General features: G+C 68.3%; 36 protein-coding genes and 1 riboswitch (1 of these 37 running past the window's edge). Of the genes, 17 read left to right on the top strand and 19 right to left on the bottom strand.

From position 1 onward, the window contains the following. The 6 genes from PV410_RS35215 to PV410_RS35190 all read left to right on the top strand — a co-directional run. Window positions 1–930: the final stretch of a DEAD/DEAH box helicase gene (locus tag PV410_RS35215; protein ID WP_500330009.1), read on the top strand. It extends 4,896 nt beyond the left edge of the window; 930 of the gene's 5,826 nt are visible here — the last part of the coding sequence; its start codon lies off the left edge, out of view; it ends in the stop codon at window positions 928–930. A 104-nt stretch (window positions 931–1,034) separates the two neighbouring features. After that, window positions 1,035–3,257 carry a hypothetical protein gene (locus PV410_RS35210; RefSeq protein ID WP_500330007.1) on the top strand — a complete coding sequence of 741 codons (2,223 nt, stop codon included), beginning with the start codon at window positions 1,035–1,037 and terminating at the stop codon, window positions 3,255–3,257. A gap of 83 nt (window positions 3,258–3,340) precedes the next feature. Further along, window positions 3,341–9,349 carry a hypothetical protein gene (locus PV410_RS35205; RefSeq protein ID WP_500330005.1) on the top strand — a complete coding sequence of 2,003 codons (6,009 nt, stop codon included), beginning with the start codon at window positions 3,341–3,343 and terminating at the stop codon, window positions 9,347–9,349. 156 nt (window positions 9,350–9,505) lie between these two features. After that, window positions 9,506–10,729 (top strand): hypothetical protein, encoded by a 1,224-nt coding sequence (locus PV410_RS35200; protein ID WP_500330004.1) that lies wholly within the window; start codon window positions 9,506–9,508, stop codon window positions 10,727–10,729. A 235-nt stretch (window positions 10,730–10,964) separates the two neighbouring features. Further along, entirely contained in the window at window positions 10,965–11,183 is a 219-nt protein-coding gene (locus tag PV410_RS35195) for a hypothetical protein (protein ID WP_500330002.1), read from the top strand. A 123-nt stretch (window positions 11,184–11,306) separates the two neighbouring features. Beyond that, window positions 11,307–11,417, top strand: a riboswitch (SAM riboswitch). Window positions 11,418–11,783: 366 nt separating this feature from the next. Continuing rightward, window positions 11,784–13,766: a hypothetical protein gene (locus PV410_RS35190; protein WP_500330000.1), complete on the top strand. Its 1,983-nt coding sequence runs from the start codon at window positions 11,784–11,786 to the stop codon at window positions 13,764–13,766. An 87-nt stretch (window positions 13,767–13,853) separates the two neighbouring features. Here PV410_RS35190 and PV410_RS35185 read toward each other — a convergent pair whose 3' ends face one another. The 16 genes from PV410_RS35185 to PV410_RS35110 form a co-directional block, all read right to left on the bottom strand. Beyond that, on the bottom strand, window positions 13,854–14,624 hold the full coding sequence (locus tag PV410_RS35185) for an IS5 family transposase (RefSeq protein WP_500329998.1): 771 nt from the start codon (window positions 14,622–14,624) through the stop codon (window positions 13,854–13,856). A 260-nt stretch (window positions 14,625–14,884) separates the two neighbouring features. Continuing rightward, complete coding sequence (locus PV410_RS35180; protein ID WP_500329997.1) at window positions 14,885–15,388, bottom strand: hypothetical protein; 504 nt, start codon at window positions 15,386–15,388, stop codon at window positions 14,885–14,887. Then, window positions 15,385–17,208: a sialidase family protein gene (locus PV410_RS35175; protein ID WP_500329995.1), complete on the bottom strand. Its 1,824-nt coding sequence runs from the start codon at window positions 17,206–17,208 to the stop codon at window positions 15,385–15,387. The genes PV410_RS35180 and PV410_RS35175 overlap by 4 nt, the downstream gene beginning before the upstream one ends. A 297-nt stretch (window positions 17,209–17,505) precedes the next feature. Continuing rightward, window positions 17,506–18,267, bottom strand: coding sequence for an Rv1363c family protein (locus PV410_RS35170; RefSeq protein ID WP_500329993.1), 762 nt, complete (start codon window positions 18,265–18,267; stop codon window positions 17,506–17,508). A gap of 34 nt (window positions 18,268–18,301) precedes the next feature. Then, window positions 18,302–18,775, bottom strand: a complete 474-nt coding sequence (locus PV410_RS35165) for an Rv1363c family protein (protein WP_500329992.1) — start codon at window positions 18,773–18,775, stop codon at window positions 18,302–18,304. An 8-nt stretch (window positions 18,776–18,783) separates the two neighbouring features. Beyond that, complete coding sequence (locus tag PV410_RS35160) at window positions 18,784–20,058, bottom strand: MCE family protein (protein WP_500329990.1); 1,275 nt, start codon at window positions 20,056–20,058, stop codon at window positions 18,784–18,786. Further along, the gene (locus tag PV410_RS35155) at window positions 20,055–21,347 is read right to left on the bottom strand and encodes an MCE family protein (RefSeq protein ID WP_500329988.1); all 1,293 of its coding nucleotides are present in this window, start codon (window positions 21,345–21,347) and stop codon (window positions 20,055–20,057) included. Before PV410_RS35155 ends, PV410_RS35160 begins: the two co-directional genes overlap by 4 nt. After that, entirely contained in the window at window positions 21,344–22,453 is a 1,110-nt protein-coding gene (locus PV410_RS35150) for an MCE family protein (RefSeq protein ID WP_500329987.1), read from the bottom strand. Before PV410_RS35150 ends, PV410_RS35155 begins: the two co-directional genes overlap by 4 nt. Continuing rightward, window positions 22,450–23,616 carry an MCE family protein gene (locus tag PV410_RS35145; protein ID WP_500329985.1) on the bottom strand — a complete coding sequence of 389 codons (1,167 nt, stop codon included), beginning with the start codon at window positions 23,614–23,616 and terminating at the stop codon, window positions 22,450–22,452. Before PV410_RS35145 ends, PV410_RS35150 begins: the two co-directional genes overlap by 4 nt. Beyond that, window positions 23,613–24,653 (bottom strand): MCE family protein, encoded by a 1,041-nt coding sequence (locus PV410_RS35140; protein ID WP_500329983.1) that lies wholly within the window; start codon window positions 24,651–24,653, stop codon window positions 23,613–23,615. The genes PV410_RS35145 and PV410_RS35140 overlap by 4 nt, the downstream gene beginning before the upstream one ends. Beyond that, window positions 24,650–25,906 (bottom strand): MCE family protein, encoded by a 1,257-nt coding sequence (locus PV410_RS35135; protein ID WP_500330042.1) that lies wholly within the window; start codon window positions 25,904–25,906, stop codon window positions 24,650–24,652. Before PV410_RS35135 ends, PV410_RS35140 begins: the two co-directional genes overlap by 4 nt. An 11-nt stretch (window positions 25,907–25,917) precedes the next feature. Next, the gene (locus PV410_RS35130; protein WP_386993463.1) at window positions 25,918–26,742 is read right to left on the bottom strand and encodes an MlaE family ABC transporter permease; all 825 of its coding nucleotides are present in this window, start codon (window positions 26,740–26,742) and stop codon (window positions 25,918–25,920) included. Window positions 26,743–26,745: 3 nt separating this feature from the next. Beyond that, window positions 26,746–27,516: an MlaE family ABC transporter permease gene (locus PV410_RS35125; RefSeq protein WP_500329982.1), complete on the bottom strand. Its 771-nt coding sequence runs from the start codon at window positions 27,514–27,516 to the stop codon at window positions 26,746–26,748. Then, window positions 27,513–28,442: an ABC transporter ATP-binding protein gene (locus PV410_RS35120; protein WP_500329981.1), complete on the bottom strand. Its 930-nt coding sequence runs from the start codon at window positions 28,440–28,442 to the stop codon at window positions 27,513–27,515. Before PV410_RS35120 ends, PV410_RS35125 begins: the two co-directional genes overlap by 4 nt. Before the next feature lie 110 nt (window positions 28,443–28,552). After that, window positions 28,553–29,668, bottom strand: a complete 1,116-nt coding sequence (locus PV410_RS35115) for an RNA polymerase sigma factor (RefSeq protein ID WP_500329980.1) — start codon at window positions 29,666–29,668, stop codon at window positions 28,553–28,555. Window positions 29,669–29,751: 83 nt separating this feature from the next. Continuing rightward, window positions 29,752–31,929, bottom strand: coding sequence for a lytic transglycosylase domain-containing protein (locus PV410_RS35110; protein ID WP_500329979.1), 2,178 nt, complete (start codon window positions 31,927–31,929; stop codon window positions 29,752–29,754). 606 nt (window positions 31,930–32,535) lie between these two features. Here PV410_RS35110 and PV410_RS35105 point away from each other — a divergent pair. From PV410_RS35105 to PV410_RS35080, 6 genes are all read left to right on the top strand, one after another. Beyond that, on the top strand, window positions 32,536–32,754 hold the full coding sequence (locus tag PV410_RS35105) for a response regulator transcription factor (protein ID WP_500329977.1): 219 nt from the start codon (window positions 32,536–32,538) through the stop codon (window positions 32,752–32,754). 572 nt (window positions 32,755–33,326) lie between these two features. Continuing rightward, window positions 33,327–35,435, top strand: coding sequence for a S9 family peptidase (locus PV410_RS35100; RefSeq protein WP_500329976.1), 2,109 nt, complete (start codon window positions 33,327–33,329; stop codon window positions 35,433–35,435). 14 nt (window positions 35,436–35,449) lie between these two features. Then, the gene (gene lanL / locus PV410_RS35095; RefSeq protein WP_500329975.1) at window positions 35,450–38,182 is read left to right on the top strand and encodes a class IV lanthionine synthetase LanL; all 2,733 of its coding nucleotides are present in this window, start codon (window positions 35,450–35,452) and stop codon (window positions 38,180–38,182) included. Between the two features lie 456 nt (window positions 38,183–38,638). Further along, window positions 38,639–40,339, top strand: coding sequence for an ABC transporter transmembrane domain-containing protein (locus PV410_RS35090; protein ID WP_500329973.1), 1,701 nt, complete (start codon window positions 38,639–38,641; stop codon window positions 40,337–40,339). Then, window positions 40,336–42,042, top strand: a complete 1,707-nt coding sequence (locus PV410_RS35085) for an ATP-binding cassette domain-containing protein (protein WP_500329971.1) — start codon at window positions 40,336–40,338, stop codon at window positions 42,040–42,042. Before PV410_RS35090 ends, PV410_RS35085 begins: the two co-directional genes overlap by 4 nt. 347 nt (window positions 42,043–42,389) lie before the next feature. Next, the gene (locus PV410_RS35080; RefSeq protein WP_500329970.1) at window positions 42,390–42,737 is read left to right on the top strand and encodes a hypothetical protein; all 348 of its coding nucleotides are present in this window, start codon (window positions 42,390–42,392) and stop codon (window positions 42,735–42,737) included. Between the two features lie 207 nt (window positions 42,738–42,944). Here PV410_RS35080 and PV410_RS35075 read toward each other — a convergent pair whose 3' ends face one another. Beyond that, window positions 42,945–43,460 carry a hypothetical protein gene (locus tag PV410_RS35075; protein WP_500329968.1) on the bottom strand — a complete coding sequence of 172 codons (516 nt, stop codon included), beginning with the start codon at window positions 43,458–43,460 and terminating at the stop codon, window positions 42,945–42,947. After that, on the bottom strand, window positions 43,448–49,801 hold the full coding sequence (locus tag PV410_RS35070; RefSeq protein ID WP_500329966.1) for a DNRLRE domain-containing protein: 6,354 nt from the start codon (window positions 49,799–49,801) through the stop codon (window positions 43,448–43,450). The genes PV410_RS35075 and PV410_RS35070 overlap by 13 nt, the downstream gene beginning before the upstream one ends. A gap of 700 nt (window positions 49,802–50,501) precedes the next feature. Here PV410_RS35070 and PV410_RS35065 point away from each other — a divergent pair. The 4 genes from PV410_RS35065 to PV410_RS35050 all read left to right on the top strand — a co-directional run bounded on the left by PV410_RS35065 (window position 50,502) and on the right by PV410_RS35050 (window position 55,368). Continuing rightward, window positions 50,502–51,698: a tyrosine-type recombinase/integrase gene (locus tag PV410_RS35065; protein WP_500330040.1), complete on the top strand. Its 1,197-nt coding sequence runs from the start codon at window positions 50,502–50,504 to the stop codon at window positions 51,696–51,698. After that, the gene (locus PV410_RS35060; protein ID WP_500329964.1) at window positions 51,691–53,676 is read left to right on the top strand and encodes a site-specific integrase; all 1,986 of its coding nucleotides are present in this window, start codon (window positions 51,691–51,693) and stop codon (window positions 53,674–53,676) included. Before PV410_RS35065 ends, PV410_RS35060 begins: the two co-directional genes overlap by 8 nt. Before the next feature lie 29 nt (window positions 53,677–53,705). Further along, window positions 53,706–54,140, top strand: a complete 435-nt coding sequence (locus PV410_RS35055; protein ID WP_500329963.1) for an integrase — start codon at window positions 53,706–53,708, stop codon at window positions 54,138–54,140. A 241-nt stretch (window positions 54,141–54,381) separates the two neighbouring features. Continuing rightward, on the top strand, window positions 54,382–55,368 hold the full coding sequence (locus PV410_RS35050; RefSeq protein ID WP_500329961.1) for a hypothetical protein: 987 nt from the start codon (window positions 54,382–54,384) through the stop codon (window positions 55,366–55,368). 253 nt (window positions 55,369–55,621) lie between these two features. Here PV410_RS35050 and PV410_RS35045 read toward each other — a convergent pair whose 3' ends face one another. Beyond that, window positions 55,622–56,443, bottom strand: a complete 822-nt coding sequence (locus PV410_RS35045; RefSeq protein WP_500329960.1) for a barstar family protein — start codon at window positions 56,441–56,443, stop codon at window positions 55,622–55,624. A 179-nt stretch (window positions 56,444–56,622) separates the two neighbouring features. Here PV410_RS35045 and PV410_RS35040 point away from each other — a divergent pair, with 179 nt between their 5' ends. After that, the gene (locus PV410_RS35040; protein ID WP_500329959.1) at window positions 56,623–57,576 is read left to right on the top strand and encodes an IS481 family transposase; all 954 of its coding nucleotides are present in this window, start codon (window positions 56,623–56,625) and stop codon (window positions 57,574–57,576) included. The last annotated feature ends 95 nt before the right edge of the window (window positions 57,577–57,671 follow it).

Below are 57,671 nucleotides of genomic sequence, written 5' to 3'. Positions count from 1 at the left end.
GGCGACATGAAAAGGACTCTTCCGTCGCATGGCTCAACGCACGACGGGGAGGCCGCGGCGCCGGATTCCGGCGCGGAGGTGGACGATATCGAACGGCTCGTCGTCGAGACCGCCCTGGCCCTCGACACCCCCGCCCGCCTCGATGTGGGCCGCCTCGACCGCGAACTCGCCAGGCTGCACCCCGAATACCGGGACGTGGCCGACGGGCCCGCCGCCACCTGGGAACTCCTCGCGGACCTGCACGATCGCGGACTCCTTGACGTGTCGGCTGCTCCCAGCCGCCACCTCGTCACCGGGATCGACATCCGCACGCGCAAACTTCCGGACGACTACCTGCGCCTCCTCACCCGTAGAAGCGCTCGTGCCGCTGAGGAACTCTCCTTGCTGCGAAGCTTCTTCGAGAAGACGGATGTCTGCGCGCAACGACTGTTCGCCGACTACTTCGGCGTCACCGAACTCCCCGAAGGATGCTGCACCAGCGCACGCTGCCGGTGCTCCGCCTGCTGGAACAGCGGACGATGGCCCGCAAGCGAACACCGGCCCGCCGTCGCACACGCCTTCGACAGCCCACGGCCCCGCGAGAACAACAGCACCGACAGCACGCTCCGCCGCCAGCGCGTCGACCGGCAGGCACACCGGCTGCTCATGCTCCAGCCGGAGGGCCTGCACCCGCGGCGGCTGTGGAGCGCGCTGCGCGGCGACGAGTCCGCCTTCAACCCGTCCAGCCGCCGCATGATCCGCCTGCCTGGCGCCCTTACAGAGAGCCGCCACTTCGGCGGCAGAGCGGACCTGCCCTACGCGGAGGTGGAGAACAGCCTGGAGCGACTGGCACACATCGGGGCTGTCGTCGAGACAGAGAAGGGCCGGTGGCGCGCCGTGCGCGCTTCGGGTCCAGGGAGAACCACGGGAATCGGAGGGAGGAACGAATGACCACCATCCGGGAGACTGACGAGGACGTCTGGCGTCCCTACGAGGACGCGCCTCTCCTCACGCCGGCTATGGCACGAGGACCGCGCCACACACCCCCGCAGGACATGGCCAGACTCCGACGCTACCTGGAGGCCGTGATCGCGGTCCGCCGTGGTCCCGTGCACACCACCGCCGCCTTCAACGCCGCGTACTTCGGCTTCGACACCGATGGCGACGGCTACGGGAACGGCGCCTTCGACCTCGATGCCTTCCCGACCCTCACGCTGGGACACGACGTTCCAGCCCTGCCCGTCGGAGCGTTGGTTCGTATCGGAACGGGTGCCTCCGAGAAGCTGCTGTACGCCGAGATCATCTACAAGGAAGGCCACCCGCTCGGCTCGACCCAGGAGCCCGAAGTCCCCGCCTGGACCTCCGGCGCGCCCGCCGATGCGGTCGGCCCCGGCGCATCCCGACCCGGCGGCACGGCCGAACGGCAGGAACTGCTGGTACCGGATTTCTCCGCGTTCGGCTCCGCGCTCCAACCCGACGAGCGGCAACTCAAGCGGCTGCGGGACCGGCAGAAATGGCTGGACGCCAACGGGCATGTCGTGGTGAACGCTCACTACGCCTCCGTCGCCGAGGCGCGCCGCCCCGCGGACGCTGCTTACGTCGAGTACCTTCTGGACAGGCAACCCGACGTCTTGCTCCACCCCGCTGTGCCCAGCCCGCTCGCCCACCTGGCCGGTGGCCGAGACCAGCCGCACCTGCGGGCAGCGCTCACGGGGCTCCTCGCCACGGTCAAGCACGCCCTCGCTACCAGTGACGAACTCCGAGTGTGGGACTCCTACGCCCTCACAAGATCCAGAATCGGGCAAGGCCTGGCACATAACGGTCCGCTCGGTAGCTCCGACCTGGAGGATCTGGCTAATTCCCTGGTCCGAAGCGCGGTCCCGAGCGGTCGACGCCGTCACGGCCTGGCCGAAACGTCGCGGACCGTCTACACCGCCGTGGCACCCTGGCTCGCTGCCGTACACGGAGCCGGCGAACTCCTGGCCGAGACCGAGTACGCCGTGTCCGTGTGCCGCGCCAACCTCGTCCTGGCGGACAGTGTCAAGGACACCGAAGGCGGACAGTTCACAGACCCCAACGTCCGCGTCTCACTGGACGAGGCCTTCGGATACGGCGGCATCTGGCGCTCCCACTTCCCCGGATCCGAGGAGTCCTCACGGGATCCACTGACGGCCACGGGGCAAGGCTGGCTGAGCACACTGCGTGGCTTCGACAAGCCGACTCAGCCCCCTGTGTCGACAGCTCCGGCAGAGCACAAGGCAGCAGACGAGGACCGCCTCGACCCGGCGGAGCCGGAGGACACCCCGATACGCGCTGAGGACAGGCTGGGATACGCCTACGACTTGCGGTTCTCCGACAGCGAGGTCACCTGGCGGGTCCCTCTGCGCCTGTCCCATCTGACGGAGGGACGCTTCCCACTGCGGCCCCTTGTGCGTGAAGCGCTCTGCCACCTTGCCGAAGGGGCCGTGCCGGTACGCGTGGAACTGGACCATCCCGGCGTCGAGCTCGAGGATTCGGAGCGTGTGCAGGACGTATGGCTGGACACCAGCACGGACGCCGGTGAGCTGACCGGTGTCGAGTGGCCCATCGACTTCTTCCCGGGGTTGCGGATCACCGTTCAGTGGCCGCGCGGAGGAACGGTATTCCGTCTTTCCACCACCGAACTCGAGGAGGCGGTCGAGGTGGATGGACAACTGATCGCCCACGCCTACGACCCGCGGATCCTCACCCGGGAGAGCGCACCTGGCAGCGAACGCGGCTTCGACTCGCCGACCGGGCTCGATGCCAGGCACCTCGTCCTGCGCGCCGTGCGCCGTTGCGGACTGCTGACCGACGACGGGCACGCCCTGCTCGACCGTGTGAAGCTGCCGGAAACAGTCTACCGGTCGGCACCGGCAGCAGCGCAGCTCGCGGCGCTGGACCAGGCCGTGGACGAGCTCGTCGCCGAGAAGAAGCTGTACGTCGAGACCGGCAGCCGTGACGAGTCCGGACACCCTCACTATCCGGCGCGGGCCACCGAACCCGAAATACCGCTCATCGGCTACGACCCCTGCCCCCGACCAGCTCCCCAGTGGCGAAAGGGACCGGGCACCGCATCGGCGGCTCTCGGCACCGCCTACTTCGTCGACGGCTTCCTCCGTCGCCTGCCGCCCGGCAGCGTACCGAGCGAGACGCAGAGAGTCGCGTACCGCCAGTACTGCCGTCAACTGGGCAAGGCCGACGGCAGCGAACTGCCGTACGGCTTCACGTTCGTCACAGCACATGAACGGAGCCGCTGAAGCCCGCCGTTTCCCGGATCCCGCGCTCGCTGCGGCGGGATGCCGGAGCTAGTAGATCCACACCTAGGCAAGGACCGCTCGCCATGACCGTGCACTATCGCATCCGCAAGGGCCATCCCTGGGCACCCCCTGATCTACCGAAGGAGCTCTTCGACGATCTTGCCACCGCGCTCACGGCACTGGGACCGGGGCTGGAGCACACTCTCGCGGAACTCGGCGCGGACGATGTGGAGACGGCCCTCAATTCGCTGGAGATGAGGGACCGGTTGGCCGTCATGCGCGGCCTGCGGTTTCAGAAGATGGCGCCGCGCAGGGTCGGCCGGGCACTGAGCGAGCAGGTGCTTCTCCGCTTGCAAAGGCTGGAGTTGGCGACAGACCAACGGCATGGCGCGAGTCATCTCACAGAGCGGATCTGGCGAGACGTTCTTGCGGAAGCCTTGCCGGGCGATGGCGTGTCAACCGCAGCTCGGACCATGATTGCCCGGTGGAACGACACACTGCTCCGCCTCGCGTTCTTCTCGCAACTGGGCGTCTCAGCGCTCGATGCGCGCGTTGTGCTCTGGGCCGCCGGCCGAGGCTGGTTCGGCTGGAAGGCGGAGGAAGCCGCACTGGAGAGCGCACGCCTTGCAGCGCAGCGGCTGCTTGACGCCGCAACCGAACTCGGCTGGTCGCCTGGGCAGAACGAAGGCGGAGACGCGAACAATGGAGCCGACGCTGTCGTATCCCCAGAGACCGTCATACCCGAAGCTTCCGAGGAGAGGCCGACCGCCGCACCAGCGGAGCCCCCGATAGCGGAAGGTGCTTCACTCGCCTCGTCCTCCTCGCCGACTCGGGAGGTGGATTCCGGAGAACTCGCCTCTCTGTACCGTCAATTGGCGGCGGCTGTCCAGCAGGCGCAGGAGTGCGCCGACCGCGTCAGCAGCGTCCTGGCCGACGGTGCCCGGCCGGAGCCGGCAGACCTGGGCACCATCGAAGCTGTCTTCCCGGTGTTCGAACGGATGCGGCAAGCCCTCGCTGCTGTTGGAGCGCCACCCGTACCAGACCGCCTGACCGAGATCGCCGACGCGGTCGAGACCCACCGTGCCGCCGCCCAGCGGGACGACACCACGCGCGCGTCACTCCAGGTCCTGCTCACCCTCACCTGTCTGCCCGGGAGCCCGGCCGCGAGCGCGCTGGACGGCGTGATCAGCGGGGCCCGCGAACTCCTGGCGCGTCCGACGTGGGATGAAGCCGAAAAGGAGGAGGCTCGGGCTCTGGCACTGGTGACCGAAATCGTCCACGTACGTGATGAGTACGGCTCCGAAGCCCTCATCCTGGACCTACAGCAGCGGCTGGCCCACGCGCTACCCGCACTGGCCGCAGTCGCGGTCCTGCATCGGCAGATCCTCGTCGCCGGGGCACCGGAAACAGCCGCTGAGCCGGACCCACAGGGCCCGCCGAGCGGCGAGACAGGGGGCGAGAGTGGCATCGACACGGCTCAGTCGTTGACTGCAGCCGCCATGGAGGCGGAGCCGATCACAGACGCGACCACCAGTGATGCGTACGGTGCCGAGCACAGTGCTGCCGACCAGAGCACCGACGAGTCGGCCGTCGCGAACCGCCCGGCCAATGACGAGCCCGTGGCGGTCTTCGAGGGCGCCACCGTCGAAACAGACACCACCCCGGACCACCCGATCGAGGATGCGGCCCGCGAGATCGAGCCGGCACTCGGACGACTGGTGACGGAACGACGCTTCGGCCTGGCCGCGCGCTTGTCGGCTGCGGCTGGCAGGCCCGCCAGCGAGGCGGCCATCTTCCGGCTGGCCGCCCACGCCATCGCGTTGCGGACCCCGTCCGACAACGCCGCGGTGGCCGCGGTTGAAGAATTGCGCTCCGCGGACGTCGCCGCCGGAGCGGACACCGACGGCGCCCCCCTGCTGTTCATGGCCGCCCTGGTGCGAACGGCCCTCGTCACCGGCGACGTGGTTGTCGGCGCGCAGCTCAAGGACCTCGCCCACCGGTTGCCCGGTGCCCTTGCCGAGATGGCAACACACGTTGCGGAGACCACGCTCACCACCGCCCTGCTGATGGCACCGCCCAGCGCTGTAGTCGCTGACGTGTCGGAGAACGAGGAACGACTGCGCGCGGCCGTGGACCTGTGCAGCTCGCTCCTGATCCCGCCGCGCATGCGGTTCAGCCGGGCGACGCAGATGGCGAAGGGCTGGCTGAAGCCGACAGGAGTGCTCGGTTCGGTGCTCACTGCGATCGTCGACGGTTCACCTTCGGCGCCGGCGCAGGCCGAGAAACTCGTCGACCAGCTCGGGCGAAGAAACGAGATCGAGTCGCTCATCCACCAGCAGGATGCTGAGTTCCGCAGCACCGGTGGCCGGGTCATCCAGGGCGCGGGGCGCAACGACGTGCGCCACTTCGTGGAGCGAGTGCGCGCCGGGATCCAAGGCTGGCGCTTCGCGTTGCAGGACACCGGTGCCAGCCGAACGGAAGACAATGCCTGGGCCTTCGACGCGGTTGCATCGCTTCGCAACAACATGCTTGAGCTGCGTGGGCGAGTCGTTCGCGACCTCAACGCCGCGGGCCGTCGCGCCGCGCCGCTGACGGCAGCTGCCGCCGTCGCGGCCCGCTACATCCTGGATGCGGTCTTCAACGAGCTCGAACAGGGGCGCAGGCCGCGAGGAGCCGGGTTCGAAGGAGACGTTGCGGATCTCCTGGATGTCGAACTGTACAAGGTGCGGACCACATCGGATCAGGACCTTGCTCTGGATGACTACCTCCGTGCCGTGGACCTGCCGTGGGACCACGCCGTCTCATTCCAGGTGAAGGGCGACGGTTTCACCGCAGTGCAAACCATCGCCCGACTTGCGGAGCATGGACTGTTGCCCGCGGCTGAGAGCCTGCACTTGTCCGCAGACCGGCTGTCCCAGCTCGAGAGCGAGGAGCGAAAGCAAAGCGAGGCCAGGCATCAGCAGGCAGCAAAGCTCACCACCGAACTCGGCCGGGCACAAGCCGAGGGCGCGCTCACGGTCGAGCAGGACATCCAACTGCAGGGCCTGCTGGCCGATGCCGAACCACGCACCGACGAGGACCAGCCCCGGGAACCGGCGGTGATCCGACGCAACCTGGACCGGGTGGCACAGCTTCTTCCGCGCTACCGCGAAGAGGCCGTCGGCCGGCTGCAGGCCAAGCTGGACGATCTCCGCGACGTCGGGCAGGCGGACCTTAACCGCGTTCGCCGCTTCCTGGACACCGACAACCTGGCCACCGCCGCGGAACTCATCTACTTCCTGGAACTGGGCGAGAAGGTCCCGGAAATCAGGTCCCAGGAGACACATCTGGAAGTCTTCTTCCCTACGGTGCCGGACGCCTTGCCCGACGGGATCACTGAGGACCTCATCGCGGCCGTACGCGACCGCGCCCAGCACGCCGGTCTTCCTGCCCTCGACTACTCCGGTCTGTCGACGCAGGAGGCCGAACGGGTGGCAGCGGCTTTGGAGGGATGGCTGAAGCTGTCCGGGACGAAGGATCGCAACAACATCAGCGTTCGATCCGACCTGAACCCAGCACTCTCCCTGCTGGGCTTCGAGGCCCCGAAGGCACGCCCGCTCGACGACCTGCCGCGCGGCAAGGACTACCGCTTCTTCGAACTCTCGGAACTCCAGGTCACCGGGCGCGCCTGGGCGCCCGCCTTCGGCTCCCAGATCATGGAAAACGGCCGCAAGCTGCGGGCGCTGCTGATCTGGGGACGTCCGCCGGCCAAGCTGGTGCTGAGCCGCATCCTCCAGTCACCCGGTGAGTCCAGCCTGCTCGTTGTGCACTTCGGTACCCTGGACGCGAAGAACCGCGCCGAACTCGCCTGCTCTCCCCAGGGAGGTAAGCCGGTGATGGTCGTGGACGATGCGGCACTTGCCTACCTGGCAGCGCACGGCAACCGGCGCGTGGACGCCGCGACCGAGACCCTCCTGGCGTTCTCGGAGGTCAACCCGTACATCAAGGAGAAGCGTGGCAGGATCGGCTACGAGATGTTCTACGGCCGCGACCGCGAGCGCAAGAGCATCCTCGACCCGGACGGCACGCAGATCCTCTATGGCGGGCGGGGGCTCGGCAAGTCCGCGCTGCTCGCCGACGCCGGGGACCGGTTCGAGGAACAGCGTCCGGGTGTGTACCGCAAGCTTTATGTCAACCTGGACAAGATCGGGATCAGCCGGGGGACGGCGCTGGGCGCCGCGGCGATCTGGCCCACCCTGGAGCAGGAACTGACCAGGGCGGGTGTTCTGGAGCCTCGCAGGCGCAGGGACGCGCATCTGGAGGCTTGGGAGTACGTCACGCACGGCGTCGCCGGTTGGCTGGCCGAGAACCAGGAGCGCCGCCTGCTCGTCCTCCTCGACGAGTGCGACCGGTTCTTCGAGGCGGACGCCCCTGAGTGCACCGAAACACGCCGTCTCCGCGGGCTCGGCGGGGACTCGGCGCACGGGCGGGCCAAGGTGGTCTTCGCCGGCCTGCACTCTGTGCAGCGCTTTACCCGCATCGCCCGCAACGGCCCGTTCAGCCACCTTGCTCAGACGCCGACGGTCGTGGGGCCGCTGACGCCGCAGTTCGCGGCCGATCTGATCGTCCAACCGATGAGTGCGCTCGGCTTCGAGTTCGAAGACGTAGACCTCGTCAACAGGGTGCTGGGTTTCTGCTCGTACCAACCGTTCCTCCTGCAGATTTTCGGCAGCCGCATGGTCCAGATCATGCAGGAGAGGCGGAGTCGCCAGCCGGGCAGCAGGCCGCCCTATGCGATCGAGACCGCCGATGTGGAAGCAGTCGAGCGGGACAACTCGCTGCGCTCGGACATCAAGGCAGCCTTCAAGGACACCCTGGACCTGGACGACCGTTACCGTGTCATCGCCGACGTCCTCGCCGAGCACGCACGGGACCACGGACTCGAGTCCCGACTCAGCGACCGCGAACTGCGCGAAGAATGCGCAGGATGGTGGTCCCGAGGGTTCGGGGATCTGGACAGTGAGAGCTTCCGGGCGTACCTGGAGGAGATGGTCGGGCTGGGCGTTCTGGCTCCCAACCAGGACGGACGCGGGTGGCACCTGCGCGGCCCCAATGCGCTTCGCATGATCGGCACCGCCCAGGACATTGATAACCGGCTTTGGAATGCCGAACGCGAGTGTCGCTTGGAGGAGACGGTCTTTCTGGAGAACCGTCCCGTCCTGTCGGACCACCGCTCGGCTCCCTTGACCCGCAACCAGATCGACTACCTCCTCGGCGGTGGGGGCAACCAGGTGCGGGTCGTACTGGGGACCAGGGCCACCGGAATCAAGGACGCCGAACGCACGCTGCGCGACGAGATTGGGCGCGTCGCCGGCTGGACAATGCCAGCCATTGGCAGAGGGCGTGTGTTCCGAACGGAGCTCGTGGCCGGCCGAGCGGGCGAGCGGCGCCTCTTGATCAGCGATCTCACCACCAAGACCGCGAAGGCCTGCCGGGAGTCGCTGGATCAGGCAATGACCGACGTTCCGGCCGCGGAGGAAACCACCCGGTCGGTGGTTCTGGTGTCCGGTGCCGGCCAGATCGGCTTCTGGCACGATCTGCTGGCCGACGTGAGTGCGGATCTGCGGGACTTGGCCGTGCCGCTGCGTCGATACGACAGGCGCGGGATGCGGGACTGGACTCAACAGCACACCTTGTTCGCGACCGATGAGCGCCTCGACCGTCTGACCGCCGCCACCGGTGGCTGGCCGTTCCTCCTGGACAAGGTCACGGAACTGTACCGGGAGCACGAGAACCAGGACCGGGCACTGCGCGGCCTCGAGCAGTGGTTGAATCAGCCGACTGGCGCTGAGGAATTGGTCGACGCTGTGGGGCTGTTGGAGAACGACGAGCTCCATGCGGCGTACACCGCTCTGATTGAGCACCTCGGCCTCGCCTGGAATTCCGAGGACGATTACCGGGCCGCTCTGGAACTCGCGGATTTCGCCTCGGACGGGGTCCGCACCCTGGTCGCCTGCCTGGAGGCCATGCAGGTGCTGGACAGGGACGGTGCCCGCCTGCGGATCGAACCAGTGCTCCACTCGGCTCTGGGTGTGCTCGGCAAACACACCTGAGACGGAACTTCCGGGGCACCCGGCACACCGGGTGCCCCGCTGGAGTTGTGGCAGTCCCGCCTGACCGACGAGGACCGGGCGACGCCCGGAGTACTCGACTTCTCGCGATCACCGACGGCTACCTCGTCGTCGGCGATTCCCCCATCGTCGTGACGCGTGAGCCTCGGCTACACGCCCCTATCCGTCTTCGCGCTCGGCCACGACGACCACAACCAATCCGGGACACGCCCCATGGGTTACACCGAGATCGACCTCGCCACCGTCCGCACCCTGTTCCCGACAGCCGAGGCCACCTCCGAAGGTGACCTGGGCACCGACCCCGTGCTCAATGACTGGCTGCGTGGCGGACTGAACGTCGCGTTCTACCGCGCCGCCGACCACCGCCTGCTCGCCCGCGCCGTCGAGTCTGCCGAACGCCCTTCCGGCTGGCTCTTCAACGCCCGTTACCACAAGGCCCAGCTGGAATCCCTCTACACCAACTCCCCACCGTCAAAGCCGACGTGCCGCCGAGAACCAACCCGCCCGAGGACTTCGAGGTCGAGGACAACGATGAGTGAGAACACCTACGACGTGGCCCGGCTGGACAAGGCGATCGAGGAGATCACGTTCCACCCGGAGACCTGGAACCAGAGCGAGTGGCGGTGCGGGACCGGTATGGGCCTGGCCGGGCACATCGTGGAGCAGAACGGTGACCAGTGGGCAACTGGTCCCGAGCACCGCTTCAAGAAAGAGGTGCTGGTTCCCAAGGACACTCCGAGCTCAGCCAGCGCGGAAAACTACCTGCGGTGGTACTACCAGCGGCAGTACGGGACCGTGGTGCCCGTCACCCCGGAGGGAATGGCATTGATCGCGGCCGACATGCGCGCCAGCAGCCTGCTCCGCATGTTTGGGGACCATTCCTTGTTCGACTCCGGCTGCACTCTGGAGGAAATCCGGGACTGCCGCGACATGTTGGAGCGCGGTGAGTTTCCGGGATATGAGGACTACTACGGCATGGAGGACTACTACTACGACAATGTCATAAAAAAATACTACGAGGAGTTCGCGTATGACTTCCGGATCGGCAGGGACATATCACTTGATGAAGGGGCGTACGCCACTCTCGTGCAGGACGACGTCCAAGGCTGGCATCTCTTGGTCGGTAGCACGCGGCACGAAATCTGGAAGGCCGGCTCATTGGAGGTCTTCGTCGAAGAATTCCTTCAATACGATGCAGACGAGGATGTCACGGCCTGGGATGCCGCCCACCTCCTCGAGCTATTCGACGAGGCGCTGTACGGTGCCGGGTACCGGCTCGACTTCACGCGGTCCTCGCAGCGCTACGACTACATTGCCGTCAACCAACTGACCCACGAGGACCTCCCGGAGTTGTGGAGCTGAGCGGGACTGATAGTGCCCCGCAGGGGGCTGGCCGTCGGCAGGAAGTCGGTGATGTGTGCCGGGCTGGATGTGGGTGTTGAGGCCCCGCGGTTGGTAGGGATCTCCGCCGCTGAAGAGCAGAAAGACCAGGGCTCCCACAGCAGCCCGACGCCGCATCCGATCAGTTTCGCCCGGGTGTTTGGCTGCACAGCGTCCCCCTCCTGTCGCCGACCCTCAGTTCTCCCGGGTGGCGGCTGTGGTCAGGTTCCGCTCCGGGGCTGCTCGTCGCCTGGAGATCAACCACACCCTGCCGGCCCCCGTCGACCGCCTCTACCTGGTCCTGTCCGAACCGCCCGCCGAGGCCTGGTCGGCCGACACCCTGCACGGCGTCTTCGGCGTCCACCTCTTGTGGCGCACCCAGGGCAGCCGGGGCGGCCAGGACGCGCAAACGGCCCTGGGCTCCGGCCAGGCGTAAGCCGGCTACAAGCGAATTGTCGGACGCGGGAACCACCTCGCCACGTACGAGTTCGGCTGGCCAGCGGCCGCCACCACGCCGCCGACATGTGTTGCTGTGCCGGCGGCATCAGCGGCGAGGTCTTGTCCCAAGCACCGGCAACGTCTAGTACCTGGGTCGTTTGGCAGCCTCACCGTTGAGGTGCCCCAGGAGCAGAAGGACCGTTCGGCATCCGCCGGACGGTAAGCACGGATCTCCACGGGTTCATGCCGAGGGGTCCACACAGACCTCGGAGGCATGCTGCCCGTGGCCACCCATGCTCGATGCCCGCACTGTGCTGCGCCGCTCCAGGCCGACCCGCCACCGGGGGTGGACCCGTGGCGCGCGTTCGGCGACCGCCCGGTGTCGAACCGGGCCCGGCACGTCACCATCCACGAGGTTCATCCGGAGCCGAAGTTGTACGCCTGCCCCGACTGCGGGGGCCGCTGGCAGAGCGACAGACCGGCCAGCTCCGACCCAGCACTCAGGCGCATCCGACCTTACCTGCAGGTGAGGAAGAAACGCGTCAACCGCACCGGCTCACCCTGCCCGACCCCTGCGCCCGAGAAGGAAGAAGGCCCCATGCCCCCGGAAGACGACACCGCCTTCTCCTACGCCCTCGTGGAGCGCAGCCGGAGCTCCGGCACCTACTCGGTCGCGGTGATCTCGGAGATGCCCGGCAACGCCGAAACCGTGGAGGTGCTCAACGTCGACCTGCCCTCCGACACCGTCCCAGGGGCCGACCCGGATCACGACGCCCGAGTCTTCGCCGCCGCGGCCAACGTACTCACCGACGCCGACTACCAACTCACCTCCGCCTGGAGACTCGGCAACGACTGCTACATCGTCGGCGTCGCCATCCCCGACCGGTACTCCGAGAAGCTGAACGAGCTGCTCGACGCGGCGGCCACAGCCGTGGAAGGCCTGACCGCGGTCGACGAGACCCAGGCCCTGGCCTTGTTCGAGACCGCCGAGATCACCCATGACGGCGACCTCGGTACCTACGACGACTTCCATGGCTGGCTGGAGAAGGAGGTCAACCTGGTCTTCTACCAGACGGCGGACGGCCGCCTGCTGGCCCGCCGGGTGGACCGCTTCGAACGGCCCAGCTCCATGCTCTTCAGCGACCGGTACCGCTCAGCAACGCTCACGTCGGTGTTCCCCAACCCCCGACCTGTGCGCGTCGCCGACGAGCCGGACGACGACCGAAACAACCGAAACGACCGAAACGACCGAAACGACCGCGACGGCAGCGACGACCTCGAGGACGAGCAGGACGAGGAGCACACCGCCGAAGTCGGGGACGACGCCTTCGACGCGTTCCCCCTGCGATACGAGGATGCGGACGTGCCATGGCCGGTCGTGCAGCGCCTCAACGCCCGCCGGGCGCGGCAGTTCCAGCTGGTGTCCACGCTTGAGCGCGATCCCGCAGAGCTGGGGTTCAACGACCGGCTGCTCGCTCGAGGACACAGCCTCGCCTTCTACGCGGGAGCCTGCTCGGACCGCAGGGAGCTGCTCGTCCGCCACTACGGCGGACCCTGGCCGAGAATCCTTCCCTCGAAGCCGCCACAGGCGCTGGAGGGGTGGGACGGTGAGTACAGGCTCGTGGCCACCTACGCGGGAGGCTCACTGTTCGGCGAGAACTGGCAGTACGGCGTCTCCACCATGCCACTGGAGTCGTTCCTCACCGTCCACGTGCAACCCGCCGAGGGCGAGGAGACAGAGTACGCGTTGCGCGTCCACGACGGGGTCCTGGAACTGCTGAAGGATCAGGACTCCGCACCGGAGGCCGTCACCGTCCTGGGCGCCGTCGAGGCCGGGGCCGACCCGCTGGCTGTCGCCCTCGCCGCGGTCCCGGACCTGCTCGCCGTCCCCCCGACCGCCGCCGTGGACATCACGACCACAACCCCGCACGCCGTGGCCGACGCCATCCGCTTCACCTCCAGCCCCGGGGGGAACACCTGGGAGGACCTGTACGGACAGGACTGGGACGACTACGAGGACCAGTGCCGGGCACGCTTCCGTCGACACGACGATCTGATACCGCTGCGCCTTGACATCAACGGCACGCCGCACCTGGCCGGCATGGTCGACGGCGACTGTGTGGTGATCCCCGTGGACAGGAAGGACATCGAGCCGAGCCGCGTCTTCCTCTCGGTCTCCTACGACTTCGACGGCGGCGGCATCTTCAGCGGTCAGGGCAGCCAGAGCGTTGGGGAGATACGGCCCGGCCTGAACGCGTACTGGGAGGACTTCACCGAGGAGAACTGGGACAGGGGCCTCATCCTGTCGAGGGGAGACCTGGTCGACTTCGCCACCGAGCTGCTGTTGGGATCCATGTTCCAAGCCAACGTCGTCCACACCCTGATCGGCGGGCTCGATGCCGTCCCCGAAGTCAGCCTCCAGGGCGACCTCGAACACTACGAGGACGTCGAGGCATTCGTCGACTTCGAACCTCACGACGAGGAGGGACTGCGGCTCCTTCGCGCGCTCCGCGACGCCCACGGAGGCGAGTCGGCGGTCGGCAAGCGCATCGAGGCCTACCTCACGGAGGTGTCGCAATAGCCCATGCCAGCTCGGGCCCGCCGAGGTGCCAACGCCCCTGCAGGCCACTCCCACTCTTGTCGTTTCCACCGCCAGTTAGGACTCAGATCAAAATAAGGCTTTCAGTCGTCGCCAGCAGATGATGGCGCAGCCGAGGGTGAGGAAGGCTTGGTGGATGTCGGCGCGGATCTCCCGGCGGATGCGCAGTCGGCGGAACCAGTGCAGGAGGGCAAAGGCTGCTTCCACGACCCAGCGGTTCTTGCCCAGTCTGCTGCCGTGCTTGGTGCCGCGGCGGGCGATGAGCGGGCGAATGCCCAGTTCGCGGACCTGGCGGCGATAGACGTCGTGGTCGTAGTCCCGGTCGGCGTAGAGCACGCCGGGGCGCCGACGCGGCCGGCCGCGCTTGCCGCGGATCGGCGGCACGGCGTGGATCAGGGGCAGGAGCTGGGTGACGTCGTTGCGGTTGCCGCCGGTCACGGTGGCTGCCAGCGGGATGCCGTGGGCGTCGACGATGACGTGGTGCTTGCTGCCCGTCTTGCCGCGGTCCACCGGGGAGCGGCCGGTGGCCGCTCCCCCTGTCATGGCCCGCAGGTGCGAGCCGTCGACCGCTGCTCGGGACAGATCGAGCTGGTCAGCGGCGCGTAACTCGGCGAGGAGCAGTTCGTGCAGCTTCTGCCACACGCCCGCGTCGTTCCATTCCCGTAGTCGGCGCCAGCAGGTGCTTCCTGATCCGTAGCCCAACTCCTGGGGCAGGAACTCCCACCGGATCCCGGTGTGCAGCACGAACAGGATCCCGCATAGGACCTTGCGGTCATCCAGCCGTTTGCGCCCGGGGTAGCGGTAGCGGTGCTCGGCCTTCGGCAGGAGAGCAGCGGGCACTGTACGACGCGCGACGCGACGTAGAGATCCCCGCTCACGGCTCGCGCCTGCTGGTCATCCGGCCCACAGACCTGGACGCCAACAGTCGCGGCCGACTGCTGCGGCAGGCCGGCCAATCAGACTCGCCGTGCACCCCTCACCAGGGGTCTTCCAATCCGAGAAACCACCCCTCGGTCAACGGCGCACGTGGTACCGCTCGCCGCGAAAGGCGGCCCCTTGCAGTTTCACCGGCCAGGAAGAGGGCTTGGCCGGGGCCGGCTTCAGGAGACATCAGACGTCAGGTACGTCAGGTACACCCCTCCCTCGCAGTCGGACATCTTCCGCAGGGTCCAGCGGCCCCGGACGTTCGTGGAGGAGAAGTTCGACTCGGCGTCGTCCTCCTCCACTTCGCCCTCCTTGGGGATGTAGCCAGCCTTTGGGAGCCGCTTGTGCAGGAACGCCAGCGTGGTGTCGAAGCCGCCCCGTATGACGGTGGCGACGACGAGCCGGCCGCCGGTGCGGTGCTCCACCGAGGTCACGACCGCGCCGTCGGGCACCGGCAGGTTCTCCGGGAAGTCCTTGGGGAGCGGCAGTGACGCGGCAGTGGGACAGCCGCCAGGCGCGAAGCCGACCGCATTCCCGGCCGGCGGATCGGTTGCGTGCTCCGCCGCGTACGGTGTCGCCCGCGGTGGCTCGGCGTGCTTGTTCGCCGCTGAGCATCCGGTGACCGCGGCCAGGCTGAGGACGGCTGCTGCCAGTACGGCAGCCGGGGGCGATGGCTTCATCGAGTGGTTTCCTTAGGGCTTCTTGTGCGGCCGAGGATCAAGGCGTCGTACGCGCCGTACAGCGTGTTGCCTGAAGACTGGCGGGCGATGGACGCCAGCGCGTCGTAGTTCTGCGCACCTCCGGTCGCGCAGGTGCCGGTGCAGCCGTCGGCGTAGGCGGCGAGCACGCGACCCTGGGCGTCGGTGGTGACGTCGATGAAGTCCAGGAGATTGCGATCGTTGCCGCACGTGGTGCCGCCCGTGCAGATCGACCCCTTCTGAACCGGGTCGGTGGGGGTGGCGTCGACGGTCACCCAGGACTGGCCGCCGTCGTAGGTGGTGGCCACGTACAGGTGCCAGACGCCCGTGAAGTTAGCCGCGTCCTGATAGTTGCCGCCGGTGGTGGTGCCCAGGAAAGCGAACGCGGCGCGGTTGTCGTCGCCCGCGGTCATGGCCGGAAAGACGATGTTCTTGATGCCGAGGGCCGCGCCGACGTTCTGGTCGTACAGCCACGTCCTGCCCTTGTCGTGGCTGACGGCGATACGCGGCGTGCCGTCGCTGTTCTGGTAGCCCATGTAGACGGTTCCGCCGGCCCCGACTCCCACGCTCGGGTCCGAGTCACCGGGGGTGCTGGACGGGTTCTTGCGGACGGTCCACGTCAGCCCGTTGTCCTCGGAGACGGCCACGGCCTGATTGCCACCGCAGCCCTTGTTGGGCACGTACACCGTGCCGTCCGGGGCGACCTTCACATGCCCGTGCAGGCCGCCGCAGTCCAGCAGCGAGTACATCGGAACGGCGGGACCGTACGTCAGACCGCCGTCCCGACTGACCGCGCAAGAGGCGTCGGCGATGTCCTGGGAACAGTAGTAGACGGCGTTCGGGTACGACGTGACGGTGCCTGGACCGCCCGTGGCGAAGGGGCCGCCACCGATGCTCTGGTGGTCCACACCGGAGTTGATGCCCGAGCCGCCCGTCGGCGTCCACATGTCACCGTCGTCGTCGGTGTAGCAGGTCAGGGCGGTCTTGCCGGCGAGCTGCGACTCGAAGGTGCGGTGGGTGACCGGGTCGGTGAACAGGATCGGGTCGAGGCTGGTGGTGCTTCCCTGGGGGCAGCCGTTGGCCGCGCTCGCGCTCTTGTCCTGCCATGTGGCGGCACCGGCACTGTCGTAGGTGACCTTGAGTGTCGACGTGTACGCCTGGAACATTGCGGCGCCGCTCGCACGGTCGACGCCGATCGATGGTTCACCGGCGTTGTGCGCATCCGCGATGCCGTCGGGTGCCCAGGAGTTCGCGTACGTCGGCGGCGTGGCCGTACTCGGCGGCGGATCGACCGGAGTGGCGATCAGGCTCGCGGTGCCGGTGAAGCTGTTGCCGAGCGGCGCGTACGGCACCACGCGCACGGTGTATGACGCCGACACCGCCGGGAGCACCACGGTCTCGGGGTCGCTGGAAGAGGCCGAGGTGGCCACCACCTCTTGGTCGTCCGTATCGAGGACGTACAGGTCGAAGTCGGCGGCGGATCCCGGCCATCTGACGTCGATGCGCAGGCTGTGACCGGCGTCGTAGCCCGCAGGCACCGACACCTTCAGGGCGTAGTCGTCGCAGGGTTGCCCATGCCCGCAGCTCACCGTCCCGGCAGTGCCGGAGACATTCGGGACGGCGAAGGGCCCGGCGCTCCACGTGGTCGTGAACGCGGTGTCGCTGACCGATCCGGAGGACGGGGTCGCGGCGCCGGCCGGCGCACCCGGCAGGGTTCCGGCGACGAGCACCAGCAACCCGACGGCGCGACGCCCCCGCGACCGCAGGTGGAAGTGAAGGCGACGTGCGAAGAGGAGAGCCACAGGTACCTCGTGGATTCGCGAGTCGGATGAAGGGTGGCGGTACGGGTGAAGCCTTCATCTGCTCTACGGGGAGGCAGGCGGTGTCCGTCGCGAGCAACCGAACTCTTTTCGAAGCGGGCCGGACGGGTGCTGAGGGGGTTGGCCGGAGTCGGTGAGGCAGATCGCTCGGGGGCAAGAACGTCGCCCGGCCCACCACAGCCCGACCGCAGTGAAGCCCGCCGGCCCAGCCCGGCCGCGCCCGTTCCCCTCGAAAAAGTGCCCCCGCGCGACCACGCGAGGGCACTTACGGAGGCCTGGTCAGAGGGCGTCGACGCCGCTCACCTTCCAGCCGTCGTTGGTGTTGGTGAGCGTCATGCGCACCCTGTTCATGTCCAGCCGCGGCTGCGGGACCTGAGTGCTCCGGGTGATCTGGTTGACGAAGAGCAGGACGACGGCCCGGTCCCGTGTGGCCGACACGACGGACACCGCCGGGGCGTCACCGTCGGGTGGTGTGGCCACGGTCGCCTTCACCACACCGTGGTACTTCGTCGCGGTCGGCGCGACCACCGCCTTCGTGGTCTTGCCGTACTGCTCGCGGAAGCGCCCGGTCAGCAGGATGCGGGCACGGGAGAAGTCCCGGTCCAGGTGCCGGTAGTCGTACGACAGCACGACCGGCGCCGCATTCCGCGCGGCTGCGAGGGCCTCGTCGCGGGCCTGCTCCGCCTGCCGCCCCTGCTGGTACTCCCGCCCGAGTACGGCGGCCGCGACCAGGGCCGCCACGAGGACGATGCCCAGCGCCGCGGTGAGCATGCCCCGCCCGGCCTTGCGCGGGGACGCACCGCCCTCCGTCTTCCCCTCGAACGACTCGGGTGACTCGGGCTCCGGCGGGTCCTCCCAGCCGTTCGGCGGCGGATCGACGAGCAGGGTGCGCCCGGAGCGGGTCTGCTCTTCCTGGTGGCCACCGCATTCGCGAGGCGCAGGCCGCCCGGCGCGCTTGGCCGCCGCGCGGGTGGCCGCGGTCATGGTGCGGCGGGCCGGTGAGCCGGTGCCGCGGGTGCTGCGGAAGGCCGGGTTCGCCACGGTGTCTCTCCTCATTGTTGGTCTCACGGCAGGGTCAGCCCACGAACACGACGTCGGAGGTCAACCAGCGACCTGCCACGTATGCGAGGTCGAGCTGGAGCCGGTAGGTGCGCGCCTGGCCCTCGGGCGCGGCGGTGTTGGTCACCTTGCTGTCGGCCACGACCAGGACCCGGGCCGAGCGCGCGTCGTACCGCACGATGCCCGCTTCCAGGACCTGTCCGTCGGACACCGACTTGTTCTGTGCAACCAGCCTCGTCAGTTGTTCGGTCTGCGAGGCGAACTCCTTCTTGAACTCGCCGGTGGCGTTCGCCAGCACATTGGCGCTGTCCCGGTCGTAGTGCCGGTAGTCGAGCGAGGTGAAGCTCAGCGCCGACTGGCGGGCCGCAGCCAAGATGTCCTGACGGCGCTGTTCCGCCGCGCGCTGGTCGGACAGCTTCCAGCCCAGCCAGACACACAGCACGGTCGTCAACACGGTCGCAGCGACGAGCCCCGCAGACAGCAGCCTCATGCCGCCTCTCACACCATCGGTCCCACGAGCAGCCATTGCCACGACTCCTTTCCGAACACGGCCTGTTCCCCGCCCGTCGAGCCGATCTCGAGGAGCGTTCCGTCCGGGCCGGTCACGGTGCCGGTCTCCGGGTCGTACGGGGCCACGAACGCGGCCTGGCCACCGCTGTGCGGGCCGGTCGTGGCGCCGGGCGCGTTCTGCGCTCCGCGCACCGAGGACTTGCTGCCGCGCGGTAGCGCGCAGCGCGCGTCGGTGTTCGCATGGCGCGTGCCGGTGTCGGCTGGGTCGCGCCGCTGGGTGTTGTAGCCCTTGGTGCAAGCGGGAGGGTCGTCGGCGTTCACGGTCAGCCCGAAGTGGGTGGTGCCGTCGCCGGGGATGACCGTGTAGCTGCCCGCGACAGTGAGTGGGAGCGTGACCAGGGCCTGTTCGACGCCGGGCAACCGGGCCACGGTGATCTGGCCGCCGCTGATGAGGTTGGCCAGCAGGATCGGCACGTGCGGTCGCGTGGACTTGAGCAGCGAATCGACCTGCCGCGCGGCGGGCACGGTGCTGCCGATCAGCCGGCGAAGGTCGCCGTCGCTCGACTTCAACTGTCCCGTGAGCGTGGCGAGATCGCGGGAGAACGACTTGATGGCCGAGCCCTGGTCGGCCTGTGTCCTGAGTACCTTCCGCGAGTCCTCGATCAGCGAGACCGTCTGGGGGAGCGACTCGGACGCCGCCTCCACCAGCGCGTCACCGGAGTCCACCAGCCGGCTCAGGTTCGGTCCGGTGCCGGAGAACGCCTTGCCCAGCTCGTCGACGGTGACCCGCAGATCGTCCTTGCCGACCGAGTTGACCAGCCGGTCGAGGCTGAGGACCAGGTCGGTGACCGGCAGTGGGGTCCGGGTGCGGCTGCGCGGGATCGGGCTGCCGTCCCTGAGGTACGGGCCGCCCGACCGCCGCGGCTGGAGGTCGACGTACTGCTCACCCACCGCCGATCGGGCGGCGACCACTGCGAGCGTGTCGGCCGGGATCCTCGGGGCGCCGTCCTCGATCCTCAGCGCCACCGAGACCCCGGATCCTGTCAGCTGCAGATCGCCCACGCGGCCCACCGGCACTCCCCGGTAGGTGACCTCGGCACCCGGGAAGACGCCCCCTGACTCGGCGAAGTCGGCGCGCACGGTGTACCCGCGGTGCAAGACGTCGTCCACCAGGCCCGTGTACCGGGCGCCGACGTACGCCACCCCCAGGGCGGTGATGGTCGCGAAGGCCAGCAACTGGGCCTTGACCGTACGTGTGATCACGGCTGTATCCCCTTCAGCATCAGCTCGGCGAGCGCGGGATCGACCCCGGGCGGGAAGCGACGCGCGCCGTCCCCGGTGCCGTAGGCGGCGGTGCACACCGGCGGGCAGAGCAGGGTGCTGCCGTGGGAGGGCGTCGAGGGCACGGCGGGCGCGGAGGGCACAGGGGGCACAGGGGGCACGGACGGGATGCCCGGCAGGGACGGGACGGACGGGAGAGGGATGGGAGTGGGGTGGCCGGGAAGATGCGGTGTCCCGGGGGCCGGGGACTTCCCGCCCTTGCCGGGCTTGCCGGTGACGTTGCCGTAGAGGTCCGCCAGGTCGAGGTCGGCGGTGATCTTCAGGTTGACGTAGTCGCCCTTGACGGCGTCCGTCGCGTTGCGCGGGAACGGGTACGTGGTGAGGAGTTCGAGGGAGTTGGGCAGGTCGTCGCCTGCTTTGTTCAGCTCCTGCAGGATGGGCTGGAGCTTCTTCAGGTTGGTGACGGTGTCGTCGTGGGAGGCGTTCACCACCTTGGTGCCGGTCTTGCCGAGCCTGGACAAGGCGGTGAGCATCTTCGTCAGGTCCTTGCGCTGGTCGGCGAGGGCCTTCAGGGCGGGCGGCATGGTGTCGACGGCCAAGGCGATCGTTTTCTTCTCCTTCTTCAGCCGCTGCGCGAGCCGGTCGACGCCCTGCAGCGCGCGCACGATGTCCGCCCGTTGGTCGTCGAGGCCGCCGAGGAAGAAGTCGAGCTGCTTCAGCAGGGACCGGACCCGGTCCTCGCGGCCGTTGAGGGCTTGGTTCAACTCGATGGTGATCGTCTTGAGCTGCGCCACCCCGCCGCCGTTGAGCAGCGCGGACAGCGCCGACAGCACCTCCTCGACCTCCGCGTTGCGGCCGCTGCGGGACAGCGGGATGCGGTCGCCGTCGCGGAGACGTCCGACGGGGCGTGTGCCGGCCGGTGCGGACAGGGCGACGTACTTCTCGCCGAGCATGCTGGTCTGCCTCAGATCGGCGACCGCGTTGCCAGGCAGCTTCACCGAGTCGGCGATCCTGAGCCGTACGCGGGCGTGCCAGCCGTCCAGTTCCACCTTCTCGACCGTGCCGACGGTGACGTTGTTGACCTTGACCGACGACTGCGGCACGAGGTCCAGGACGTCCCGGAACTCGACGGTGACGTGGTAGGCGTGACCGTCCGAGGCCGCGCCGCCGGGCAGCGGGACGTCATACCAGCCGTTGAACTCGCAGCCGGTCAGCAGCAGCGAGCAGACCGCCGTCCAGGCGGCCACCCGCCCCTTGCGCCGCACGCTCATGCCGGTGCCCCCAGAATGCCGCCGAGGGTCTTGTCGACCGAGCCCGTCGACGCCGGGACCGGCGGAACCTCGGGCAAGGAGGCGAAGAGCTTCTTCAGCCCCTCGCAGTTGTCATGGTCGTCGCCGGTCGTCTTCAAGATCGAGCAGAGAAGGGACGACGGGTCCTGGGAGGTTTGCGCGTTGTTGCGGGTGTCGAGAGTGCCGGCGGAGGGGTTGTAGGCGTTCTCCAGGTTCGACAGGCCCGTGGGCGCGACGGTCAAAAGCTCCTCCAAAGCGTCTCGTTGGGTGACGAGGACCTTGGTGACCTCGGCCAGGCCCTGCACGTCCGAGGTCAGCGCCTTCTTGTTTCCCTTCACGAAGCCGGACACGTCGCCGAGTGCGGCAGCCAGGTACTTCAGCGCGGCCGCGAGATCCTTACGCTCCCCGGCGAGCTGCCCGGCCACGTCGGCGAGGTCGGTGTTGAACGACCGCACGCTGGCGTCGTCCGCCGCCAGCGCGGCCGTGAACACCTGAAGGTTCCGCACGGTCCCGAACAGGTCGCCGCGCCCGTCGGACAGCGTGGTGACCGCCTGGGACAGGTCCTGCACCGTCTGGTTGAGGCTTGCGCCCTGCCCCTGGAGGTTGTCCGCGCTCACCCCGAGCAGCCGGGACAGCGAACCCTTGTTGTTGGCACCGTTCGGGCCGAGCGCCTCGGCGGTGGTGTGCAGGCTGTCGAAGATCCGGTCCAGCTCGACGGGAACAGCCGTACGGGACTCGGGGATGACGTCTCCGTCCCGCAGCACCGCGCCCTTGCGGTACACCGGCAGCAGCTGCACGTAACGGTCGCTGACCACCGAGGAGTTGACGATGGCGGCCTGTGCGTTGGCGGGGACCTTGCGGCCCCTGTCGTATTCCAGCTCGACCCGTACCCGGCCGCCCTCCGGCGTGATCTTCCTGACCTCGCCGATGCGGACACCGAGGACGCGGACGTCGGAGCCGGGGTAGATGCCGACAGTCCGAGGGAAGTACGCCGTGACGCGGACGGGGCCGGGGCCCGGCCAGAGGACGACGGCGAGGCCGACGACGATCGCGAGCGCGGTGAACAGGGCCAGGAGTCTGCGGGTCATCGGGTGCCTCCCGTACGTGGCGTGACCGGGGCGGCGACCATGTTCTGGATATAGGAGTCGAACCAGCGGCCGTTGCCGAGGGTGTTGGTGAAGAGCCGGACGTAGGGGGCGAGCAGCCGGACGCTGCGGTCGAGGCTCGCCTGGTTGCGTTCGAGCATCCTCAGGAAGGTGTTGAGGTTCTTCAGTGCGGGTCCGATCTCCTTGCTGTTGTCGTCGACCAGGCCGGACAGCTCGATGCCCAGCAGCGCGGAGCTCTTGAGCAGCTTGTGGATCGCCCAGCGCCGCTTGTCGATCTCCTTGAACAGGGCGTCGCCGTTCTTCACCAGTGCGGAGACGTCCTTCGTGTGATCGGCCAGCACCTCGGTGACTCCGTTCGCGTGGTCGAGCAGCTGGCGCATCGCCTTGTCACGGGCGGCGACGGTCCGGGATATCCGCGACAGTCCCTTGATCGACGCCCGCACTTCCTCGGGGGAGTCCTGGAAGGTGTCGGCGATCGTGTCCAGTGCCTTCGCGAGCCGGCCCGTGTCGACCTTCTCGGCGGTGGTCGTCAGGTCGCTGAAGGCCTGGACGACGTCGTACGCCGACACGGTCCGCCGAAGCGGGATCTCGCTGCCCGGCTTCAACTGGCCGGGCCCCTTCGGGTAGAGGGCCAGGTACTTCGCGCCGAGGATCGTCTTGACACGGATCGACGCCCCCGTGTCGGTGCCGAACGCCGGCCGGCCCTTCACTTTGAAGGTCACCTTGACGTGGTCGCCGTCCAGGTCGACGTCCTCGACCTTGCCGACCTTGACCCCGGCGATCCGTACCTCGTCGTCCGGCTTGAGCCCGCCGGCCTCGGAGAAGGCCGCGCTGTAGGTGTCGCCGCCGCCGATCAGCGGCAGGCTGTCGGCGTTGAAGGCGGCGACGGTGAGTAGCGCGAGGACGGTGAGGCCTACGGCGCCGACGACGACCGGGTTGTGCTCGTGGAAGGGTTTCAGGCGTGGGCGCGTGAGCCGGATCCTGGGCAGCTTCGGCGGTAGGACGCGCACCTTCGCGAGGGGTCCCTGGCCTGGTTTGGGCTTCGGCAGCAGCCTGGGCAGCTTCGGCAGCTTCGGTGGCAGGACCGGGAACCTCACCAGCGGCTCGGGGCGGCGGCCATCGCGCCGCCTGATGCGGAGGCTCATCCGCCACACCTCGCCCGTGCCACGTGCAGCTCCGGGGTGATCACCTGCTTGGTCTTCGGCAGCACGATCCGGCCGTCGAAGTCGCAGAGGTAGAAGTTGAACCACGAGCCGTACGAGGCCGTCCCCGTCAGCTTCTCGAGCTTGTTCGGCAGCCGTTTCAGGACGCCCTCGACGGTGTGCTCGTTCTTGTTCAGCGTTCCGGTGAGATCGCCGAGCCGGGCGATGTCGTCCTTCAGCGGTGGACGCGCGTCCTTGAGCAGCTCCGACGTGACGTCCGTGAGGTCGCCGATGCTCACCAGCGACTCCCCGATGGGCTTGCGGTCGGCGGACAGCCCTGCAACCACTCGGCGCAGCTGCGTCAGCAGCCCGGAGAAGCGGGAGCCGCGCTCGTCGAGGGTCGCCAGGACGGTGTTGAGGTTGTCGATCACCGATCCGATCAGCTTGTCGCGGTCGGCGAGGGTGCTGGTGAGCGAGGCCGTGTGTGTGAGCAGACTGTTCACCGTGCCGCCCTCGCCCTGGAGGGTCTGGACGATCTCGGTGGCGAGCTGGTTGACATCGTTCGGGCTGAGCGCCGCGAACAGCGGCTTGAAGCCGTTCAGCAGGGCGTTGAGGTCCAGTGCCGGCTCGGTCCGGGACAGCGGGATGGTGCCGCCCGGCCGCAGCCGGGCGGTGCCGTCGCCGGTGCCCTCGGTGAGTGCGACGTACCGCTGCCCGACCAGGTTGCGGTAGCGGACGACCGCGTGGGTCCCGGCGAGCAGCGGCCGGTCCGCGCTGACGGTGAACGTGACCTCCGCCAGCGTCCGGTCCTTGATCCGGATGCCCTCGACCTCTCCCACCCGTACTCCGGCCACCCGGATGTCATCGCCGTTCTCCAGTCCGGTGACGTCGGTGAACACGGCGTGATAGGTGTCCTTGGGGGTGAAGGAGACGTTGACGATGGTGGCGGCGAGGAGCGCCGTCGCCGCGATCGTGACCAGCGCGAAGAGGCTGAACTTGACCAGCGGGGCGGCGGTCTGCCGCGCTCCGGACCCGCTCATGCGACAGTCACCGCCGTTCCGCGCGCCAGCGGCCCGAACAGTAGGGTCGCCACGGGCGGCACCTCGTCCGCGGGGACGCCCATGACGGGGGCCACGAGCGAGCCCACGGCCCGCTGCTCGGCACGGGTGGCGGACACGTCGGCACCTCCGGGGAGTGCGCCGCCGGAACCTCCGGCCGACGTACCGTCGTCGAGATGGGGCTTCGGCCCGGGCACCTGCGGATGCGGCAGACCGCGGCAGTTCGGGCCGGACCGGGCGCCGTACGCCGGCTCCTCGCCGGGCCGGTACGCCTCCTGCGGCCGGACGACCTCAAGGGTGATCCGCATCTCGCCGCCCCGGAACGCCTCCTCGGAGGCCTTCTCCTGCCGGACCAGGCCCTGGAACAGGCACGGGTACTCGGGGGAGTACCGGGCGAACAGCTCGAGCGTGGGGCGGGAGACCCGGCCCAGGGTGATCAGCCGGTCGCCGTTCTCGGACAGGAAGTCGTTCGCTGTGCCCGCCACGGAGGCGGTCGCGCGCAGAGCCGACACCAACTGCTCCCTCTTCTCGACGATCGTCCGGCTGGTGGTGACGGTGTTGCGCAGGATCCGCATCAGGTCGGGCGCGGCGTCGCCGTACACCTCGGCGACGTCCGCGAACCGTGTGATGTCCTCCTTCAGGGAGGGCATGTGCGGGTTGAGGCGGCGCAGATAGCCCTCGACCTGGGTGAGATTGCCTCCGATCCGGTCGCCGCGGCCCTCCAGCGCAGTGGCGAAGGCCGACAGCGTGGCGTTGAGCTCACCCGGCCGGACCGTGCGCAGCAGCGGCAGCAGGTCGTTCATCAACTGCTGCACCTCGATGCCGACCTTCGTTCGGTCCTGGGTGATGACGTCACCCGCACGGATGGGCCGAGCCGACGCGCGCGCAGCGCCGGCAGGAGCGACCAGGTCGACGTACTTCTCGCCGAACAGCGTCTTGGGCAGCAGCCGCGCGTGCACGTTCGAGGGGATGTACGACACGTACTGCGGCTTCAGCGCGATGTCCAGGGTCGCCTTGGCGCCGTCGGCACGCACCTCGCGCACCTCGCCGACCAGCAGCCCGCGCAGCTTGACGTCGGCGCGTGCATCGAGCTGGTTGCCGAGGGTGTCGGCCTCCAGGGTGATGGGCACCACCGAGGTGAACGCCTGCTGGTAGACGGCCACCGCGAGCGACAGCAGCAGTGCGAGCACGGCGAGGAAGGCAATGCCGTAGAGCCTGAACCGCATTCTCTGCATGCGCACCGCTCTCACCCCGCCACCCGTACCGTCGTGTTGGCGCCCCAGATCGCCAGGCTCAGGAAGAAGTCCAGGACGTTGATGGCGACGATCGAGGTCCGCACCGCCCGGCCCACCGCGACGCCGACACCGGCCGGTCCGCCACTCGCGTGGTAGCCGTAGTAGCAGTGCACCAGGATGATCAGCAGGGCGAAGACGATCACCTTGCCGAAGGACCAGAACACATCGACGGGCGGCAGGTACTGGTGGAAGTAGTGGTCATACGTGCCGGTCGACTGCCCGTAGTAGCCAGTGGTGATGGTGCGGGCGGCCAGGTACGAGGACAGCAGCCCGATCACGTACAGCGGGATCACCGCGACGAAGCCGGCGATCATCCGCGTCGTCACAAGGAACGGCAGCGACGGCACGCCCATCACCTCCAGCGCGTCGGTCTCCTCGCTGATCCGCATCGCACCCAGCTGCGCGGTGAACCCCGCCCCGACCGTCGCGGACAGGGCGAGTCCGGCCACCAGCGGGGCGATCTCCCGAGTGTTGAAGTACGCCGACAAGAACGCCACGAAGTTCGAAGTGCCGAGCTGGTTGAGGGCCGCATAGCCCTGAAGGCCGACCTCGGTGCCGGTGAAGAAGGAAAGGAACGCGATCACACCGACCGTGCCGCCGACGACGGCGAGCGCGCCGCGCCCGAAGCTCACCTCGGCAAGGAGCCGCAGGACCTCCTTCTTGTAGCGTCGCAGGGTGCGGCCCGTCCAAGCCAAGGAGCGCCCGTAAAAGGACAGCTGGGCACCCAGCTCTTCGAGCGAGCGCAAGGGGCGATCGAGGAGGTTTTGCGGTCTCATCGGCTAACCCCTCTGCGGGACGACTTGGAAGTACACGGCCGTCATCACGAAGTTGGTCACGAACAGCAACATGAAAGTGATCACCACGGACTGGTTGACGGCATCGCCCACGCCCTTCGGCCCGCCCTGCGCCGTCAGCCCCTTGTACGAGGCGACGATCGCAGCGATGGCCCCGAACACCAGCGCCTTGATCTCCGCCGCCCACAGGTCAGGTAGCTGAGCGAGGGTGGTGAAGGACGCCAGGTATGCGCCGGGCGTGCCGTGTTGGAGAACGACGTTGAAGAAGTAGCCGCCCGCAACACCAACCACCGAGACGAGGCCGTTGAGCAGTACGGCTACCACCATCGACGCCAGCACCCGCGGTACGACGAGCCGGTGGATCGGGTCGATGCCGAGCACCTGCATCGCGTCGATCTCGTCCCGGATCTTGCGCGCCCCGAGGTCCGCGCAGATCGCCGTGCCGCCCGCGCCCGCGATCAGCAGCGCGGTGACGATCGGCGATGCCTCCCGCAGCACGGCGAGCACGGACGCAGCACCAGAGAAGGACTGCGCGCCCAACTGCCGGGTCAGACTCCCGATCTGCAGCGCGATGACCGCCCCGAACGGAATCGAAACCAAAGCCGTCGGCAGGATCGTGACGCTCGCGACGAACCAAGCCTGCTGAATGAACTCCCGCGCCTGGAAGGGCCGTCGGGGCAGGGACCGGACGACGTCCAGCGCCATCGCGAAGAGGCTGCCCGAGTGCCGCAGCACACCCGTCGGGGAGAGTCTCATGTGCCCCTCACCCCCCTCTCGTGCAGCTTGGCCTCGCGCCTCGCGATCGCATCCCAGCGGGGCGGGCGGGTGATGCCGGGGCTGGGCAGCAGGCGCGGGGTCAGCACATCGGCCCGAACACCCTCATCGATCTGGGCCAGCTCCTGCTCGACCTGGGCCGCGTCCTTCTCCTCCGCCATGCCGATCGGCCCCTGCATCCGGCCGTTCAGGAACTGCCGTACGACGGGCTCGTCACTGGCCAGCAGCTCCTCGCGGGGCCCGAACATCACCAGCTCGCGCCGGAACAGCAGCCCGATGTTGTCCGGCACCTGACGGGCCGAGGCGATGTCGTGGGTGACGATGAGGAAGGTCGCGTCGATCTGTGCGTTGAGGTCGACGATGAGCTGATTGAGGTAAGCCACGCGGACCGGGTCCAGGCCCGAGTCCGGTTCGTCGAACAGGATGATCTCCGGGTCGAGGACCAGGGCACGGGCGAGCCCGGCCCGCTTGCGCATGCCGCCGGAGATCTCGCCGGGCAGCTTCCCCTCAGCGCCGATCAACCCGACCATGTCCATCTTCTCGAGAACGATCCGCTTGATCTCGCTCTCGGACGTGCGGGTGTGCTCGCGCAGGGGAAAGGCGATGTTGTCGTAGAGGTTCATCGAGCCGAACAGCGCGCCGTCCTGGAACAGCACGCCGAACAGCTTCCGCACCTCGTACAGGTCGCGCTCGCGCAGGCGGGTGATGTCCCGGCCCGCGACCTTCACCGATCCCCGCTCCGGCTTCAGCAGCCCCACGAGCGTCTTGAGGAACACCGACTTGCCCGTCCCCGAGGGGCCGAGCATCACAGAGACCTCCCCGGCAGGCAGCGTCAGCGAGACGTCCTGCCAGATGACCTGGTGGCCGAAGGACTTGGTCAGCCCTTCCACACAGATCTCGACACCCATCCGGTTCCATCCTTCGGCCGTGGAGCAGTTCCGACAACTGCTCTACGGGGAAGAGAGGTGCGTCCGTCGCGGCGAACCAAGAATTTTTTTGCGGACGTGTGTGCGGGGCGCTACGGCAGCTTCGGCGACGACGTGAGCGAAGGCGTCCCCGGGCTGGAGACAGACAGCGGAGGTACGACCGAGGTCGGGGGGAGCGACGGGAGCGACGGGAGCGACGAGGCGACCGACCCCGTCGGCAGACCCGGCACGACGGTCGGCAGGCCCGTCACGGCCGTCGGCAGCCCCGGCACCTTCGGAACCTCGGGAACCTGAGGGACCTGCGGCGCCGAAGGCGGAAACGCGGACACGTCCGCCAGGGATGGCACCGGCACCGGCACCGGCAGAAACGTTCCCCCGGTGGGTGAGGGCGTCCGGCCCCAAGGCCCGTGCGCCGGCGACGACGGGGTGGGTGTTGCGGGGGCGCGCCCCCGGCCCGTGACCTCGCCGTGCAGGAGCCGCGGGTCGCTGGACACGGCCGGCCGCGGCGCCGGACCACTCCCGTTTCCGCCCGCGTCGAGCGCGTACGGCAGCACGAACCCCGCCACCACCAGGGTTGCCGCCGTCGTAGTGAACGCGACCGCCTGCGCATTGCCGCCCCCGCGCAACCGTCCGCGCCCGACCAGGAACAGCACCAGCCCGAGCGTTCCGGCCAACGAGGCACGCAAAGTCCGCCGGGCCCGGGCCAGCAGCGACTCGACGGTCCGGTAGCTGAGCCCCATCCGCACCGCGACCTGGTTCACGTCCAGGTCCTCGGACCTCAGCCGAAGCGCCTCCGCCTGCCGGGCGGGCAATTCGCCGCTGCGCACCGCCAGCCACTTCGCCTCGGCCCGGTCGCACACCGCCTCCTCGACGGGTACCGGGCCCGGTGTCATGAGTGCGGGGCGGCTGCCCACCTCGGCCTCGCGGTTGACCTGCCGGTGCCGGTCAACGCACAGCCGCATCGTTACCGTCGTCAACCAGGCGCCGAGCCGCTCGTCGTCGAGGTCCGGGCGCTCCGCGGCTCGCAACATCGCCTCATGAACGGCGTCCTCGGCGTCCTCCCGGCTCACCGATCGCCGCCGGGCCACCTTGAGCAACTGCTCACGATGGCTCCACAGGCGCTGCCAGCGCTCGTCGGCGGCCGCTGTGTCCGCAGGCATATCCGTCGCCATGAGGGGCCGCCCCTTCGCACTCACCCGCCGGTACATGCTTCCGACGTGGCGAGATTACCGCCGAGTAGTGGCAGTTGTGGAGAGGCGGACACCCATGGCGTTCCGGCCCTTGCCAGTGGTCAGCGGCGAACCTCAGGCAGCACGCCGCCCCCAGGCAGCGAGAGGGTCAGTTCGGGGACGGGAACCAGCGGCGTCGCCCCGGCCGCGAGGGAAGGCCTGGGGGAGGGTGAGGCGGGCGACGTCGACGGCATGCGCGAAGGACCAGTGCTCGGCTTCCGGTCGTCCGACGGCTTCGGCGGCGAAAGCTTCTGCCTCTTCGGGCCGGACGGCTTCGGCCGGACTGGCCGGGATCCGGCGGATGCGTCCGGCACCACGCGGTGTCCGGTCAGGTAGTACACGTACCACGCCTTGACGGCGCGCAGATAGGCGTCCGAGTGGTTGTAGCCCAGTATCGCCCGGTCCAGGTCGGCCGGGTTCGACAGGTCCCGGTCGCCCGCGCACAGGTAGCGGCCGGCTGCGAGCGCCGCGTCGTGAACATTGTTCGGATCCGTCCGTCCGTCGCCGTTACCGTCCGCTCCCCAGCGGGCCCAGGTGGACGGGATGAACTGCATCGGACCGACCGCGCGGTCGTACACCGCGTCCCCGTCGTACGCGCCGCCGTCGGTATCCGCCACGACAGCGAAGGCGCCGCCGGTCAGCCGCGGGCCGAGGATGGGTGTCACGGTGGTACCGTCCCGAGTCACCCAGCCGCCCCGTGCCTGCCCTGACTCCACCTGGCCAATCGCGGCCAACAACTGCCAACGCAGGTGGCAGCGCGGCGCGGTACGCGCCAGATCCTCCTCGGCACGCCGGTACGCGGCGAACACACTCGCAGGCACATTGCCGCCAGTCGCTCCCTGTGCCATGCCCTTCTTCCGCGTCCGCAGCGGTGGAAGTTCGGTGCGGTACGGGGTGTCGCCGGAAACGCTGAGGCCGTGCTCGGCGGGTGCCGCCTTCCGTGCGGGCTCTTCGGCTTCGGCCGTGACCGCCCCTGGCGCTTGTGACGCGGTCAGCACGGCAATCGCCGCCGCCGCGATCGCCGTACCCCTGGCACCCCTCAGTGTTCCAATGAGCGCACGCACTGTCATCGTGCAGTCCCCTCCGTGCATGAATCCGTTGTCTGCTCTACGCGGCCGGAGGGCAGGTCCGTCGCGCAAAAAGTTTGGGGATCGGGCGGGCGCCCCTTCAGAGGGCGTGGCGGCGGGCCAGACGTGTGGACGATGTGGGGTCTGGCTGACGCTGTTCCCCTTCGTGTCCCGCGCCGTCGTGCGCAGGCTGGCGAACCGGGCCCTGGACGGTGCGTCGAGCTGCGCCTTCCAGCTGTTGCTTGACTGCCGCAGTATCGTCTTGCGCCAGGTGGCGCCGTCGTCGTAGGAGACTTCGAGGGCCACCGTGCGGACCACCCCCGCGTCCGTCGCGCCCTTTAGGTGCGAGGGCGTGACCACCAGGTCGGTGCGTCGGTGGGCCTTGCCGGACACGTCAGTGGCCACGGCGTAGTCGAGTTGCACCAGCGGCAGCGGCGTCAGGACGGTGTAGTCCGTGGTAGCGGAGGTGAAGCTCCACTCGGTGCGGGTGCGGGTGCGGGTGCGGGTGCGGGTGCGGGTGCGGGTCGAGTACGGGCGGTCGGGCATGTTCCGCTCACCCTCTACCACGATCCGGTAGGGCTGCGGGTCCGGCGACAGTTCCTCGACGGTGACGATGCGCTGGTTGTAGTCCTCGCCGAGTAGCTGGTCGCCCTGGTACAGCGAGATCTTCGACGTGGCGCCGTCGACCCAGGCGATCCCTGCATGGCCACCGGAGTCGCCCCAAGCTGGCACCAGGGATGTGCTGATGACATCGCCGATCCGGTAGGGCGCCTGCTGACTGATGCCGTCGTTGAGCAGACGGGGGCGCTGGATGGGGGAGAACCAGATCTCGTGGGTGACGCTTCGCGGTGCATACGAGCGTGCGACACCTCCCTGACCGAGGTCCCCTGTGCCCGCGCCCGGGATCCAGCGGATGTCGGATCCCGCCGTGACCCATGAGGTGAGGGTGCCCTGGGCCGCGACCGCTGTTGCTTGGCCACACATCAAGCCGTCTCCCAAAACGGACACGTCACAGCGACCTTCAGTCGCTTCAGTTTGTGTCGTGTTGCGGAATGACTCGTCGATGCGCGCAAGCTCTCCGGAGCCGGGCCGGTAGGACGGATCCTTCGGGACCGAGCCCTCCTGGTGGCGGATCAGGTCGTAGACGTAGCGCGGGTACGGGTGCGAGACCACCTTCAGCGTCGCGGTCCCGGGCTTGCGGAGCCGCTCAGCAGCCGCGCGCTGTCGTCGGTGCCGAGCGAGGCCACCGGGAGCGGGGCGCCTTCGGGCAGGTCGGCCCAGGGGTCGTACTTACCGTAGCCGTTGTTCAGGATCAGCAGCTGCCGTGCGCCGGCCTTCGCCGCCGCGGCCCCGCCTGGTCGGGGGCGGTCCCCTGGGCGCGGACAGGCCCGCCCGGTTCTGGCCGCACGGGCTGTGCGCCCGCATCGGGCCGCGCAATTCCGCCCCGTCTGGGGCCACCTGACCGTTCGTCGGGTCGAAAGCTCGCTGACGAGAGGAAGCCGTCAACGCGGCAGCCGGATCACTCGACCACGTCCTCCGCGGGCGCATAGGCCGCGAGCGTCGCACCGGGCTGATCAAGGCACAGGAGTTCTATCGTGCGGGCGGTGCGATCAGAGATCGTTCAAGACGATAGTAGAACGGCGTATCTGCGCAGCAGCGACGCGCCAGCACTCTGAGCACCGGAATCGCCCACACGTGCTGTGAGGAGGTGGTCGGAGGCAGGATTGAGAGGTACATATGGATTTGTCGACTGTGTCTGCGGCCTCGGGCGGAGGGCCGGTGCCCCTCGGCAAGGAGTCTGCGTGGCTCACGCAGCGTGAGAGGGAGGTCCTGGATCTCGTCGCCCAGGGGGAGACCTACGCCGTCATCGCCCGTCGGCTGAATCTGAGCCTGCACACCGTGGACACGTACATGCGCCGCCTGCGTCAGAAGACCGGAGCGGCAAACCGTACGCAACTGACCGTCTTCGCCCTCGGGATGGGACACGCGGACTGCTGATCGTGAACCCGTGATGCGGTGCGGGGCCCAGGGGGGACGAGCATGCCGCTGGTGGGCTCCGCCTGGTCGCTCGGCTCGGTCAGGCCGATCGTGGAGGCTCGCATGAGGGTGTTCGCAGCGGGCGACGACGTCGACCGGTGACGTCTGCTGTCACAGCGGGTGAGTGAAGCCGGAGACGATCCGGCGTGCACGCGCGCTACCCGGGCGGCGTAGCCCGCCGTCCGCCTTTGGGTCATTACCTCCCGGACCGGTTCGGAACACAACCGGCGCTTTCTTGTCGGCTCGCGACTCCTCGGGCGCCCAGCCCGGCCTCGACCGGACCGTGGGAGCTACTGCCGGGGTTGTTGTCCTTCCCGTGAGGGGAGGGACGACGGCCCCGGCTCTTGTTTTTTGCTCACGCTTCGCAAGCGCCTCTGGTCACGAACATTCGTGACTGTTCCTGTGATCCGCCCATTGCCATAGTTCTGGGCATCGCAGAGACGTCGCGTGGGCTGCTCCAGCGACGACGCGAGCCGAAGACACTGCCGGAATCGCTCCGGGGAACATGCAATGACCGCGGGAAGGAGGAGGAGATGTCCGATCCGTTCACCGACGTGACGACGGGCCAGGAGCCGCAGGTGCGGACCCACCACGGAGATCGCGTGGTCGACGAGTTCGCCTGGCTCGCCGACACCCGCAGTCCGGTGACCCTCCGACACCTGCGGGCCGAGAACGACCGCACAGACCGCGCGACGGAACATCTGGCCACCCTGCACGAGTCGATCTTCGCGGAGATCGGGCAGCGTGCGCGGCGGGCGGATCCGACCACGCCGGTGCGTACGGGCTCCTACTGGTACTTCGACCGGGTCCGGCCGGAGGACCGATACCCGGTCCACCGCCGGCTCCCGGTTCAGAACCAGGACACTCCCCCTGATCCGGCAAGCGGGAACCCACTCCCGGGCGAACAGATGGTCCTCGACTTCAACGCGCTAGCCGACGGCCACGACTACATGGGGATCGGTGTCTTCGACCTGACGCCCGACGGCAGGCTGCTGGCCTACTCCGTCGACCACCTCGGAGATGAGGTCTTCACCCTCCGGGTGAAGGACCTCGCCTCGGGAGAGGACCTGCCGGTCGAGATCCCGGGAACATCGTACGGAAGCGCGTGGTCCAGCGACGGCGGTGTCCTCTTCTACGTGAAGGTCGACGGCACTGGCCGCCGCCACCAGGTCTGGCGTCATCGTGTGTCCGTCGGCGAACCGGACGCCTTGGTGTACCAGGAGGACGACCCGCGATTCTGGGTCACGGTGGGCACCACCCGTTCCGGCAGGTACGTGCTGATCGAGTCGCACGCCGCCCACGCAAGTGAGATCCGGTACCTCCCCGCCGACCATCCGCTTCTGGCGCCGACCGTCTTCGGCACGGGCCGGGCCGGAGCCTGCCGGATGCAGGTGGAGCACCAGGACGGCCAGTTCCTTGTCCTGCACAACGCCGGGATGGACGATTTCGTCCTCGACTGGGCACCCGAGACCGACACCTCCAACCTGCAGCGGCTGGCGCAACCGAGTGAGGGCACCAGTTTCGTGAGCATCGACGCGTTCGCCGAGCACGCCGTCCTCGAGTTCCGCCGACAGGGGGTCCCGGGCTTCCGGGTGATCCCCCGTGCCGGAAGCCCGTACGATGTCGTCTTCCCGGAACCGGTGTTCACCGCCGAGCCGGATCTCAACCTCGACTACCGGGCGCGCACCTACCGCGTGAGATACCAGTCGCTGGCCACCCCGGACACGCTGCTCGCCTACGACATCCCGACGGGCAAGGCCACGGTGGTCAGTCGGCGCCACGTGTCGGGTGGGTTCGACCCATCCCGCTACGAGCAGCACCGCACTTGGGCGACAGCCCCGGACGGCACACAGGTGCCCATCTCTCTGGTCTGCCGCTCCGGCATGCCGAGGGATGGGTCCGCACCGCTGGTGATGGTGGGGTACGGGAGTTACGGATCATCCCTGGATCCATGGTTCTCGGCGTCCCGTCTCTCCTTGCTGGACCGCGGCATCGTATTCGCCCTCGCGCACGTTCGGGGCGGCGGTGAGCTGGGGCCCCGGTGGCACGACGAGGGGAGAGGGCTGCGGAAGCCCAACACCTTCCACGACTTCCTCGCGTCCGCCAGACATCTGATCGATACGGGCTGGACCAGCGCGGGCCGCATCATCGCTCGGGGGAGGTCCGCGGGCGGGCTGCTTGTGGGAGCTGTCGTCAACACCGCGCCGGAGCTCTTCGCAGGCGTCGTGGCCGAGGCTCCGTTCGTTGATCCGTTGACCACGATGCTCGATCCGTCCCAGCAGCTGACTGCCGCCGAGTGGGAGGAATGGGGAGACCCGCTGACGGACCCCGAGGCCTACCACTGCATCAAGTCCTATGCGCCGTACGAGAACGTGTCCGACCTCACGTACCCACCCATCCTCTCCGTCGCCGCCCTGAACGACCCCCGGGTCGCCTGGCGGGAACCGGCCAAATGGATCGCCCGGCTCCGCGCCGTCGGCAGCGGCGGCCCCTTCCTCCTGCGCACCGACTTCGTCGGAGGACACGGGGGGCAGTCCGACCGGCACGGCGCCCGGAGTGCCGAAGCCTTCGTCCTGGCGTGGATCATTCACACCGCTACGGCGGCCGCCAAAGAACCCGTCCCCACTTCGTCTTCGTCATGAGCAAGGATCCATCGATGAGCCGGCCGACCCAAGCCGAGACGTCCACACGCTGGGCCGAGGAGCTGAACGGTCTTCTTGCGGAGCACGACGCCTCCTGGTGGGAGACCCACACGGGTGACCACTGGTTCCAGGTCAGGCCCGTGGGTCACCGGATGCGCAACCAGGGTTGGAAGATCCATCTCTCGGCCACTGTGGGGGACTGCGACTCCATCGTGCGCGCGGCCTTGCCCGTCCTGGTGGAAGAGCAGTGCGCGTTCAAGTTCGTCAGGGACGCGGAGGTCTACCGGCGTGCTGTCAGCCGTCAGGCGGACCGGTCGGCCGCGGGAAAGCTCTTCGCCGTGTACCCCGACAGTGACGGGCAGTTCCGCAGACTGGTGCGACGCCTGCATGCGGCCACCGAACAGTTCGCCGCACCGCACATCCTGACGGACCGCCAGTATCAGCCGGGCAGCTGTGTCCAGTACAGGTACGGGACCTTCGCGGGCACCCGCGTGCTGGACGACGCCGGACTGCACGTCGACACCTTCATGGCGCCGGACGGGAGCCTGGTGCCGGACGAGCGCAACGCCTGGTTCGACCCTCCGCCGTGGGCTGTGGATCCGTTCGACACCCGTTCGGCCGGGATCTACGGGGCGCAGGAGACCGCTGGGGACGACCAGGAAGGCGGGGACGACGAGGCAGCCGTCGTGCTCGCCGATCGTTACCGGGTGACCGACGCCCTCAGACACACCAGCAAGGGCGGCGTCTATCGGGCCGTGGACCAGAAGACGGGGGACCGGGTCATCATCAAGCAGGCCCGGCCGCACATCGACACCCAGGCAGATGGAGGAGACGCCCGCGACCTGTTGCGCAACGAGGCGCGGATGCTGGAGCGGCTGGCTTCGACCGGGTACGTCCCCCGTCTCCTGGACGAGTTCGGCGTGGACGACGACCTGTTCCTCGTCCAGGAGGAGCTGGTCGGTGACAGCCTCCAGGACGCGGTCGACCGCGAAGCACACCCCGCGTTGCGCAGCGCGGACGCGAGCACGGCTCTGTCCGCACGTCTGGTCGACATGCTTGCCGCTGTACACCGCTCCGGCGTGGTACTGCGCGACCTGGCGCCGGGGAACGTGATGCTGACCTCCGACGGCGGACTCCGGCTGATAGACCTGGAGACCGCGGCGGAAACAGGAGCAGCCGGTCTGCGGTTGGGAACACCCTTCTTCGCTGCTCCGGAGCAGCGGGTTGCCGCATCCGACCAGGCCCCGCGAGCCGATCCCGCGGTGGACCGCTACTCACTCGGGGCATTGATCTTCTTCCTCGTCGTCCGGGAGGGCCCGTGGCCCACCGAGGACGTTCCGGCCGACCGCACGATCGCCGAGCAGGTGGCGCAGCGACTCGCACAGGCTGCACATCAGTTGCCCGAAGCCCGGGTTCTCGCGCCGGTGATCACCGGCTTGATGGAACGGGAGCCGGACAAGCGCCTGTCGCTGGACGGCGCCGCTCAGGCCTTGACCGACGCGGCGACGACCGGTGCCAAGCGGGCCCCGGAGCCGGCTCCGGAGCTCGTACGCGGCCCCGCCGCGACCGAGGAGCGCGTGATCGCCGACACCTTGACCCACTTGGTCGACTCACTCGACCACGATGCGACATGGCTGTGGCCGGTGCCGTCCTTCGGTACGGACGCCTTGCCGGGCTCGCTCCAGTGCGGAGCGGCCGGCGGCGCGGGAGTCCTGGTCCAGGCTTGGCGGCTACGCGAGCAGCTCGCTCTGGACGAGACCCGCTGGCGGCGTGCCCTCGTGCGGGCGACGCGCTGGTTCGACGGTCGGCTCCAGGACACCTCCCGGGTTCTCCCCGGGTTGTACTCCGGCCATGCGGGGATCAGCTGGGCCGCGTACGAACTGGCCGACACCGTCGAAGACGAGTTCACGGCGGCCAGGGCCACGGCCCTTGCTCTACGGCTTCCCGTCAGGTGGCCCAACCCGGACCTGATGCACGGCCTGGCCGGTGCTGGTACGGCACTGCTGCGCCTGTGGCGACTGACCGGCGACCCCTCCCTGAGGGAGCGTTGGCGGAAGTGCGCCGAAGGGCTTGCCGAAGCCGCGTCGTACGGCGAAACCGGCATCGGCTGGCGCGTGCGCGAGATGTTCCCCACTCCCGTCGACCGGGGCGTCTTCCACGGATTCGCCCACGGTACGGCCGGCATCGGGTCGTTCCTGCTGTCGGCAGCCGCGGCAGGAGCGGGATCCGCCTGTCGGGAACTGGCGCAGGCCTGTGGCGAAACGCTGGTGGCCGCAGCCGTCGTCGACGCGGACACACAAGCCGCATTCTGGAGCGAGACCCCGCAGCGACCACTTGCCGTCCGACAGCATTGGTGCCATGGATCGGCCGGCGTGGGAACCTTCCTGACCCAGCTTTGGCAGGCCACCGGCACCCCGCGCTACCGAGAGCTGGCGGAAGGGGCAGCCCGGGCCGTTGTGCAGTCCATTCCGTTCACGCCGACCGGTCACTGCCACGGACTCGCAGGATACGGCCACTTCCTCCTCGACCTCGCTGAAGCGACCGGTGACCCGGCCTACACCGAACATGCCCAGGAGTGCGCCGACTCCATCGTCGTCCGCCATGTACGCAGGGACGGTCTCTGGCTCCTGCCCTCGGACAACGGCCTGGAGACCGGCTTCGACTACGGCACCGGAATGCCGGGACCGCTCTCCTTCCTCCTGCGTCTGCGTCACGGAGGCCCGCACCCCTGGACCCCGTCCCGCTGAAGGCACCCAGGGTCCCACGATCTTCGGCCGCCCGGCCGATGCACCAACCCCCTGACATGACCGAAGGAGGTGAACCACACATGAACGGCACGAAGACCCTCGCCGCGCTCCAGCGTGTGCGCAAGGACAACGGCGCCCCCAAGCGGATCTGCCGCTTCGGCTCCGTCCAGAGCTACTGGACCTGGTAGTCCGACCCCTCACGAGCCGCTGTCGACGCAGCGGCCGGAAACCATCCGAAAGGACACCTCATGAACGGCACGAAGACCCTCGCCGCGCTCCAGCGTGTGCGCAAGGACAACGGCGCCCCCAAGCGCCTGTGCACGGGCCGCAACACCACGCCGGGCACTTTCTTCACCGCCCCGTAACACACCACCCGTCTGACGGGTGAATCGATCCTGCGGGTTGTGGGACCCCTTCCGGGCCCACAACCCGCAGGCATGCCACCGGAAGGGCACCGTGTTCCGCTCGATACAGCCAGTCCTCAGCGTGATGCGGGCGTCGTGGCGCCCCCACACGCTCTATTTCGCCGCGAGCGGCGTAGGCGCGGCCGCCTCTCTCGCACTGCCGGTGCTCCTGGACCGGGCCATCGAATCAGCGTTCGACGACCACCGGGCCGCCGCTACCACCGGATGGACTGTCGCAGCCCTGGCTGCGGCCCTGCTGGCCACTGTTGTGGCGAGCCGCGCGAAGAACGCCTCCGTGGCCGCAGCCGGTGCCCAGCTCCGCCGCTCCCTGATCCAGCAGGTCCTCGACGCGGGCCTGCCCGCCACTCAGCGGTTCAGGACGGGCGACCTCCTCGCTCGGATCACCGGCAACGTCACCGTCGCCTCCGACATGGGCTTCGCCCTCATCAACTGCGTCATGGCCGCGCTCAGCGCGCTCGGAGCCATGCTCGCCCTGCTGTACCTCGACTGGACCCTGGCGCTCGCGTACGCCGCCGGGGCCACAGCGACCGCCGTCATCCTATGGCGAAGCACGAAAAGTGCCACCACCGTTTACGAGCGGTACCAGAGCGTCCAGGCGACGATCGTGAGCGCGCTGGACGATGCCCTCACCGGGTTGGGCACCATACATGCGGCCGGCACACAGGAGCGTGAACTCGCACGCATCACCGAACCACTGAAGGACCTGTCCACTGTCGGACGTCGGGACTGGGCCGTCGCCGGCAAGATCGGCACCCGCATTAACCTGCTCACGGGCCTGACCGAGCTCTCCGTGCTCGGCCTGTGCGGTGCACAGGTGACCGAGGGGCGGCTCCCCGTCGGGACGCTCGTCGCTGCCGTCGGCTATCTGGCATATGGACTGCAGTCGCTCAGCCAGTTGTCCGGCATCACTCACTTCGCCCACATGATCGCCGCATGGCGGCGTGTGCACGAGGTGGCCGAGCTGCCCGCCAAGCGCGCGGTGGCCGAGGCCACGGTCCGGCCGTACGCCCCGGCCGTAGGGGGAGCAGAGATCGCGCTGTCCCGGGTGAGCCTCCGGTACGGCGACAGCGGCGTGCTTCAGGAATGCGACCTGAGGGTGCCGGCTGGTTCGGAACTCGCGATCGTCGGTGCCTCCGGTTCCGGAAAGTCCACGCTCGCCCTGCTCGCCGGCGGACTGCTCACTCCCGAAACCGGGACCGTCGCCCTGGCGGGTACCCCCGTAGCCCCCGGACGTGTCGCCTTCGCCTTCGAACAGCCTGTCATGGTCGGTCGCACCCTGGGGGAGGCACTTACCTACGGCCGGGCGGACGCAGATGCGAAGGAGGTCGCCCAAGCCTGCCGAATCGCCAAGATCTCCGACTTCGTCGATCGGTTGCCGGAGGGTCTGCAGACCCCGGTGCGCAGCCTCGCCTGCTCCGGTGGCGAACTGCAGCGGCTCGGCATCGCCCGGGCGCTGCTCCAGGGACGGGACGCCATCGTCCTGGATGACGCCACCTCCAGTCTGGACACCGCCACGGAAGCGGAAGTGACCCAGGCGATCCAGGAGCGCCTGGCGGGCACCACGAGGATCGTCGTGGCCCGCCGCCCGGCCACCGCCGCCCGCGCCGACCTCGTGGCCTGGCTGGACCAGGGACGGATCCGGGAGTTGGGGTCCCATCAGGAACTGTGGCAGCACCAGGCATACCGCCTGGCATTCGCCACCCACATGCCGGCGAGGGAGCCTTCCCCATGAAAGATCTGCTGCCCCTGCACATGCCGGGCGCCCGGCGGCCACTGACCAGGCTGCTTCTGTGGTCGGTCGCGGACAGTACACCCACCCTCCTCTCCGGGCTGTGCGTGGCCACCGCCATCGACCAGGGATTCCTTCGTCACCGAGCAGGTGTGGGCCTTGCGTGGCTGTCGCTGGTGGCTCTCGCCTACGCCGTCAGCGCCGCAGCCCAACCACATATCGCACGGCATGTGGCCGAGCTCGTCGAGCCCTTGCGCGACCGGCTGGTCCAGCGAACCGTGGCTAGTGCGCTGCAGAGCACCGGCAGCACCGACCTGAGTACCGGAAACCGTGCCGCCGCCCGCATCATGACCCAGGCGGAGACCGTACGCGTGCTGACGGGCGACACGCTGCTGACCATGCGTCAGCAGGCTTTCTCAGTGGCCGGCGTGCTGTTCGGCCTGGCGGTACTCTCCCCGGTATTCATGGCTTCGGTCGCGGTCTGCACAGTCGTCGCCATCGGGCTCCTGATCGGCCAGGTCAGGGCGCTGACACGGATCCACCAGGAAGCTGCTGTCGCCGGTGAGGAGCTTTCGACCGAGACCCGGGCCGTCCTCACGGCGCTGCGGGACGTCCTTGCCTGCGGCGCGACCGCCCGCGCTGCTACGCAGGTGGGTGAGGCGATCGACCATCAGGCTGCCGCAGTACGCGCCATCGGCCGCACGGGTACCGTTCGGGCGGTGGTGGTCGCGGTCGGCGGGTACCTGCCGCTGGCGTTGCTGTTGTTGACCGCACCCTGGCTCAGGACGGCGGCGGGACTGACGACAGGCGGCCTCGTCGGCGCGGCCACCTACCTGTTCAGTTCCCTGGTGCCGTTGCTGCGCTCCCTCACGCAGACCGTCAGCTCCACCCTGGTGCCGCTCTTCGTGAATCTGCACCGCATCCAGGAGACGCCGCCTCCCCTCGACACCATCCCGACCGGGCGCGAGACGGTCCCCCCCAGACCTGTCCTGAAGACCGAGGGACTCGGTTTCGCCTACGGCCCCACCCGAGCGGTGGTCAGCGGGCTCTCCCTCGCCATACCCTTCGGCCGGCACATCGCCCTGGTCGGCCCCAGCGGGACCGGAAAGTCGACCCTGGGCGGGCTCCTGGCAGGTTTGCTCCGCCCGGACAGCGGAACGGTCCGGCTCGACGGCCGCCCACTGGAGGATTTCGAGTGGCACTCGCTGCGGACGTCCGTGAACCTCGTGCCGCAGCAGGGCTACCTGTTCACCGGCTCCGTGCGGGCCAATCTGGCCTACCACCGCGAGGGCGTCACCGACGCGGAGCTGGAGGGCGCCGTACGTGCAGTCGGCGCCGAATCCCTGGTCGACCGGCTCGGGGGCCTCGACGCCCACCTCGCCCCGGCGCACCTGTCAGCGGGTGAGCGGCAGATTCTCGTCCTCACCCGTGCCTTCCTGGCGAACGCCGTCGTGACCATCCTCGACGAGGCCACATGTCACCTCGACCCAGCAGCCGAGGCCCGCGCGGAAGAGGCGTTCTCCCGACGGGAGGGCACCTTGGTCGTTATCGCACACCGGATCAGTTCCGCCCTGCGGGCAGAGGTGGTCATGGTGATGGACCACACCCGGATACAGATGGGGACGCACGAGGAGCTCCTGCGATCGTCAGCCCGCTACGCGGCGCTCGTGGGCCACTGGAGCGAGACCGCAGAGCTCGTCGGGTGACCACCGTCATCGAGCCACCGCCCGACAGGTTCGCCGTGCCCTTCGAGGAGAACGCACCGGTGGCCGGCCCTACGACGGCGTTGGCACGACAGCTCGCCGGCCGGGGCGGCGCGGGGGCCCGGAGACCGGCCTCGGCCGACAGCGGGAGGTAGCCGGGGCGTTCCCCGGCGGCCTCGCGGGCTGGTCGCGGTGCCGCAATGGCACCGCAGCGGTGGTGCCCGAGAGAGAGACCGCGAGCCTGCCAGGAAGGCGCGAACTCTCGGCGGTACCCATGCCGTCCTCACCGGCTCGCGATGTAAAGGGCGCGAGCCAGCGGGACCGGTAGGCCGGCAGCAGGGCCCGTTCTGGTGAACCCCAAGGCAGCCGGGGATCGTGTGGCCGAGGCGTGGGCGGAGGCCCGGCGCCGCAGGGGGCACCCGGTTCCGGTCCTGGGACACAAGCGGGTGGCCCGCGCCGCCGCAGCACTGGCGGCCGCCGGAACGGCGGAAGAGCTCCTGGCGCAAGCGGCCGTCGACATGGCCCGGGAACCGACGTGGCTGGACCTGGAACGGCACCTGGAGCACTGGTCACCACCCGCTGCCCCCGCAGCGCCCGCCGGACCGGTGACGTACTGCGGGAGCTGTGACTACGGCTGGGTCACCGGAGAGGACGGCCGGGCCAGCAAGTGCCCGTGCCGGACCGGCGGGACACCATGACCGGGCCCCGATTTCACTCACTTCGCCGCCGCCGCGGGCTTGGCGGCAAGCAGCAAAACCGCTTCCTCGGGTGAAGCGGTCTTGGAGATCCATCAGGTAGTCGATGCCCGCAACATCACTGACCCACCCTAGATTCGTTGGCCAGGAGGGTGTGGGGCTCCATTGGAGAAGCCCCACACCTGCGGTTGATCCGCTACGGGCGGCCGATCAACCGGAGAAAGTGAACATCCAAACTGCCCACATCGCCGTAGCGAGTACACAGACTGCAGGCACACTGTGCCAACGCCGAATCCAGAGAAGCGCTGAACGCGAGACGTTTTCGCTTATCAGGATCCGCCGAATTACTTGGTAGCAGACCTGCCGGGAGACGAACATGGCGCTGGGGAATGCCAGGACAAGAGCGATCGGGACCAGAATGGACGGATCCGGATTGGACGGCACAAAAACCAGGGCCAGTACCGCTGCCGCTGCCACGATAACGAACCAGAACCATGAGAGGAGCGCCATGGTCTCCGCGGCAGGGATCCAGACCTCCGACGCGTCTCGTTTGGTGATCGCCCGGGATTGCTGATGGAGGACAGCAGTAACCGCTTTGCTGCCATCAACTGCCGTCTGGGCGGCTTCCACTCGATCGCCTCCGGCAAGGAGAAGCGCTACCACGTAGGTCAGGCCGTGCTCCGTATATCGCAACGGTCCGCTGGCCCTTCGCTTCATCGAAGCCATCGTCGCCATCCTTGCTGTCGGTAGGAGTGATACTCGCCGTATGCGCTGTAGGCCAAGGAACCCCCTCCGTACCAGCGGTCGACTCGATCCGCGCGGTGAGTGTAGCGGCGGTGATAGCGGCGGCTTGCTTTCGCTGCCCTGCTTCGCGCCCGCTTGTAGTATCTACCCCTGCCAGCGATGCCCTTGGGTGCGCGGCCAAGCCTGCGAGCCTTCCACAGCCTGCCGGCCGCACCAAATCCCTTCCCTGCACCAAAGGTGACGCTTCCGGCGATGTCAAGCCAGCCGCTTCGGTCGTGGTGACGCACCTTGTAGATTCCGCGCCCCAGGGAAATCCCCGCGGAAATTGCCGCACACGCGGCGCAGCCGAACATTCCCGCGACAGCGAGGCCGGTACTGGCTCTATCCAACCACTTTCCCCATCCGAATCGGCCGTCAAGATCCAATCGGTTGACGGGGTCGCCGCTGCAGTATTCGTAGGCGTTGGCGTTTCCGCCGGGTACTGGGTCGACGGACATGAAGCGTCCAGTCGTGGGGTCGTAGAGGCGTACGCCCATGAGGATGGTGCCCGTGATGGTTTCGCTAGAACGCTGCTTACTGCCAAGCCACCCGTAGCGTCCGGCGAAGGTACCGTTTTCGGCGTTCCCGTATTCGTCGTAGGCGAGGGCGACGGGTGCTTGCGCGGTGTCCAGCGGGAGCTGGACGGTGGTGTCGCCGTGGATGTCGGTCAGCTGGAGGACGACATTGCCGGTGGCGCTGGTGGCGGCGTCGAGGTCTCCGCTGATGCCCTGGACGTTGCGGCTCAGGCTGCTGGCGCTTTCCTGGGTCCAATCGGGGCTGTCGCCCTCGCCGCCGTAGTGGTTGGTCTTGGACGCGGTCTGGGTCCAGGTGCCGCTGGTGTTGGTTTCGGTGGTCCAGGCAGCAAGGCGGCCTGCCGCATCGAGCGTCCAGGTCTGCCGGCTGGTGCCGGAGGTCTGGTTTCGGACCAGGTCGTTGGTGTAGTAGCCGATGGTGGCGCCGGACGTCTGGGTGGTGGTGCGGCCGAATGCGTCGTAGATGGTGCCAGCGGCGGTGAGCCGGTCGGCGCTGTCGTAGGTGTAGGACGTGGTCGTCGCGCCGGTGGAGGTGCAGGCCGTGTCGACGTCGCTGGTGGCGACGGCGAGGGCAGTGCGGTTGGTGTTGTTGTCGAAGGTGTAGTCCCGTCGGGTGCAGGACCCATCGGGGGCGGTGTCGTCGGCGCGGGTCAGACGGCCTACGGCGTCGTAGGCGTAGGCGCGGTCGCGGGTCTGGCCGTTGGATCCAGTCTCGGCGACGACCTGGCTCTGGACGGAGTGGTCGGCGGTGTCGGAGGCAACGAGGAGATTGTCGCTGTCGCGGGTGTAGACCCGGGAGGTCTCCTGGCCGGTCTCGTCCTGACCGAGGGTGAGGGTGTAGCCGCCAGGCAGGGCCTGGGTGGTCAGGTCACCGTCCGCGTCGTAGGTCGCCGAGAAGGTTCCGGCGACCGAGTCGGTGCGGGAGGTTTCCAGGCCGCGGGGGTCCTTGGTCGTGTCGTAGGTGTAGGTGGTGGTCGACGGGGCGGAGTCGGTGGTCTTCACCACGCGGCCAAGCGCGTCATACGCGGTGGTTGTGGTGTTGCCGGCGCCGTCGTTGTAGGAGATCTCCCGTCCGAGCTGGTCGTAGCTGTGGCTGACGGTCTGGCCGCCTGCGGTCACGGTGGCCACGTCGCCACTGTCCGGGTCGTACGTGGTGGTGGTGTCGGGTACCGCCGTGCCCACGCCGGTGACGCTGACGGTCTTGACGCGGCCAGCACCGTCGTAGGTCGAGGTGGAGGTTCGCGTCGAGCCGTTAGCGGTCTCGGTGACCTTGGCGGTGTTGCCCCACCGGTCGTATTCGGTGGTCGTGGTGGGGAGCTGGCTGGGGTTGCTACCGCCGCCAGTGATGGTGCCCGCTGGACCGACTGAGCAGACCTGGTCGGCCCATTCGGGCCGTCCGTTGCAGGCTCCGGTGCCAGTGGCCGACCAGTAGGTGGTCACGGTGGTCCCGGCGTCGGTCCCGTTGGACTTGGGCAGACTGCTCTTGATCACCCGGCCCTGTGCGTCATACGCGGTGGTCGTGGTGAGCGCCAGTCCTGCGGGGTCGGTGATCTGCTTGGTGGGCAGCCCCTTGACCCAGTCGTACTCCGTCTTGGCCGTGCGCACGTCGCCATCGGAGGGGTAGCCGTCCACGAACGCGCCGGTCTTCACGGTGGTGACCTGGTTGGCGACGGTCGCGGTGCCGTCGGTGGGGCGGCCCTCGTCGTAGGTGTTCACGGTGTGGGAGCGCGCGGGCCAGACGGTGCCGGCCGGCAGGTCGGTTCCGCCGGTGCCTGCCTTCAGCGCCGTGGTCAGGGTGACCTGGTGGAGCGGACCCGTCTCCTCGAGCTGCCGAAGGCCGTCGGCGGAGTACACCGAGCGGGTGGACAGCTGCTCGGCGCGAGCAGCGGTTGACAGGGCATCGATACCCAGGCCGGCGAGCTCGTCCAGGAGCGCGCCCCCGGTGGCCAGGGCCAGTTCACGGTTGCCCGCGGTCAGTTCACGGACAGTGTTTCCGAACTGGTCGTACTCGGTGGTGGTGATGTGCCCGCCGGGGGTGGCGGTGTTGACCTCACGGCCGGAGGCGTCGGTGTAGGTGACGGTCGCCCGTGTGTAGTCCGCCGCGGTCAGGTCCGAGCCGGTGTTCGAGGCCGGAACGGCGTCGGCGGGGAAGACAGCGGTGGCGTCGGCTGGCACGTCGACCTGCCCCCAGGCGGCCACGTCGGAGGTGCCCATCTGGTTGGGTGCCTTGGCCCCGGACAGCGGCACGTCGTAGACGACGCTGGTGGTGGCGGTGGTGCCGTCGGTCTCGGACTTGCTGCCCGCCTTCAGGTTCGGCCGGGACGCAGACCACAGCTTGCCGCTGTCCTCACCGGTGCCGCCCTTGTAGGTCAGCGTCCAGCGGAGTTCGCCGGCCGGGGTGAGCGTGGTGACGCGGTCAGCGCTGTCGTAGGTGTAGGCGGTCTTCAGCGCAGGTGTAATCCGCGGGTCCCACTCCTCACGCAGCCGGCCGGAGTCGTCGTACGCGTACTGCGCGACCACGGTGGCCGTCGCGGCGGCCGCGCCGGGGTCGGTGGCCCACTGCTTGATCTGCTTGACGCGGCCGGTGTAGTCGCCCAGCGCCGAGGCGGTGGCGGTGGTGGAGGTCGCGTAGACGAACTCCAGCATCCGGCAGCCCTTCGTCGACGGCGTGGTCTCGCACGTGGCGGCGGAGACGGCCGTGGTCGGGGCGATCAGGTACTTCGGACGGGCCAACGTCACGCTGCCGGAGACGACCTTCTCCGAGACCACCTTGGTGGTGGAGTTGTCGGTCGGCAGGTAGGTACTGGAGACCACCCAGGTGGAGGTCGAGGGGTCGACCCGGGCGAACGTGGTCGTGGTGCCCTCAGTGTCCTTCAGGGTGAAGTCGGAGACCTTGGTCAGATCATTGTTGATCTTTCCGGTGCTGTCATTGCTGGTCAGCGTCAGATCCTCGGAGCCGGGCTCGGGCTTCCAGCCGCCGGAGGTGGTGGCGGTGAAGCCGGTGTCCAGGCCGTCGACGTCGGCGAGGGCCACCGAGGTGGTCGAGGTCTTGTGGACGTTGGTCCAGTCGGAGTCGGTGAGCTCCGCGGTGGTGCCGGAGGTCCACTGGGGGCCGTAGATGGCTACCTGGCCCTCGGTGCTGGCACCGGCGGCCGGGCGCCGCGAGGAAGCGGTGCGCGAGGCGGACAGGCCGAAACCGGAGGCGTCCGTGGCCGCGACGGTGAAGTCACCGGTGAGGGTGTTCACCGAGCCCGGGCCGATGTCCTCGCTGGGGGCGGTGCCGGCGTTGCGGTCCACGGTGACCGTGACGGACTGGCTGTAGCCGGTGGTGGTGCCATCGGTGAAGGCCGCCCGGATGTCGATGGGCCCGTCCTGCGTCAGCGACGACGTCACATTCCAGGTCAGTCCCGCCGGGGCGCCGCCTGAGACGGTGACCGGCCAGACAGCCACAGCCGAACCGTCGGAGGTCTTCGTGACATCGCCCAGCGGGACGGTGTGCCAGGCATCGGTCTCACCGCGCCGGTACTGGTAGGTCACCCCGGTGTAGCTGGTCTTGCCCTTGGACGTCAGGCTGACCCGGCGGGCGCTGGAATCGCCGTCGCCCGGCGTGAGCAGCGCGGCGCCGTCGGCGCCGACGCCGAAGCTGTACTTGGTGACTGCGGTGGAGAGGTTGCCGCCAGAGTCAACGGTCTGGGCGTACAGAGTGTGCCAGCCGTCAGCAGGGCTGATGGACACCGTCAGCGGGTCGCCGCCGGTGCCGTCGGTGGTGTCGTCCACCCGCTTGGGCAGGGACGGGTCGTCCAGGCCCCACTTGAAGCCCTGGCCGTCGGTGGAGGTGGTGTCCAGGGTGCAGGCCACCGCCCCTGAAGCCTTCGCCGTCCAGGTGTCCTTGCCGTAGGTGTCGCACAGCACGGTGGGCGCCACGGGCAGGGCCGTGTTCAGCACGAAGTTGGTGTAGCCGGACCAGGTGCCGTAGTCGGTGCCGTCATATGCCCGCACCCGGTAGCGCAGGTGCGTTCCAGCGGGGAACGCGGAAGCGGACGGGATCGCCAACGTGGAGGTCGAACCGGAGGTCACCGTCTTGCCAAACGCGGTGTAGGTGTAGGTGGTGTCCGCGTTGGTCGGGTTCGGGGTGATCTCGAACTGGGCCTGGGCGTTGCCGCCGTCGGCATCGGTGACCTTCGCCGACAGAGTCGGGGTCAGCGAGGTGACGTAGCGCGAACCGTTGTAGGCGTTGACCACGCTCGGCTGGATCGCGGCCGAGGCTGTGGTGGCGTAGGAGTTGTAGGTGACCGTCAGGTGCGGCTCGGTGGCTCCGTCGACGCCGGAGTTGTAGTTCGCCGAGCGGAAGCGGCGCCAGGTCAGGGTGTCGGTCTCGTCCGCGCTGCGGACCTGCAGGCCGTAGTTGGCGGAGCCGTCGGCCCAGGCCTGCACGATGGCGTCGATGTCGAAGTTCATCGTGCCGGCCGGGCAGGAAGAGCTCCAGCCCAGCGCAGCCTTGTTGGTCACCGCGCCCGTGGTCGTGGTCGACGGCTGCGCGCCCCACGTCACGGTCGAGGACGACCAGCTGCTCGTGATCCGGCGGACCTGGGTTCCCGCACCTGCCGTGGAGCAGGTCGAGGCGTAGTACGAGTACAGGGCGAGGTTGGTGTCGGTGATGTGCTTGCCCTTGAACTTCGCCACATCGAACATCAGGTACGAGCGGGCGATGTGGCCGCCTGCGTCGTAGGTGCCCGACTTCAGCTCCGTGGAGGAGACCTGGGAGTCGGTGTAGTCCGGGGTCTGGATCCAGGTGTCGGTGGTCTCAGCCAGCGTGGAGGTGGGGTCGACCGTCACCGGGTACGTCGCGGTGGCCAGGAAGTCCGCCGCAGGTGTCAAGACCAGGGTCTGCTGGCCGTCGCCGCCGGTTTCGATCTTCGTGGCAACCCGGGCCTGGTGCTCCGGCTCACCGGAGACCTCGTTCTTGCTGGAGTCCCACATCATCGGCGCCGGCGCCTCGGCCACCAGCTTCCCGTCGGCGTCCTTCAGCAGCAGGTGCCCGGAGTCGGCCTCGGACAGCTTCAGGCCGTCCAGGTCGAGTGGGATCCGGTAGGAGACCGGGCCGTCCGGCTGCTGGTCCAGGACCACGTTCTGCGAGAAGCCCTGCGGCAGCGCGGTCACCGTCAGCGTCTGACCGGCGCCCAGGTCATAGGAGGCGGTGTCGTCCTTCACCTGCGGGGTGGGGAGCTTGTCCTGCCAACCCAGGCCGAAGGACTTGTCCCCCTTGGCCACCGACGCCAGGGCCGTGTCACCGCCGTCAGAGACCGCGATGTCCGCGGCCGTCGCCTGCGGGGTCAAGGACGCGCCGGTGTCGGACAGCGACGTGTCAATGTCCTGCCACCTACCGTCCTGCTTGACCCGGATAGGCCCGGCGTACGCCGCGGTCTGCAGCTCACCGCTCGGCAGCGCCCACGTCGTGGAATCCGACGACCGCGCCGACAGAACCTCGATCTTCCGGTCCTGCAGCCGGGCCATCAGCAGCGCCGACGCCTCGTCCTGCGCCTGCGCCGGGCCGTCGGCCGTGGCTGTCGCGGTAGCCGTGGGCGCTTGCTGTGCCAGCGCCACTGCCTGTCCGGTGGACTCCACCACCAAGGCCGTCTCAACAGCCAGCATCAGGGTCACAGCCCCCGCTATGCGGCGCACGCGTCTACTCGCCGCGGGCGAGGTGGTGCTGAACGGGCCGGGCGGCCCGTCCTTGAACCAGAAAACCATTCACATCTCCTTCAAGAGATCCCCATGTGGATCAGGAAGGAAGATCTATCTCGCCGCAGAAACGGGTTTCTCACCGGGGCCCATGAAACCTTCCGAAGTCCCTCTCGCACCCGCCTGACCAGCGGCGCTACGGCCAAGTTCCAAGGGGACTAGCGCCGCACACATAACCCTCAAAAGGCAAGAGATAGTAAAGCTCGGGGCTGGCCGATATTTTACCTTTGTTGCGCGCGCGTCAATTCGATCACCCAACTGGGCATTCAAGAAGAGGACTTACGCCCAACATCGAGTAAAGCAGAGGGAAACTATATATGACCATTTTGCGTATGCTTCGAACCTGAAATCCGATCATTCGGAGCCCCAGGCAACCACCACCCACACGCAAAGCGCCTACCGACGCCCCGGCAGTTGATGCCTCGGCATCACCGATCAGCCCGTGGACAGACACGGCGCGGCGGCATGGCTCGGCAAGGCGCTACCGCTCCATGGCAGTGCCCGATACCAGCCCCGACTTCGAACCGCTGCCGCAGCTCTAGGTGTTCTGTCCCGGGAGGTTGTGGACGGGTGATGCAGGTCTCGGTTGAGGGATCTTGAAATGGGTGAGGGCCTTCTGGCCTGGTGTGGATTGCGACATCTGCACAGTTATCTGCACCTTTTCTCATCGTTGATCGCGGTGTTGGACATCACGATCAAGGAGAGCGAAGTGGATCTACGTCACGAACTGATGGAGGGTCGGGCCCAGCTGCCCCGTGCTGGTGCCGTGGTGGAAACCGGTGAGGCCCACCCTCCCTTCATGGTTGTCAACGGCCTCGGACGCGAGGTGGAACCGGTCACCGCGTACCTGCGCGACCTGGCGCTGAATGACAGCAGCCCGCTGACCGCCCGTAGCTACGGGTTCGGAATGCTGCGGTGGTTCCGGCTGCTGTGGCTGCTCGACGTGGCCTGGGAACGGGCGACCGAGGCGGAGACGGCCGTCCTGACCGGCTGGCTGCGTACGGCCCCAAACCCGCAGCGCCGGCGGCGCAACCCGCAGTCGCCGCCTCCGGGAACGGTCAATCCCCGGACCGGGAAGCCCTACCTCAGCCCCGGGTACGCACCGACGACCATCAACCACGCCCTGTCGGTGGTCAGCGGCTTCTACACGTTCCATGCGCACTACGGACGAGGTCCGGTAGCGAACCCGGTGCCCGCCTCGTCACAGCGTCGCCGGGCCTTGAGCCACCTGAGCCCGCTGGCGCCCAAGCCGGTGTTGGGCCGGGCCAGGCTGCGTCAGAAGGTTGCCAGCCGGCCTCCGCGCTCCATCCCCGATCCGCTGTGGGACGAGCTGTTCGCCGCCATGAGCTGCGAGCGGGATCGAGCCCTGCTCGACTGCTACGTCTCCAGCGGCGCCCGGGCGGAGGAGTTGCTCGGTGTCGGGACCGGCGACATCCACTGGGCCAAGCCGGGCCTCTACGTCATCACCAAGGGCACCCGAGAACGCGAGCTCGTGCCGATCTCGCCGGAGGCATGTGTCCGCCTCGCCCGCTACCTGGACAGCGTCGGCACGCCCGAGGTCGGCGAGCCGGTCTGGCGCACTCGGCACGGTGAAGACCGGCCTCTGACCTACTGGGCGATGCGTCGGGTGGTGCAGCGGGCCCAGCAGAACCTGTGCACGAACTGGACGCTTCACGACCTGCGCCACACCGCGGCCCACCGGATGGCCAACGGCGGCAAGCTCACGCTGCCCGAGGTCCAGGCGGTGCTGCGCCATGCGAACATCCAGACCACCAGCCGCTACCTGGCGGTGCGGGTCGAGGAGATCTTCGACGCCTTGCTGGAGCACTACAACCAGCCGCGCCCCCAGGTGAGTTACCCGACCGGCTACGCCGCCGACGACATCGCGGCGGTGTTCGGTGCCTAAGACCGCCGCGAGCCCCACCACCGGCATCAGCCGCCGCCACGGCCCGATCACCGAGGGCCTGGACTACCCCAGCCGCTTCGTCGGTGGCCCGATGACAGCCGAGCCGGCCACAGCCGCCACGCCACCCCGTCCGTTCGGCGACCTCTCCCGCAGCAGTTCGCGGTCGATCGCGAAGCTGGTCGTCGACACCTGGGATGGAGGTATGTCAACGCGACAGCAGCGCGGCCAGGCCGCCGGGCTCCTCCTGGACTACCTGGCCGGTTACCCCGGCCTGACCTGGCAGGAACGGTGGGACGCCAGCCCTGTCGGGCAAGGACTGGCCGACGTCAACGACCTGGAGTGCCGCCGCAGCCCCAGTGTCAAACTCACCACCGGCCTGCGAGCCCTGATCTGCCTGCGCGTCATCCAGCCGTCCCTGGTGGCCTTCCGGCGCCACCACATGACCGGCTTCGCAGCCCACTTCATCTCCGCCCAGAGCGACCCGCTGCTGGACGAGTTCGCCAAGCAGGTCGAGGTGCATCAGCACACCTACGCGCACCGCACCGAGGCCCTGTTCGACCTGTGCGTTCTGCTCGCGGTCCAGGGGGTCACGCTGAGCGACGTCACGGCTCCCGCTCTGCTGCACTTCGCGCAGGAGAACCGGCGGGCCTGGTCGGTGGTGGACCCCGGCAACAAGGCCGGAAACCGGCTCCGTGGCCAAGGCGTGTGGCACGTGCTCCACGCCACGGGCCACCTTCCACCGACCGTTCCGGCGACGATGCGCGCTGCTCTCATGCGGGGCCAGAAGAGCGTCGAGGAGCTTGTCGATCACTACCCGATCCGCAACCAGGCCGTTCGCGGGCTGCTGATCGGCTACTTCACTCGGCGCCGCGCGGACACCGACTACGCCACCTTGAAGAACCTGGTCCTGCACCTGGCCCATCACTTCTGGGAGAAGATCGAACGTCTCAACCCCGACCAGGCTGACCTGCGGATCTCCCCAGAGATCTACACCGCCTGGCGGCAGATGATCGCCGTCAAGGACAACGGTGCTCCGCGCGCCGGGGCAGACAGCCTGGTCATCTCCGTCCGCAGCTTCTACTACGACCTGCACACCTGGGCCGCTCAGGAGCCCGAGCGGTGGGCTGCGTGGGTGGCTCCCTGCCCTGTCCCGCCCTCCGACCTGCACGGGCTCGGCGCTCGCCGTCGGCGGATCAACGAGCGCAGTGCCGACCGCACCCGCCAGCGTCAGCCTCTGCTGCCGGTGCTCGTCGAGCATGTCGAGTCCCGCTACGACCACTTCCGTCAGCTTCTGCAACTCGCTGAGGAAGCGGTCGAGGGAGAGTCGTTCACGTTCGCCGGCACCAGCTACACACGCGTGCTGAGCGAAGCCGACCGCAAGCTCAGCCGTCACACAGCACCTATCCCGCCGCGTCTGCGGAACAACGACAGCGGCGAGATGGTCCACGTAGCCGCCGAGGAGGAAACCACCTTCTGGGACTGGGCAGCGGTGGAGACGCTGCGGCACTCCGGGGTCCGCGTCGAGGAGCTGTGCGAGCTCACTCACCTGAGCATCCGCCAGTATCAGCGACCTGGTGGCGAGGTCATCGCGCTGCTGGTCATCGCTCCTTCGAAGACCGACCGCGAACGCGTGATCCCGATGTCCGCCGAGCTCTTCCACGTGATCGCCTCGATCATCCGCCGACACGCTCGCACCGGGCGGCCGATCCCGCTCGTGCCCCGCTACGACCCGCACGACAAGGTCTGGAGTCCTCCGATGCCGTTCCTGTTCCAGCGGCAGAACGGCACGGTTCCCGCGGTCTTCAACGTCGGCACGATCCAGAAGATGATCGAGCGGCGCTGCCTCGCCCTCGCCGAAGTGCACCCCGGCTTCAAGGGGCTGAAGTTCACCCCGCACGACTTCCGGCGGATCTTCATCACCGAACTCGTCAACAGCGGCCTGCCGATCCACATCGGCGCGGCCCTGCTGGGCACCTGAATGTCCAGACCACTCGCGGCTACGTCGCGGTGTTCGACGAAGACGTCATCCGCCACTACCAAGAGCACCTGGAGCACCGGCGCCAGATCCGTCCCACCGACGAGTACCGGGACACCACCTCGGACGAGTGGACCGAGTTCGAGGAGCACTTCGACCGTCGCAAGGTCGAGCTCGGCTCCTGCGGACGCCCTTACGGCACCCCCTGCCAACACGAACACGCCTGCATCCGCTGCCCAATGCTCCACGTCAACCCCAAGATGCTCGCACGACTCACCGAGCTGGAAGCCGACCTTCTGCAACGCCGCGCACAAGCCGAAGCCAAGGGTTGGATCGGTGAGATCGGAGGCATCGACCTCACCCTCACCTTCCTCCGTGCCAAGCGCGACGAGACCCAACGCCGAGCCCAGCGACCAACTCTGCACCTCGGCATCCCCGCCCGCCGCCGGCCGAAGGGGTTCGAATGACGCTCCAGAGACCGATGGCCGATCCAGAACCTCGAACGCCTCGGCGCCCCCCGGAATATGATCGAACGGAACTGCCGTCCATGCCCGGCTCGCGGGCTCTCGGCCGGTACGGCCTCGACCTGCTCCTGTGGCCGGACAACCGCACCTATCGCATGCGAGCCTGAGCCAGTCCAGCCACGCCGCCGCAACGAACGCATTCTCTTTCGCGAAATCGACAGCAAGAGTCATGCAGGGGGAAATCATGCCTACCCTTCTCTATTACCCTTTGGCTAAGCCTCCAGTGAACGTGGTCCACGAAGCGTTGCTGTACTGGGACGGCATCGCTTCGATCGTATCGGATAGACAAGAAACGTATGAACGCACGCTCATGGGCACGCTGCAAGATCTCAAGGACCGGGGATTTTACCGCCCCATTAACCTCAAGCGTCATTACAGTCTGCTAGCCAACAGGGAAATCGATGACTTTCCTGGGATGGTCGATTCGCTCCATGCACTCGGCCCCCACAGGGGGCGCCCCGTCTACCTTGACGACGGGGGAAAGGTGGGATTCCGTCTCGAAGAGGGGCTTATCGCACTTGGTGTGGCTCGACGTCATCGATCCTTTGAGCGTCCCCATCTTGGATCCCTCGTAGTTCCTGAGAAGGCGCTACTCGTCCTGGCCAGCACGTTGGCTCAGGAGGTGGCCCGCTCGACAACGAGTATCTCCTACACGCCCTATACCGATCAGTCCACGGCTGAGGAACTTTCGCTGAGGCCGCATGCACGGTCCGCTGTATCGGCTTGGCGCGTGGAACTTGGCCGCATGCTGCCCATGCCCGCACCAGGAACCCCAACCTCCGAGGTTCTGGCCTTCCGTGAAAAATACGCCGCCGAGCGAGAGCGTTTGATCAGGGCAACTCAGGCCATGCTCAGTGAGCTCAACCGGCACTGGGAACACCCGGCCGATGTTCTTCAACGCATGCGCAGCGAACTGACCCAGGCACGCGGGGACTATCAGGGAGCTGTAAAGAGCAGTCGCATGGCGTGGATCACCAGGTCCATCTCGGCCACGGTGGCGGTAAGCACTGCGGTAGTGGGAGCCCTGGCCGTCCCAGACCTAGCGTGGGCGGCCGGTATCGCCGGAAGCGTCGGGTTCAATATTGCCACTCGCGAGGTTCGTCCCGTGATGCAGAAAAAGCAAGAGCATCCGTTCAGCTACCTCCGGCTCGTCGAGAAAGAACTGTCGTAGCAGCGGCTTCGTGGCCGAGTTACTGGAGAGCGGGTATTGCTGAGCATCTGGGCGGACGGGAGATCCGTATCTCGCGCGGACTGCGGTGCCGCCCGCAGCCATCGAGCAAAAGCCCGACGAGCAGAGCTGCCCGTTACTAGACCAAGGAAGAAGCCGGCGCTACCGCGGTCCGGCCGAGGAAGACCGCTGAGCAGCACGCGTCAGGCAACCGCGTCCCTGAGCAGGCAGCTTCGGGGACGAGGGCATCGGCGGTCTACCGGAGGCTGACGCTCACGCCTCGTTCCTCGAAGATCTCCACGAGCAGGTCGAACAGCGCAACCTGGCGATCGCCGCCAGCGGGCACGCGCTCCACCAACCGTGCCCTGGCCTCGGCCGAGGAACCCCAGTGCAAGGTGAACGGAGTGGTGGTGCCCCAGCCGCCCCTCAGACAGTCGTCCAGAGCGTCAAGGTTCCAGCCGAAGTATCCGCCGGGCCCGTTGATGGCTTCACCGATCGCGCAGTAGAAGGTGTCCTTGTCGACGATGTGCCGGCCGTTCAAGGTGAACGCCTGGCCTGCGGGCGCATCGGGCTTTCCCTGGCGTTGGTACTCCCGGGACCACAGGGCCACCGACAGCCACGCGTGTCTGTCCGCGGGTGCGAGTTCGTGCCACATTCCGGTGCGGTTCAGGCGACCAGTCCGGAGCAGATCCCACGCTCGTTCCGCTCCAGGCAAGGCGTTCTCGCACCACAGCGTCACCGTGAGGTCGACGAGGCCGGCTCCACGGGCGGAAGGCTTGACGTCGACGACGGTGACCTCGCCGACGAAGTAGGACCCCATGGTGGCACCGTCGCCGTCGAGGAGATCGAACCAGGCGTTCCCCGCCATGGCACGACGACCACCGACATGATCGACGCTCTTCAGTAGGCCACCCTGCGGGAGGCAACCTTCGAGGCGCACTCTGCGAGCCCCCTCCTCAGCCGGCAGAGGCGTGAAGAACCCCTCGGCCTCGTGGGCAAAGCCCCAGAAGTCGCTGTCGTCCTCGTCCGAGGTCAGCGTGTACTTCTGCCCCTCGCCGCCCCGCCCTGATGTTCGCATCGCACCCCCAATGAGAGCGCTGATCCTACCGACGCTCGGCGACCTGCCGGGCGGTCGCCAGCGCCGTCGCGCCCCATGACCCCATCCCATCCATCTCGGAGGTCCTTTGACGAGCCACATAACCGCCGTCACCCGTGAGAGTGAAGTGCAGAGAAGCACCGGCGACCAGAAAGGCCCTCGTGCCACACCGTAATGCACCCCTGACCGAGACCGGACGCCTGCGTCTGGCCCGCTGCGTCGTGGACGACGGCTGGCCGCTGCGCCGGGCCGCCGAACGCTTCCAGGTCTCGCCGACCACCGCCCAGCGCTGGGCCGACCGCTACCGAGTCTTGGGCGAGGTGGGCATGGCCGACCGCTCCTCTCGTCCGCATCACAGTCCGCGCCGGCTTCCGACCCGCACCGAACGCCGGATCATCAAGGTCCGGCTCGCCCGCCGCTGGGGACCAGCGCGGATCGCGCACCTGCTGAACCTGGTGCCCTCCACCGTCCACCGCGTCCTGACCCGGTTCGGGCTGGCCCGCCTCGCGCACCTGGACCGGGCCACCGGGCAGCCGATCCGCCGCTACGAACGCGACCGACCCGGCGAGCTGGTTCACGTGGACATCAAGAAACTCGGCAACATCCCCGACGGTGGCGGCCACAAGGTGCTGGGCCGCCCAGTAGGACGCAAGAACCGCACACAGGTGGGTTACAGCTACCTGCACACCGCCGTCGACGACCACTCCCGTCTCGCCTACAGCGAGATCCTCACCGACGAGAAACAGGAGACCGCCACCGCGTTCTGGACCCGGGCCCAGGCGTTCTTCACCGCCGCCGGAATCACGGTCGAGCGCGTCCTGACCGACAACGGGTCCTGCTACAGATCCCACGCCTGGCGCGACACCCTGACGGCGGCCGGGATCGCCCACAAGCGAACCCGGCCCTACCGGCCGCAGACCAACGGCAAGGTCGAACGCTTCAACCGCACCCTGCTCGAGGAATGGGCCTACGCGATGCCCTACCGCTCAGAGACCGAACGACGAGCCGCGTTCCCACGCTGGCTCCACACCTACAATCACCACCGCGGACACACCGCGCTGAACGGCAAACCACCCGCCAGCCGCGTCCCCAACCTCACAGGGCAATACATCTAGTGTCCTGAGTCGTTGTTTCGCTGCGTAAGTCGGTGGTGGTTCGTCATGATGGGCGGATGGCGAGGACGGGACGGCCGAAGGCCGAGTTGGTGCTG

It is taken from the genome of Streptomyces sp. PA03-5A (assembly GCF_033792725.1).
Classification (GTDB): domain Bacteria; phylum Actinomycetota; class Actinomycetes; order Streptomycetales; family Streptomycetaceae; genus Actinacidiphila.
Note: the sequence above shows the minus strand (reverse complement) of the source record. Positions and strands in the feature narration are given on the sequence as shown.

What these genes read in the sequence shown, in the direction of transcription:
- PV410_RS35210 (WP_500330007.1), top strand. Translation starts at nt 1,035, where the DNA reads ATGGCCAGACTCCGACGCTACCTGGAGGCCGTGATCGCGGTCCGCCGT.
- PV410_RS35205 (WP_500330005.1), top strand. Translation starts at nt 3,341, where the DNA reads ATGACCGTGCACTATCGCATCCGCAAGGGCCATCCCTGGGCACCCCCT.
- PV410_RS35190 (WP_500330000.1), top strand. Translation starts at nt 11,784, where the DNA reads ATGCCCCCGGAAGACGACACCGCCTTCTCCTACGCCCTCGTGGAGCGC.
- PV410_RS35180 (WP_500329997.1), bottom strand. Translation starts at nt 15,388, where the DNA reads ATGAAGCCATCGCCCCCGGCTGCCGTACTGGCAGCAGCCGTCCTCAGC.
- PV410_RS35165 (WP_500329992.1), bottom strand. Translation starts at nt 18,775, where the DNA reads ATGAGGCTGCTGTCTGCGGGGCTCGTCGCTGCGACCGTGTTGACGACC.
- PV410_RS35155 (WP_500329988.1), bottom strand. Translation starts at nt 21,347, where the DNA reads ATGAGCGTGCGGCGCAAGGGGCGGGTGGCCGCCTGGACGGCGGTCTGC.
- PV410_RS35150 (WP_500329987.1), bottom strand. Translation starts at nt 22,453, where the DNA reads ATGACCCGCAGACTCCTGGCCCTGTTCACCGCGCTCGCGATCGTCGTC.
- PV410_RS35145 (WP_500329985.1), bottom strand. Translation starts at nt 23,616, where the DNA reads ATGAGCCTCCGCATCAGGCGGCGCGATGGCCGCCGCCCCGAGCCGCTG.
- PV410_RS35140 (WP_500329983.1), bottom strand. Translation starts at nt 24,653, where the DNA reads ATGAGCGGGTCCGGAGCGCGGCAGACCGCCGCCCCGCTGGTCAAGTTC.
- PV410_RS35135 (WP_500330042.1), bottom strand. Translation starts at nt 25,906, where the DNA reads ATGCAGAGAATGCGGTTCAGGCTCTACGGCATTGCCTTCCTCGCCGTG.
- PV410_RS35130 (WP_386993463.1), bottom strand. Translation starts at nt 26,742, where the DNA reads ATGAGACCGCAAAACCTCCTCGATCGCCCCTTGCGCTCGCTCGAAGAG.
- PV410_RS35125 (WP_500329982.1), bottom strand. Translation starts at nt 27,516, where the DNA reads ATGAGACTCTCCCCGACGGGTGTGCTGCGGCACTCGGGCAGCCTCTTC.
- PV410_RS35120 (WP_500329981.1), bottom strand. Translation starts at nt 28,442, where the DNA reads ATGGGTGTCGAGATCTGTGTGGAAGGGCTGACCAAGTCCTTCGGCCAC.
- PV410_RS35115 (WP_500329980.1), bottom strand. Translation starts at nt 29,668, where the DNA reads ATGTACCGGCGGGTGAGTGCGAAGGGGCGGCCCCTCATGGCGACGGAT.
- PV410_RS35100 (WP_500329976.1), top strand. Translation starts at nt 33,327, where the DNA reads ATGTCCGATCCGTTCACCGACGTGACGACGGGCCAGGAGCCGCAGGTG.
- lanL (WP_500329975.1), top strand. Translation starts at nt 35,450, where the DNA reads ATGAGCCGGCCGACCCAAGCCGAGACGTCCACACGCTGGGCCGAGGAG.
- PV410_RS35085 (WP_500329971.1), top strand. Translation starts at nt 40,336, where the DNA reads ATGAAAGATCTGCTGCCCCTGCACATGCCGGGCGCCCGGCGGCCACTG.
- PV410_RS35075 (WP_500329968.1), bottom strand. Translation starts at nt 43,460, where the DNA reads ATGGCTTCGATGAAGCGAAGGGCCAGCGGACCGTTGCGATATACGGAG.
- PV410_RS35070 (WP_500329966.1), bottom strand. Translation starts at nt 49,801, where the DNA reads ATGGTTTTCTGGTTCAAGGACGGGCCGCCCGGCCCGTTCAGCACCACC.
- PV410_RS35050 (WP_500329961.1), top strand. Translation starts at nt 54,382, where the DNA reads ATGCCTACCCTTCTCTATTACCCTTTGGCTAAGCCTCCAGTGAACGTG.
- PV410_RS35045 (WP_500329960.1), bottom strand. Translation starts at nt 56,443, where the DNA reads ATGCGAACATCAGGGCGGGGCGGCGAGGGGCAGAAGTACACGCTGACC.